This window comes from uncultured Methanobrevibacter sp., from assembly GCF_902769175.1.
Classification (GTDB): Archaea; Methanobacteriota; Methanobacteria; order Methanobacteriales; family Methanobacteriaceae; genus Methanobrevibacter.
In genome coordinates, this window is sequence record NZ_CACXNW010000008.1 from 56,841 (window position 1) to 114,511 (window position 57,671).

Consider the following 57,671-nt stretch of genomic DNA (forward strand, 5'->3'; position numbering starts at 1 on the left):
AAAAAAATGAATTGGGTAAATAAAATTAATAAAATAAAAAAAAGTTGCATGTATAAAAAAATGAATTGGGTAAATAAAATTAATAAAATAAAAAAAAGTTGCATGTATAAAAAAATGAATTGGGTAAATAAAATAAATAAAAAAATAGGCCAAATATTGGAATATTTGGCTTTGTTGAAATTTTATATGTTATCTTTAACTAGAGGGTTTTGGAGTAAGCTGATATCTGATGAATTATTTATCAACTATTCAATAGTTATGCCAAGATTTCATCAGATATGTTTTGATCCTTTTCAAAACTCAAATCTCCAGTTGTGGAATTGGCATAATACCCATCATCCTCATGATAAAAGACGATTTTATATGTTTCAGATGGAATATTTGACATATTATAGATTATTTGATTGTTTTCATTTGTTTTTTCATGGATTGTTTCAATCAGATTATCAAACTCATCATAGATTTCAATTGTGATGTTTTGTCCTGGGTAGGAATTATATCTAGGATGTGTTATATCAGTGTTTGTGATAGTACCATTCCAATAGGTTACATTTTTGAATGTTGGATCAGGGTATGATCTGATTGCATTAATAAAATTATTGTTTCCTGAAAAAGTTATTGTGATCTGTAAATCATCAATTTCTCCATTTAGATCGCTTGATAATGCTTTGTTTTCTAAAAATATGGAGTCTATTAAAACAATATTTTCTCCATCACAGAACATTGCAGCACCAGAATTTGCTGAGTTGTTCATAAACACTGAATTGTTCACGATAAGATTGAGATACTCACCTACAAGTGAAATTGCTCCTCCATGAGTTATCGCTGAATTATTGAAGAAATTACAATCACGCATAGTGGTCTTGTTTAGTTTAAGTCCATTAATTGCTCCTCCAGTCTCAGCACTGTTATTAATGAAATTACAACCTGCAATTAAGGTTTCATTAATTTCATACAGGTATACTGTTCCATAATAAGCATAGCGGTTTGTGAAATCACAATTTTCAATAATTACATATTTTGCATTTTGTATTGCAATTGCTTCATTAATGAGATTTTCTGTACTATAACCTTCAAAATCAAAATTATCAAATGTACAACCAGTTATATTGACGGTATCTGAATTTACACAGTGGAATGCTGTTGTTCCATTTGTAAAAGTACAATTGACTAAAGTGATATTGGCCATATCCAAGAATCTAAAGAACATGTTTCCTGCAAAATTACAGTTGTAGAACTTGAGATTATGCAATTTATATAGATACATTCCTACAGAATTATTTAGGGCATTGATTGTATAGCCGTTATCGTTAATAGTTAAATTGGAATATTCAAACACAAACCCATCAATAGAGTCCAAATCAATAGTTTCTAAATCTATTTTGTCTGGATCATAGTTTAATATGAAATCTTGTGTAAATGTGTAATTTTGTGTAAGGTTAATTATTCCATTGTCATTTGTAAAATGCCATAGGTGTTGTAGCTTACCGAACTCTCCTACTTTTAAAACAGAACTTGTATTAAATGCTGTGTAGTAATCGTCATCGTAATGGAAAATTTTACATATGTATTTTCCAATGTCTAATATGGAATAGTCTATGATAAGTTTTCCTGCACCATTTGTTTGTTGATTGAACTTTTTGACTAAAATGTTATTTGAGTCATATATTTCAATTGTGAAATTTTGTCCAGGACAGCTTCTCCAATTAGAAGTGCTAATGTTTGTGTTTGTAATTGTACCATTCCAATAGGTGACATTGTTGAATTCGATGTTAAACCATGAGTAAATGGCATTTATAAAATTATTGTTTCCGTTTAATGTAAGGTCTAATGTCAAATACTTATTATTGATTACTTCATAATTCGGGTTTGCCTTATTATATAGGAATTCAGAATCCTTTATTGTAACGAAAGGACTGTGATTTATATAAATGGCAGATCCGCTAGGAGCAAAATTCTTGATGAAACTGGAACGATAGAATTTGCTTTCGCTACAGTATACAGCACCTCCAAAGTTTAAAGCATTGTTATTGTTAAACTTTAAATTATAGAAAGTGCAGTAATTATTTGTAAATATAGCACCTGCATCGTATGCAGAGTTCTTGATGAAATTAATGCTATAAAAAGAACAGTTGTTGATACAATATATTGCACCGCCTATTCCTTTTGCAGTATTGTTTATAAAGTCATCAGCAAAGAAAGAACAGTTGTTATTACAGTATACTGCTCCACCATTTCCCATTGCAAGATTGCCTATGAAAATGAAACGAGATAAATCGCAGGAATCTTTACAGTATATTGCACCTCAGTTTTTATTTGATGAATTATTTATGAAGTAAAGGATAGATTCACGTATTATGTAATAGTCATTGTTATATATTGCACCACCGTTTTCTGCATGATTATCTGAGAAATTACAATTTGCGAGCAATTGGTCATTGACCATGGATTTGGATTTGGATATGCTAATATAGATTGCACCTCCATTTTCCTTTGCAAAATTGCGCACAAAGTTATTATTGGTGATATTTCCTGTGCTGAAAATCCATGCAATTGCTCCACCATTATTCAGTGCTATGTTATATTCAAAATAGCAATTATCCAGGAGGTTTAAAGTTGAGAAATCGTAGTATATGGCCCCTCTACTTACTTCGGCATTGTTGTCTGCCAAAGTGGAATTTGAAACAGTCGTGTTTTCAGAGTAAGCCACATTTAAGGCACCTCCATTTTTGGCCTTGTTATTCTTTAAAGTACAGTTTGTTATTGTAGTTTCTGTTGTTGAATCTATGGAAACTGCTCCTCCAAATTCGCTTGCAATATTATTTTCAAAGATACAATTTCTAATAGTGATTTTTTTAGTGTTTATGTAAATTCCAGCTCCTTCCTTTGCAGTGTTGCTTTCAAATCTACAGTTTTCTGCTGATCCTTTATATAGAGCCCCTCCAAAATTAGTTGCAGTGTTATTGATGAATGTACAGTTTATAGCAGTGACTTTACCTGATACTGTTCCTCCATTGTCATTTTTACCATTTTTTAAAATTAGGTTCTTTAGAACAATGTTTAAAGTATTATCTTTAATCAGGAATATTCTTGCAGCATTATTTCCATTTAATGTATGTCCATTACCATTAATGGTTAAATCACGTGAAATTAGTATTCCTTGGCTATAACTTGAATCATCAGTGAAACTAAATGAGTAGTCCTTAGTCAGATTAATTTCCTTTTCCTGATTCTCATTAATGTCCTGATTTAAATTTGTGAATGTATTTTCATTATGCGATACTTCATTATCTTTAATCTGAACATTTGATTCAATATTCATATCTTCAATTGAAACGGAGTCAATATTCCTATTTTCAATTGAAACATTAAATTCTCCATTTATATCATCTGCGAATGCTGAATTAATAGTTAATATAGTCAACATTGCAACGATAATTATTATTCCCCATTTATAATTAAACATTTCTACCTCATTATCCGATAATGTTGTTTTAAAATTAAATAAAATTTGTAAAAAATCCAAAATTCAATGTTTTTAGAAAATGCCCCTTTCAATGCACTTTCTGCTGTGAAATTGTTTTTAAATAAACTTTTAAAATGTTTATGTGTATTTTCACAGATTTTTTTTATCTTGATTTTTATATAAGAACATAAATTGTCTTTTTCATGTTTTATTTTATTTAGGGGTTTATTTAAAGGTTTTCGAGTGCAAGTACTTACTTACAAGAGTTAAAAGAGGGTAAAATTTATTTAAATTTAAAAAAATTATGATGATATATATCAAGTCATTTAATCAAAAAATTTCATTGCAATGATTAAAAATCAAATATTTCTTATTTTAATATGGAAATGTAATTATCCTTTCATAACAATAGGTTTCCAATGATTGAAAATCAAATGTTTTATATCTAATAGTTTTCATATATTAAAATAGTATAAAATTATATAATATTTTATAAATCGTGATTGTTGTAAAATATGACTTTAGTGAAATTATATGATATTTTATAAATCGTGATTGTTGTAAAATATGACTTTAGTGAAATTATGACTTTAGTGAAATTATATGATATTTTATAAATCGTGATTGTTGTAAAATATGACTTTAGTGAAATTTAAAAATCAAATGTTAATATTAATATTATTTAGATTATATGTTTTAATTGGAGGTTTTTCATGTTAAAAACAAAATTATGCGGCGTTAGATTAAAGAATCCATTAATGCTTGCTGCAGGTGTATTGGGAAGTCATGCTTCTTCTCTCAATTGGATTTTAAAATCTGGTGCTGGTGCAGTTGTATCTAAATCATTCTCAAAAGAACCTAATGATGGTTATAAGAATCCCACTACTGTTGCTGTAGAGGGAGGAATAATCAATGCTATTGGGCTTTCAAGTCCTGGTGTTGAAGCATTTATTGAGGAATTAGAGTCAGTAGACCGTATTAAAGGCAAATCAATTGCTTCCATTTATGGTGCAAACCCTGAGGAATTTGCTTATGTTGCAGAAAAAGTTGCGGATTTAGTGGATATGATTGAATTAAACGTTTCATGTCCTCATGCGATGGAAGGCTATGGTACATCAATTGGCCAAAATCCTGAATTGACCCGTAATGTTGTTCAAGCGGTAAAAGATGCTGTAGATGTTCCAATTCTTGCAAAATTAACTCCAAACGTTACAGACATTTCAGAAATTGCAGTTGTTGCTGAAGAAGCTGGTGCTGATGGCTTGACTTTAATCAACTCCTTAGGTCCTGGAATGAAAATTGATATAGTAACTGGAAATCCAATTCTTGCCAATAAATTTGGTGGAATGAGTGGTCCTGCAATCAAGCCAATTGCAGTTCGCTGTGTTTATGATGCTTACGAAGCAACTGACATTCCAATTGTTGGTGTTGGTGGAATACGTAATTATGCTGATGTTATAGAGTTTTTATATGCAGGTGCAAGTGCGGTTCAAATTGGAACTTCCATCATGTATGAAGGTCCTGAAATATTCGGAAGAATTTCAAGTGACTTAGAAGAGTTTATAGAAGAAAGCGAATTTGATTCTATTGAGGATATGGTAGGTTTTGCTCATAAGGAGCCATAGTTTTGTAGAAAGTTTTGTTTAGATGTGGTGATAGAATGAATGTACCTCAAGTTATAGAGATTAAAAAGATTATAGAGGAAACTCCTACAATTAAAACTTTTATTTTTGATTGGACTATGGTTGGTGAAAATATTCCATCTCCAGGACAGTTTGTAATGGTATGGAATTTTAAGGATGAAAAGCCAATGTCCATTTCATATATTGATGTAGCTAAAGGAGAGTTAGGCATAACCGTTAAAAAGGTTGGGGAATTCACTGAAGACCTTCACACCTTAAAGGAAGGTGACAAGTTAGGTTTAAGAGGGCCTTATGGAAATGGCTTTGACACTGACTTAAGGGATATGCGAGTATTAGCTATTGGCGGTGGAGTAGGTATGGCACCTATTGCATCCTTTACTGAAGCTGCTTTAAAGAATAAGGCTAAAGTAGATGTTGTTTGTGCTGCACAGACCAAGGATGAATTATTATTTGACACTCGCTTAAAGGCAAAAGGCGCAAAGGTTTATACTTGTACTAATGATGGATCATGTGGTTTTAAAGGATTTGCAACCCATAGGGTTTTGGAATTAATTGAACATAAAGAGTATGATTGGGCTGTAGTATGTGGTCCTGAAGTAATGATGAGATCTTTATACGGCAGCTTAGAGGCACATATGATTGATGGGGAATACTCTATGGAACGTTATATGAAATGTGCAATAGGGGTTTGCGGTCAATGCTGTGTAGATAATACCGGTTGGAGAATTTGTGCAGAAGGGCCTGTATTCTCATCTGATCAAGTTTCTGAAATTGTAGAGTTCGGTAAGTTCCATAGGACAGCATCTGGATTGAAAGAGTATTTCTAAATTTTTAAAATCGAAGAATGACTTAATTAATGATAACATGTTTAATCTTAGTGAAAGCAAATATGGTCTGCAAATAGTGATTGTAATAATCTTTTTATTATTGTCATTATTTACTGTAATGCCTGTATTGAATATGGTATTGCTTGGTGCAATGATAGCCTATGGTCTTGCACCTCTTGCAAATAGGATTCAATCAAAGGTCCGGTTTAGTTCTATTTCTATTTTCCTGGCAATCCTATTGGTAATCATTCCATTGATACTATTATTCATATATGTATTTTGGGAAATCGCAGTTTTTGCCAATATGTTTTTCAGTTCTCAAAATCTTTCTTTAACTTCTGGGATTGATTTGAATGCAGCCATCGCTACATTGATTCAAGCATTGCCTATAGAACTTCAAGGGCTTGTAAAACCTTATGTTGGTACTTTAACTGAGGGAATACACCAAGCCTTAACTTATGTATTTGGCTATGCTGTGAAGTTCATAAGGAATTTTTCCGATGTATTGGTTCAATTGTTTGTATTGATCTGTTCCATCTATTATTTTACCCGTGATGGAGATAAGGTATTGGAATATGTTTTTGTATTTATTCCAGATGAACATAAGCCTTTCTTTGAAAAGACCTTAGCTGATGTGGCAAATGTTTTAAAATCTATATTTTATGGTCATTTCCTAACAGCAATAATTATAGGTATTATGGGTGGTGTAGGCTATTATCTCTTAGGATATAAGTTTGCATTGTTTTTAGGAATTGTAACAGGTATAGCTCAACTGGTTCCGATTTTCGGTCCTTGGATTGTTTATTGGGTATGGGCTATTTATTCATTTTTCATCCTTGGAGACATTACACAAGGAATCCTGACCATACTATGGGGTTTTGTATTGAGTATGAGTGATATGTACATTCGTCCAATGCTTGCAAGTAATTATGTTGATATGCCTTCTTTAATTCTTTTAGTTGGATTTATGGCAGGGCCATATGTATTTGGAATTGTTGGATTCATATTGGGACCTTTAATTTTAGGAATTGCTTATGCAGTTATCAAGTCTCTTAAGGAAGAGATTGAAGCAGAGAAGTTAGATGAGGAAGAAGAGAAATCCGATGTGGAAGAAGAGAAATCAGATCTGGAAACAGAGAAATTAGAAAATGATGAAGAGAAATCTGATATGGAAAAAGAGAAATTGGAGAATGAAAATTAAAAAAAGGATGGATCTGACGATTATTGGAGAATGAAAATTAAAAAAAGGATGAATCTGACGATTATTAGATTATTATAAATCTTAAGATGCTATTAAAAAGTAGTTCTTTCGGATTTTGTTTGTGTTCTGTTGGTTGTTAAAAGAAATATTGTTCTTTCGGAATTGATTGTAGGTTGATAGGATGGTAAAAAGAAATATTGTTCTTTTGGATATTGATTATATCACTTTTGAAGAAAAGCCAGTAATGCGTTTATTTGGTAAAGTAAAGGAAGATAATTCTAAGGATTTAATCGCTTTAGACGACAGTTTCATTCCTTATTTGTATATTTTGCCAAAAAGCGATATTGAAAAATGTATGGCAGATATAGCTGAACTTAAGGAAGAAGGGGAAATTGAATATACTGAAATCGAAAAGGTTCTCAAAAAGGATTTCCAAGTTCCTACTGAATTTATTAAAATGACTTTCACCCATCCTCAGGATGTTCCTAAATACAGAGATAAGATTTGGGACTTAAATTCTGTAAAACAGCTTAGAGAACATGATATTCCATTTTACAGAAGATATTTGATAGACAATGCTTTAGTTCCTATGGCTGAATTGGAATTGGAAGGGGAATTGATTGATTCCTTTGAAACTATTGATTCTGACAGTGATAATCTAGAAATACTTAAATTAACAGAATCTCCAAAAACAGCAAATACTGATTTTCAGCAATTTAGGATGATGAGCTTTGACTTGGAAGTTCGAAACCCTCACGGAATGCCAAATCCTGATGAGGATGAGATCATCATGATTGGTATTGACAGTAATGTAGGTGTGAGAAAGGTTATCTCTACAAAAGGGGATGAATTTGAGCATGATCCTGAAATGTACTTTATAGAAAAGGTAGATACGGAAAAGGAAATGATAGAATCCTTTGTCAAAACAGTAAAGGAAAACAATATTGATATTATAATTGGCTATAACTCTGATGTATTTGACTTCCCATATCTTAATGATAGGGCTAAATTATGGGGCGTTGACCTTGACTTAGGTGTCGACGGTTCTGGAATTAAATTTATGAGAAGAGGCTACAATAATGCAGCCACTTTTAAAGGTCTTCTTCATGTTGATTTGTATTTGGTTATGCGAAGATACATGTCTCTTGATAGATATACTTTAGAAAGGGTCTATTTTGAGTTCTTTGGAGAAGAAAAGATTGATGTTCCTGGAGAGAGAATCTATGAGTTTTGGGATAATGGAGGCAGGGAGCTTAAAAGCTTATTTAAATATTCATTAGATGATGTAGTATCCACATTAAAGATTGCTCAAGAGACATTGCCTCTCAACTTGGAATTGACTCGTATAGTTTGCCAGCCTTTTGTTGACGTGACTCGTATGACAACTGGAACACAAGCTGAATGGTACTTGGTTAGAAAGGCCTATGAAGCAAATGAAGTAGTTCCTAACAAGCCTAATATGACTATGAAAAACATTGGGGAAAGGGGAAGCAATTCTGGAGGATATGTTAAGGAACCTGAAATTGGATTGCATGAAAATTTAGTTCAATTCGACTTTAAGAGTCTGTATCCTACATTAATTATTTCAAAAAACATTTCTCCTGATGTTTTAGTTAAGGATAATGTATCCTACAATTCTAAATTTGAAGACTTTGAAACTGGCTATGATGATATAGACAATCTTAGAGAAGAGGAATTGTCTCAAGAGATAGATAATGATGATGAGTACTACATTTCACCTGAGCACTTTTTCAAGTTTAAAAAAGAGCCTCAAGGTTTTATTCCTTCAGCATTAGAGGATATTCTAAATGAAAGGTTTGCTGTAAAGAACAGAATGAAGGCAACTGATGATCCAATCTTGAAAAAGAGTTTGGATGTTCAGCAACAGGCTTTAAAGCGTTTGGCTAATACAATGTATGGAGTTTATGGATTCTTGAGATTCCGTTGGTATTCCTTTGAATGTGCTCAAGCAATTACTGCATGGGGACGTCAACATATTAAAAAAGCTATGAAGGAAGCTGAAGATTATGGTTTTAAAGCCATTTATGCAGATACTGATGGTTTCTATGCTAAATATGTACCTGAAATGAAGAAAGAAGAATGAATTTTAGTTATTTTATTAAATTATTATTGGGATTATTATTTTAAATAGTTTTAAATAAATAAGAGCATTGAATTATTGATTATACGGATGTGAGTTTATGGAAGAGAAGATTGCTTTAGCAGCATGTAGTGGAATGAGTCCAAATGGTTTAGTTGCAAGAGTTGCAGTTCATGACTTAACTATTGATGATGTGGAAGTATTGTCCATTTGTATGGGTTCAACTTCTGCAAATGTCACTGGCTTTAAAAGAATGCTTGATAAGTATCCTATTTTAGCAATCAATGGTTGTGAAGGTAATTGTGTTGGTAAAATATTGGAACAAAAGGGAATTCAAGTTATAGATGAACTTAATGTTGGAGATATTTTAGCAGAAACTGAACACAAAGCTAATGATGCTGCAAGATTGGATGATGAAGGAGAAATTTGTGTAAAAATTGTTAAGGATGTTATTGAAAATAAAATCAATGAGCTTGATTTGGAATAATTTCCTTATTGATTTCTGGTGGTGAACTAAATGGTTAAACCAGTTAAAATTCATGATAATAATTTATGGGATAAGTTTGTTAAGGATTCTGAAAATTATTTTGCAGTTTTAAGTCCCGGTACAAAAGTTGCATTCTTTGTTGGAGAAACAGATAAGAATTTCCTGCTTATTGAAAGAAAAGAAGGATCAATTGATTCTAAGTTTAGTGTTAACAGTTCTCTTAATATGATGGATACAGATTTGTTCTTTACAGTTGCTGAAGATGATGCATCTGAATTATTGGATGATGCAAGCAAGTTATCAACTTTCATCAAAGAGGGTAAGCTTGGAATATTCTGTTTGGTTGATGATGTTGTCATGGCAGAGAAAGGTCTTGATACATTATTAAATGATTTAGGATTTGCACCTTCTTGTGCAATTTAATTTTTTTATTATTTTATTTTTCAATTTTTGATTTTTTTTATTTTAATTATTTTCATAATACTTTTTTGTTTCATAATTTTTTTAATTATTTTCATAATATTATTTTTTCATAATTTTTTTGTTTCATTTTTTTTTAATTATGAAAATTTTATTTTTTCTATTTTTTTTAAAAAAAAATAATTTTTTATTTTTTTCATTTTATTCAAATTTTCATTTTTTCATATTTTCATTATTTTGTCATTTTTCAATGAGTGGATGTATAGAGATTTATCAAATTTTATATTATAATTGCTACTTTTACTATTTTGAATATATGGTAAATTATTTTAATAGTTTTTAAGATAAATCCTATTTTAATCAAAGTTTATTATTAGAATTTTGCTAGTTTTAGTATACTTAAAATTTTTCAATTATTTCATAAAAATTTTTAATTATTTTTTTAGAAAAATGTTTGAAATAAAAAAATTTTTTGAATTTTAAAAATATCATTTTTTTTTAAAAATAGTTGAAATTGAAAATTTTTTGAATTTTAAAAATATCATTTTTTTACAAAACTGTTGAAATAAAAAAATTATTAATTTTAAAAAATTTATTTTTTCAAAGTATTAAATTGTGAAAAAGTAACATGTTAAAAAAATTATTAAATTTAGTAGAAAAAATAAAAATTATTAAATTTAGTAGAAAAAATAAAAATTATTAAATTTAGTAGAAAAAATAAAAATTATAAAATATGTAAAAAAGAAATAGTTGATAAAAATAAAATGTAAAAAAGAGAGTTAGAGTAAAAACTCTAAAAATAGTGAAAAGATTTTTGGTCAAGGTTTTTGACCGAAGGTCAAAAAGCTTGCTTATTCAGTTAAGTAACTGTCTAAATCTATGTTTTCTTTATCACAAATGGTTTTTAAGGTTTCATAGAGTTTTTCATCTATTTCTAAACCATTTTTCTCATTTTCAGCAATCCTTTTAACTTCGAGATCTCCTGGGATGAAAGTGTTTCCAGATTCTCTGATTTCCTTTACGAATTCTTCGACTTCTTCTCTGAATTTCTCATAGGAAACGAATTTTTTAAGATTGATTGCTACAAACAAGTCTCCTTTGTTACAGTCTTCCTTATAATCTCCAGCAGTACCGGTTACTTTTGTACCAAATGCAGCGTTTACTAAAGGACCAGTTAGGATTTCAATCATAAAGCTTAAAGCGTATCCTTTAACTCCTCCGAATGGAAGTATGGAACCTTCTAAAGCAGCGTCAGGATCAGTTGTAGGGTTTCCGTCCTTATCGATTGCAGTGTTTGGAGGAACTTCTTCACCTTTCCTTTTAGCTTCTAAGATTTTTCCTCTAGCACTTACGGAAGTTGCCATGTCTACAGCAATATAAGTTTCAGAAGGGATTCCTATAGCTATTGGGTTAGTTCCAAGAATAGGTTTTTTACCACCTAAAGGAGCGACTCCTGGTTCAGTGTTACAAATTACAATACCAATCATGTCATTTCTAATAGCTAAGTCAGAATAATAACCTGTTATACCAAAGTGGTTTGAATTGAAGGTACCTACTGCAGCAATACCATTTTCCTTTGCCTTTTCGATAGCTAACATCATAGCTTCATGTGCAATATATTGTCCAAAGAGACTGTGTCCATTGATTAATGCAACGGAACCTTCGTCCTTAACAATTTCGTACTCTCCATCAGTTTCTATAAATCCATTATTGATTCCTCTAATATATTGTGGGAATCTTCCAAGTCCATGTGATGTGAAACCTTTTAAATCAGAGTCTAATGTTGCTTCAGTAATTACTTTAGCATGTTCTGGCTTGACTCCAATATTTACTAATATTTCATTAACAAGTTTTCTTTCATTCTCAACACTAATCCTCATATTTTCCCTCCTTAATGATTGGTAATTGTTGAAATGTTGTAATATTTATGTTTTTTTAATGCTTTTTTATTTGTTCAAAAATTATTTAATCAAATGATTTTTGACTTTTAAAATTATTATTATTAGAATTTTATGTTTTTTGAATCTAATATTCAATAACAGTTCCTTCAAAAGTTTTAACAGTGATTTTTTCTTCACTGGTAACTGTTCCAACCTTATAGCTTTCAATATTTTCATTTAATGCTTCAAGAACTGCATCTGCTTCTTCTGGGCTTGCAATAACACAGAATCCAATTCCCATATTGAAAACTTTGTACATTTCTTCTATAGGAACTCCTTGTTCGTATATTAATTTGAAAATGTCTTGTGGCTCTGGATAATCAGTAATGTCAAAACCGATTCCTTTTTTAAGTCTTGAAAGGTTGTTGACTCCACCTCCAGTCATATGTGCGAGACCTTTGATGTTGAATTCTTTTTTCAATAATTCAACAATTGCCTTAACATATAATTGGGTTGGTTTCAATAATTCTTCACCAATGGTGATGTCTGAATTAGGCATTTTATCATCTACAGTAAATCCGCCATCTTCAAAGATTGCTTTTCTTGCAAGGCTTAAACCGTTACTGTGAATACCGCTGCTTCTAAGTCCAATAAGAATGTCTCCTTCTTGGATGTCTGCACCAGTGATGATTTTATCTTTGTCTACAAATCCGATTCCAGTTCCTGCTAAGTCAAAGTCTTTTACAATACCTGGTAAGGATGCTGTTTCTCCACCGATAATTGCAATTTGTGATTCTTCAGCTCCTTTAACAAGACCATCTGCAATTTCTTCAGCTACTTTTGGATCTGGCTCTTCAACTGCTAAGTAGTCAACTAATGCAATAGGTTCTGCTCCTACACATAAGATGTCGTTAACTACCATTGCAATCATGTCTATTCCAACTGTATCATATTTTTCCATCATTTTTGCAACTAATATTTTACTTCCTACACCATCAGTACTCATTGCAATAGCCTTATCGCCAAGTTCCACTAATGCTGCAAAATGTCCACTATCAGTTATAATATTTCTGTATTCTAATGTTGGCTGTAATTTGGAAGCTAATTTAGATACAGTTAATGCTTCTAAATCGATATCCACACCAGATTCTGAGTAAGTAACCATAAGATTCACCTAATAATAATTTTTAATAATTTTTATTTCCATAGTTGATTTTTTATTTTTTAATTATTCGCTATTAATTGATTATTGAATAATAGCTAACATTATAATATTTGTTTTAGCTATTATTTATATTATATTAATAATTTTTATAAAAAAATATAAAAGAATTGAGTTAATGCTTATTAAAATAAAAAAATAAATTTAAATTTTAAGTTTTGATTTGGGAATTCTAATTTAAAAAAATATGTTTTAAGTTTAAAATTCTCAAATAAATGGTTGATTTAAGAATTGAAATTTATAAATAATATTCAAATTCTCAAATAAATGGTTGATTTAAGAATCGAAATTAATAAAAAATAATCAAATTCTCAAATCTATTGAAGCCTGGTTGCTTCAAGGATAAGTGGAGTTTTAGTCTCTACCTTATAGCTTCTGTGAATACTTGAAGCGAGGTCTACAGTTTTATATGGGTCTCCGTGACAGGTAATGATCTTAGCTGGTCTTGGATGCAATCTTTTTGCAAATTCCATTAATTGTCTTCTGTTGGAGTGACCACTAAATCCTTCAATGATCTTAACTTCCATTTTTACATTGTAGACTTTGGTTTTACCTGTTTCATCTTCAAATGGCAATTCCTTATGTCCTTTTTGGATTCTTCTACCTAAGGAACCTTCAGATTGGTAACCTACAAAGATAATGGTATTGTTCTTATCTTCACATAGCCATTTGAAGTATTCTACAGAGTTTCCTCCAGTTAACATACCTGAAGTTGAAAGAATGATTGATGGGTCTCCTTCAACGATTTCCTTTCTTTCAACATTGTTTTGAACCTTATTAAAGGAATCTGAAATGAATGGATTTCTTCCCATATGGAAAATTTGATCCCTTAAGTCTTTGCTTAAGTATTCAGGTCTTGCTGTGTGCACTGCAGTTGCTTCCCAAATCATACCGTCTAAGTGAATTGGCACTTCGTCAATCATTCCATGACGCATGTATTCTTCAAGCACAATCATCAATTCTTGTGCTCTTCCTACTGCAAATACAGGAACCAATACTTTTCCACCACGTTTTAATGTTTTGTAAATGGTTTTCATCAATTCTTTTTCTGCATTGTTTCTTGATGGGGTAACATCCTCATGTCCACCATATGTACTTTCCATAATGCAGCTTTCCACTCTTGGGAATCTGGTGGTTGCAGGTTCAAGGAGTCTGCTTCTTTCATATTTGAAGTCTCCAGTGTAAAGCAAGTTGTGTGCTCCATCACCAATGTGGAAGTGGCACATAGCAGAACCTAAAATGTGTCCTGCATTGTGTAATGTAAGTTTAATGTCTGGAGAAATGTCAGTTACCACTCCATAGTCAAGAGTGATTGTGTGCTTGATCATTTTTTGCACATGCTTTACATTGAATGGGAGAGGATTATTCTCTCTGTGTGCAATATCAATATAATCCAATTGCAATAATGTCATTAGGTCTCTTGTTGCACTGGTACAGTAAACAGGTCCTTCATATCCATAATGGTAAAGGTAAGGGATAAATCCACAGTGGTCCAAGTGAGCGTGAGATACTACAACTGCATCTAGGTCTTGGATTGAGAATTCAGGAACTCCAAGCATAGGGAAAGAGGTTTTTTCATCTTGTCCTGCTACATTTACTCCACAATCAAGCAATACTCTACTGTTTGGAGTTTGCAATAGCATGCATGAACGTCCTACTTCTTTGAATCCGCCCATAGCAGTTAATCTGGTCCATTCATTAGGATATTTTCCCCCTTGGTGAATTCTTGCACCTAAAGTCTGTAAGATTTTCTTTCTTTCTTTACTGTTATGCATTAAGGTATTTCTGATTCTGTCAATCATTTCAGACCTTATTGGAGAACTCCTTAAAATCTTTGGGGCCCATCCGGTTTTCCTAACGATTTCTCTAGATGTCACTCCATATTTTCCGATAACAAGTCCTGGTTTGGTTGCTTCAATAACCACTTCATTGGTCACTTCGTCAAAAGTGATGTTTGATATTTCAGCATCTTCAGGAACGATTTCCTCTACTTTTTTAATAGTTTCCTCATAAGGCAATAAAACTGATTTGTCTGATCTGATTATGATTCTCTTTCTAAGTTCCTTAGCCAAGTTTCTTATCAAGTCACCATTGTCTGCTACAATGTCTGGGTTTTTTGTATATATTACAACCTCAGGACCTTCAAATTCGATATCAGCTAATTGAACTTCATCAGGTAGTTTTTTTATGATTTTTTGTTTGATTTCTTCTAAAATGTTTGAAGCCATATTATCACTTCGAAAAATAGACGTATAAAAGTAGTATGTGGTATAAAGTCAATATTTCATTTTTATCTATATCAATGAATATTCGTTAAGTAAATTTTGGTTAATTTTTAAATAAGCTGTAAACAAGTTAAGTTAATTAATAATTTAATGTTTTCAATTTCCAAATCAATGAAAATGATAAATAAAATTAAATGAAGAATATTGGTTAATCTACGAAATTACCAAATATTCTTTTAATTAAATAAACAGCTGTTGTGTCATAAAAAAGATGTTTACTTAATTTTATTGCATATACTATTTATACTGTAATATGTAAAATTAGTTGTAAAATAAAGTTAAAAAATTAATAATAAAATATTTCTTATTAATTTTTATAAAATTATAAATCAATAATGAAAATATTTTTCTTATTAATCTTTATAAACTTATAAAATTAATAATTCGTATATAATTTTAGCTATTAATTTTTTCAATAATAGATTCAACTTCTTCTTTTTCTAACATTTTGTATCCGTCTTTAGTAACTTCTGCTACTAAGAAGCCGTTTCCAGAAAAGGTATCTCTTTCTGTAGCTGCTTTAATTGCTCTGAGAGCTACTTCTTTAGCTTCTTCTACAGTGATGTCTTCGTGGAATCTGTCTTCAAGAACACCGTATGCAAATGTAGATCCGGAACCGGTGGAAATAAAGGTATCCTTAATCATACCACCTGCTGCATCTAAAGAATAGATTGATGCACCAGTGTCGTCTACTCCTCCGATAAGAGTTTGTACATATGCTGGTGAGGAGTGTAATATGTTAGAACTTACAGCTGCAGCTGCTTCAAGACTGATGTCTTTTCCATTTCTTAATCTGTATAATGCAGTTTCAGCACTGATGACTTTCATTAAAGTTTGTGCATCTGCAACAGATCCTGCAATGGTTGCTGCAATATGATTATCAATTTTGAATATTTTTTCAGCTACTTTGTGAGCAACAAGGTTTCCCATACTTGCTCTTCTTTCACTTGCAAATACAACACCATCTTTACAGGTAATTCCCACAGTAGTGGTACCTTCAAAAGTGTTTTTCTCAGCCATATTAATACACCTCGTATAATAATGTAAAATTAAATTTAAAGTATAAAATAATCTTAAATAATAAAATATAATCTAAAAGTATAATTTTTCAATATACTATTAACAATGATTGAAAGTATTATTAATTAAAATTAGAATTGTCAGGGGTTTTCAAGTTATATGAAATTGATAAAATTAATTTAATTTATATAATAATATAACCGCTTCTCCTAACCTATTCTTATTATGTTATACATTATATATAATAGTTTCGTTATTATAAGTGATTTTTAGATAATTTCCCTCATTTGATTTATTTTTTTATAATTTTTTTAATTATTTATAATTGATTATTTTTATATCACAGATTAATTCACTCTTTATTTTTAATTTAACTTAAAATTTTTATATATTAATTCAAACTACCTAATTCTAATCAATATTTTTATATTATAATTGATATTGATTTTAATAACTTTAATTTATTTTAATGTATTTACATTTATTATAAACTTTGTATTATTTAAATCTTTTTAAAAACTTATGGATTTTGTACAAATGATTGATTTCATTATCTTACAAAAATATTTTATTTTATTAAAATAAAGTATTATTATCTAAAATTTAAATTGTTTTTCATTGATTAAGTGTGATTATCTAAATTTGGATTGCTTTTCATTGATTAAGTTATTAAAATAAGGTATTATTGTCTTAAATTTAAATTGTTTTTCATTGACCAAGATTGTCTAAATTTAGATTATATTCCTATTTGATTGTATGCCTGTCTAAATTTTAGATTTCATTTTTATCATTTTTGGTGATTTTATTGAAATGGAAGAAAATCGGAGATATTTTAATAGTTGATAATAAGTTTGACAAGGATTCCATAGATGATTTGGAACAAATAGCAGCAAAGCATAATGTCAAGTCAATTGTAAAAATTGATAGGATTGAAGGCCAAAAAAGGGAACCTTCCATAAGCATTCTTTATGGTAATGAAACTGAAACAATTCACAAGGAAAATGGATGCTTATTTAATTTGGACTTGTCTAAAGTTATGTGGGCAAAAGGAAACAATAATGAGAGACTTAGAATCGCTAAATTAGTCACCAAGAATGAGACTGTAGTTGACATGTTTGCTGGAATCGGCTATTTTTCAATTCCAATTGGAGTTCATAGCCAAGCAAAGCAGATCTATTCAATTGAAATAAATCCAAATTCCTATCATCTCCTAAATAATAACATAAGATTAAATAGGATAAATGAAAAGGCAAATTATGATAGGATGATTCCTATTTTAGGGGATTGTGCTGTTGAGGCACCTAAATATTCTGCAGACAGGGTATTGATGGGATATGTTAAAACAACCCATCATTTTTTAAGGCCTGCAATGGAATGTGTTAAGGATGGTGGAATAATCCATTATCATGAAACCGTTCCAGATAATCTTATAGAAACCCGTCCTTATGAGCGAGTAAAAAGGATAGCTTATGAATGTGGTGAACGTGAAGTGGAGGTCTTGAACATTCAAAAGATCAAGAGATACTCTCCAGGTGTTGAACATATAGTCTTGGATGCAAGGATTTATTAAATTTATTAAAAAATTATATAAATTTGGAAGTCTATAAATTTTTATAGTTATTGAAGTTTTGATTAAAAACGGAAGCATTTGATGTTTTCATAGTTTTAGGAAGAATTTCTTATTAATTGATATTAATAGTTTTTATAGTATAGGAAGAATCATTATGATAAAAACTGATGTGTTGGTAATTGGTGCGGGACCTGCAGGCTCATCTGCTGCAAGATTTGCAGCTAAAGGCGGTGTGGATGTAATTATTTAGATAAAAAATCTGAAATAGGTTTTCCTAAAAGATGTGCTGAAGGTGTTTCAAAGAAGATTTTTGGAAAATTGGACCTTGAGATGAATCCTCGTTGGATTACCAATGAAATTTCAGGTGTAAGATTTGTTGCCCCTGACGGCACTGACCTATGGCTTAGCGAAGACGTTATTGACTTGCCTGATGCAGGCTATGTCTTGGAGCGTAAGGTATTCGATAAGCATATGGCTGCAGAAGCTGCAAGGGAAGGGGCAGAAATCAGAATTAAAACCCAAGCAAAAGGTCTTAAAAGAGAAGAAGATGGCTCTTTTACAGTTACCTGTGAATCTATGGGTGAACTTTATGATATAAATGCCAAAATTATTATAGGTGCAGATGGTCCTGAATCCCATGTAGCCAAATGGGCTGGATTGAATGCATATATTCTTCCTAAGCATATGGTTGCAGCTGTACAGTTTGAAATGTGCAATGCAAAAATGAAAAGAAATGATTATCTTGAGTTCTATTTTGGTAGTGTAGCTCCTGGAGGTTACTTCTGGCTGTTTCCTAAAGGAGGAGATGTTGTAAATGCTGGTCTTGGAATCATTACAGTTAAGGCTGAAAAATCCGCTTATGAATATCTTGTTGATGCTGTAGACGGCTGTTATGCAACCCAAGAGGCTCAAGCTGTTGAATTGAATTCTGGTGGAGATCCTGTAGGTGGGCTTGTCAAGGAAATGTACGGTGACAATATCATGCTCTGTGGAGATGCTGCAAGTCAAGTGAATCCTCTTACCGGTGGAGGAATCACCAATGGTATGTTAGGTGGTAGATTTGCAGGTGAGGTTGCTGTAGAAGCTATAAATGCAGGAGACTGTTCCAGAAATTTCCTTAAAAAGTATGAAAAATTATATATTAGTGAAATGGGCAGTGAAATGCAAAAATATACTAAAGTCACTGAGTATCTATGGACTTTGGATGATGATGACATAAATAAGATTGCTCATAAATTCAAGGAAATGGAATTTGATAAGCTTACTACAACTGATATTGTTAAAGTGGTTATAAAAGCAAATCCAAAATCACTTTTAAAATTAGGTAGGCTCTTTTTATAGATTTAAAAAAAGTTTAAGAGATTGTTTTTTCAGTCTCTTGATTTATTTTTATTCAATTTTTATATTTGAGAGATATTGTTTTTCCTATATCTTGATTTAATTTTTATATTTGGGAGAGATTGTTTTTTAGTCTCTTGATTTAAATATAATTGGAAGAGATTAGTTATTATTAATCTCTTCTTGTGCTTTTTTTGTTTTTTCCAATAATATTGGATTTTCAATGTATTTTTCATTAATGTATCTTTCGTATATTGCCAATCTTTCCTTTAGCTCAAATCCTGCATCTATGGTTAGCTTTTCCAGTCTTTCAAGAGTTGGCCATGGGGATGATGGATTAATATAATCTTCACTAAGTGGAGAAACTCCTCCCCAGTCATCTGTACCACAGAGAAGGAATATTTGGCTGGTTTCATAGTTTAAATTAGGTGGGACCTGAACTGAAACCTCTTCATCGAAAAGCAATTGGGCAGCTGCAACAGTTCTAACCATTTCTAAAAGACTTGGTTCTTCGTAGCTTTCCATTTGTATTCCTGGACTTACTGTGAAGTTTTGAATGATCACTTCTTGAATGTGGCCATACTTATCACAAATCTCTTTTATTTTTAGTAGGGAATCAGCAATTTCCTCTTTTGTTTCACCGATTCCAATCAATATTCCAGTGGTATATGCAATATTAAGCTTTCCAGCATTTTCTATAGTTTCAATACGTAATTTGGGATTTTTTCCAGGACTTTTTTCATGAGCTATTGTGCTCATTAGCCTTTCTGATGAATTTTCAAGCATCATTCCCATAGATACGTTGTATTCCTTTAGCTTTTTCATATCCTCATATGAGAAGTTTCCTGCATTGGTGTGTGGGAATAATGCTGTTTCTTCAACAGTCATTTTGCAGATGTCATAAATGTACTCTACCATGTTTTCATAGCCTAATTTGTCTAACTTTGCCTTGACAGCAGGTTCTGTATCTGCATCCTCACCTATTGTAAACAAGGCTTCCTTACAACCATATTTTTCAGCTTCCTTTAATGTGGACAAGACTTCCTCTTTTTCCATCAATATGATTGCATTAGGATCATCTGGGCTTTGCTTGAATGCACAGTAGCCACAATCATTTCTACATATTTTTGTAAGTGGTATGAACACATTTTTGGAATATGTGACATAATTGCATTCCCTTTTTGAATTAGCCAATTTCATTAGTTCTAGAATATCTTCTTTTTCGCATTCTAAAATGGCTATTAAGTCATCTCGACTAAGGTTTTCAAAATCAATATTAGATAAGTTGGACATTTTACACCTATTTTTAAAAAAAGGTTAATATTTTATTTCATTATTCTTCAATTTCATCTCTTTCAGTTGCAGTCACTTCGACATACATTGGACCAAATCCGGATTTGTCTTTCCAGATTGCAACAAATGTTCCTACATTAGGCATCAAGAATAGCTTGTATTCCACATGCAATCCCATTGCTTCTAATTGCTCTTTCATTTTGAGCAATCCTCCACTGTCTGGTGCTACGCCGCCATCTTCGCCATCCCTGATATAGGAATCTACTTTTTCTACAAACTCCTTGCCTTCATCTGATAAAATATCAACTTCTTTAGCTTTGAGGATATCTTCAAGTTCTCCTAATTTGGATTCCATTTCATCAATTTCTATTGGATCACGGCTGATGCCTCTTACGATTACTACGTGTTCTCCATGAAATGCAGGTCTGGATCCTTTAAATGCATTGAAATGTCCTATAATTTGTCCTGTAGTTTTTAGTAATACATCTGACATAAAATCACTTAAATTATTTTTAAAAAGTCTTTAAATAGTTTTAAAATATTTTTTTAAGATATTTCTTTTAATATTTCTAAAAAATTTATATAGTTATTTTTAATTTAGATAGTATATAAATTTTACAAAAATAAGTTTATTCTAATAATAGATTGGTTTATGAAAATGAGTTGATTTTAAAAATAATTTATAAAAAATAATTAATAAAAACTAAAAAATAAATTTAAAAAATTTTTTAAAATAAAAAAAATATTGTAGATGTAATAAAACATCTACTTTTAAAACGTATTTTTTTCTTTTTTTTTTAGAGTTGTGTGCTCTAAAAATATCTTGATTTTTTATTTTATTGTCAGTTTTGCTGTTTTGTTTACTGCATTGTATGTAGAGTCTCCAGCCCATTTTGCAACAACTGTGTAAGTTCCTTTTTTGTTTAGGCTTACATTAACTCTTGCTACACCTTTGCTATTGGTTTTAGCTTTGTATGTTTTGCCATTTACTGTGAAGCTGATCCACTTGTCTACAATGAGGTTTCCATGTTCATTCTTGAATGTTGCTGTTAAGATTTTTGTTTTAGCACTTGCGGCGTAAGATTTGTTTGGAACTGTAAGTGTTGGAGTTTGACAGCTTACAGAAATCTTAGCAACAACAAAAGATGCATTATAACTTTGGTTTCCTAAGTAACATACTGCAAATGTGTAATCTCCTTTGTATCCAAGGTTGATTTGCAATTTGGCAACACCGTTTTCATCTGTACAGATTCCGTCTTTTTCATAAGTGTATACAACACCATTGAATCCGATTTCCATAGGTGTGTTTGCTATTGGGTTTCCATTTGCATCTTTTAATGTGAAGTAGAACCATTCACCTGTTTTTCCATCGAGTTTTGGATCAACCGCTTTTGTTTGCATGTTTTCAAAGATAATCATGGTTGCATTTTTAGTTATGTTGAAGTATCCAGTTCCAGTGGATTCAGCATGTGTTTTGTTTCCAGCAAAGATTGCTACAACAGGGTAAGTGTCTGCAGGCAAGATATCCGGAATAGTGAGTGTTCCTTTTCCTTCAGCATTTACTGTAACCAGGTATTCCTTATCTGCAACAGTTACATTAAGGGTTCCACTTAATGGGGTTCCGGTTATGTCTTTGAATGTAAATTCAATTGTTGGGTTTTCTCCATAGCTAATGTTTTCAACAGTAACAACAATTTCAGTTGGGGTGATTTCAGTTGGATTTACAACTATTTCTTTTGTAACTGTTTCCTCTTTATGCACTCCATCATTTACACTGATGACAACTGTATGTGGACCTTCTGGCAATTTACCAAGGTTCGCATTTCCATTTTCATCAACATCAACTTCTTGAACTTCTCCGCCATCAATGCTTATGTTGACTTTTGTGATAGGAACTTCTTCACCTCTGCCGTCAGTTGCAGTGACTGTTATTATTAGGTCTTGGCCTTCAACAGGGCTGTTGTCTGTCACTTCTACAATTAAGTCTGTAGATTCTGTAATGGTTAATCTTGCAGTGGCATTTGATCCATAGTAGTTTTCATCACCTAAGTACATTACAGTGATTTTGCATTCTCCAACGGTTTCATCGATTTTGAATGTGACACTTTCCATGCCATCTTCAAGGTAGTATACTTTGCTTATGTTGTCTTCTGCCCAGCCTACAGTTACGATTACCATTCCTGTGGCAGGATATCCTTCTACACCTTCAACAGATACTGGGATGCTTACAGGGACATTCCATTCGGTAGTTGCATCTTTAACATTTACTGTAGAGTTTACTTTGTTTACAGTTAAGGTTGTGCTTGCAGTTTTTGTCTCTGGCTTGAACTTCTCATCCCCAGAGTATGAAACAGTGATTGTGTATTCATCTGCATTAAATCCTGAAATTGGGATGCTTCCTTTTAATTCTTTTTCTGTAATGGTTATTTCTTGTTTTTTACTTTTCAGTGTGATGTTGACTGTTCCTGTTGCTCTTTGATCGAATTCAAGAAGTATAGTTGCATTTTCACCATAATCAATCACAGTGTCTCCTATAGAGACATCTAATTCTGCATCTTCAGGGATGCTTACAATTGTGATTGTTGATTTTGCATTCTCTATGCTTGCAGTTACGCTTCCCAAGCCGTATCTTTCTGGAGAATAGCTTATTGTGTCTTTTAAGCCAACAGTATTGTTGCTGAGGGTTCCGTTGATTGAACTTAAGCTTAGAGTGATTGGATATATTTGATCATCGAATTCAGTTATTTCCCCTGTAGCCTCATCATATGCATATAAATTGAATATTATGTTTGATGTGCTAAAGACAGGAATTTGTTCAGGATCTGCAGTTCCATTTAGGAATAGCCATACTTTAGATTGGTCATATGGTTTTTGATCAAAATCTTGTTCATTGTTTCCAAACCAATTGTAATCTGCATTAGAGCCTTCAAAGACCTCATAAATGATTTCTTTAGGCCCATTATTTAACAGTATGTTATTGGTGAAATTGGAATAACTATTCTCACCATAATCATTATAATATACGCTACCGTTAATTGTAGCAGTGTTGTTTATGAATAAGCAAGTAGAAACTTTACCATATTTTCCATGCCATTTGATGGCTCCACCATTTTCTGCAGTGTTGCTGTTGAATGTGGAATTGATTACAGCACCATTTTCACAGTTTATATATGCTGCACCAGAGTTGTTTACATTGTTGTTTGTGAAGTTAGAATCAACAATGTGTATCTTTCCACCGTCAAAGTCGGGTTGGTTTTTATAATAGATTGCTCCTCCCGCTTCTGCACTGTTACTCTCAAAAGTACACTGGGTTATGTTTGTTAATGAATCCCTATTATACTCTGCATATATGGCTCCTCCACGTTGGGCTTTGTTGTTGGTGAAACTGCAATTGTATATTGTTCCGTTGTTAAAGAAAGTAACGGCTCCACCATGTGGTGCTTGGTTGCTGTCGAAATTAGAGTTTTCAATAGTTGCTATAGATGATGAGAAATGGATTGCTCCTCCTTTCGGATTATTATCGGTTCCAGTTATTTTGTTATTGGTGAAGTTACTGTTGTTTACATGTCCTTCACTATTAAAAAGGATTGCTCCGCCGATTCTAGATGCTGAGTTGTTGATGAAATTGCAGTTATCTACGGTACCTTTTCTATTAATTTGGATTGCACCTCCTTGGGTGGAATATCCTTCAGAAACACTATTGTTAATGAAATTTGAATTATTCACAATTCCCTCGTAACCAATAAAAAGCGCTCCTCCAATGCCTCGAGATGTGTGGTTGATGAAATTGCAGTTGTTCACCATTCCATTTCCATTTATGTAAACTCCTGGAGTATATCTATCATTTTCATTATTTGTGAAGTTAGAGTTTTCTACTATCCCATAATTATCGAATGAATTGATATGAATTGTTCCTCCTTTGTTGTAGTTAAAGTTAGAGTTATTCACTATTCCTGCATTATCGCTGAAGTACAGGGCATTGCCTCCGCTGTTATTTGTAAAATTACAGTTATTGACTTTTCCAAATCCATCATCAAAATAGATTGCTGTACCCGGCAGAATATTTTCCTCCATTTTGTTATTGATGAATGCACAATTTTCAGCAATTCCTTCATAGTAAAAGTATACTCCTACACCATAAGCTCCAGTGTTATTTTTAAAGTATGAATTGTTCACTATTCCATTGTTATAAGCGAAATAAACACATCCGTAACCAGTTGTTGCATTGTTATTGGTAAAGTTACAGAGATTAACTGTACTAAGCTCTCCATATTGTAAGTAGATGATAGCATACATTGCACTATTGCTGTCAATTTTACAATTGCTTAAGTTAATGCTGGCATTTTCGCTGTAGATAGCTCCACCACGTTTTCCATAGTTCTTATTGAATCTACAATTCTCAATCACTGTATTTGTGCTATTTTCTAAGTTGAGAGCTCCGCCATTTTCTCTTGCATTATTATCGTTAAAGATGCAGTTTTCAATATTTCCAGTTCCGTTTAAGTAAATTGCTCCTCCAGAATATGCAGAATTATTTGTAAATATTGTATTTTCAATTTTTCCTCCTTTTGAAGCAATTCCTCCTCCTCTTTCGATTGCTTTGTTTCCGTTAAACTCTCCATTAAAAACAACTTCATCAAAGCTTTCAAAGAAGTTTATTCCTCCTCCGTACTTGGCAGTGTTATTGATGAAATTTGTATTGAATGTAATGTTTTTAGGGCTTTCTCTGTAGTTTACCGCCCCTCCATAATCTCCAGCAGTGTTATTTATGAAATCACATTCGAATAGGGAGTTTTCTGAAACGTCCTTAAAGGTGATTGCTCCTCCGTTTCCTATCAATCCAGTGTTGTTTATATAAGTTCCTTTGAATGAAAATCATGAACAATGAGTTCAAGAAAACATTCACACAGTGTTGTTTATATAAGTTCCTTTGAATGTGTTGTGGTTTGTCCTGTTGCGGAAGAACATTGCTCCTCCACATGATCCTGCCTTGTTGAATCTGAAATCGCTATTGAATATGTTGTTGTTTGCTTCATAGTTGAAAAAGATTCCCGCTCCATACATTGCATTATTGTACATGAAAATGCTTTCAAAATAATCATTTGATGAAGTATTGCGGAAAAATATTCCCCCTCCACTTTTTTCTGCATTTGCTGTATTATTATAGAATTCTGCAATAAACTTATTTCCAGTGGAAGTGTCCTTTAAGTAAATTCCTCCACCACAGTTTGCGGCAGTATTGTCTCTGAATTCTCCACCTATTGTATTGCTTTCACTTGCACCATTAATGTAGATTGCACCTCCATTGTAAGCGCTGTTGTTGATGAATGTGGAATTGATTATGCTGTTTGCAAATGGACCGTTAATGAATATTGCTCCACCATTCGCATCTGTATGGCCGTTTATGAAAATAATGTTTTCTAAAGTCACCTTTTCTGCAGTAATATTGAATATTCTTGCTTGATTATTCCCATTTAGGGTAAATCCATTTCCATGAATGGTTAAATTACGGTTAATGCTAATACCATTTGCAAAATCAGAATCAGAATCTGGATTAAAGGTGTAATTGTTGTTTAGATAAATTTCACCATCTTCATTGCCGTTAATTGTAGTATTCAAGTCAGTAAAGCTTAAATGTTCTTCCCCTTCACTTAAAACAGCTTCATTGCTTTCATCTAAGTTATTTCATCATTGTTGTTGTCTTCTAAAATAAGTTCTTCGTTAATGGTTTCTTCTAAAATTAGTTTATTATTATCATTTATGCTAATGCTGTCATCTGCATCATATTCCGCAGCACTGGCTGCAGATATGCTTAGCAAACTGACAAAGATAATCAGTATAAATAAATGCTTTTTATTTTTCATAAAAGTTTTCCCCTAGAAATTTCTAAAATCAAATTTATTTTTATTGGGTATATTATATATTATTTTTTAAATATTTTTGAATATATTATAAACTTTAATTATTTTTTTTGAAATTCTTCAGTTTTTAATGATAATAATACTTTTTAAATGCTAATCAACATATATATAATATTTTAAACTAAAAATATAATTATAAATATAGGAAAATGATATTATGGAAAATTTTGAAAATCAGAAATTCTGTCAATCATGTGCAATGCCTATGACTGAAGAACTTTATGGAACCACTGCAGATGGATCTAAAAATGAGGATTACTGCATGTGCTGCTTTAAAGATGGTGAATTCACTTCTGATGGAACTATGGAAGAAATGATTGCTTTCTGCAGTGAAAAAATGACTGAAGTTCATCCTGAAATGGATCAGGAAGAAGCTTTACAAATGATGAATGAGATTTTCCCTAAACTTAAAAGATGGGCTAAGGATTAAATTATAATTAATTTGATTCTTTAAAACTTTTACTTTTTTTTAAATTTTTTTTTTAATTCTTTCAAACATTTTTTTCATTGATTTAAATTTATTCAATGTCTTTTCTATTTTTAAATAATGGTTTAAATAATCTATGCACCTATTTTTAAAAGATAATTTAAGATAAAAATAGCTTATTATAGACAAAAATTAGTTTAATAAATTAGTTTAAAAAATTGTTAAGTTATAGAAACAAAAAATAGTTTAATTTTTTGGTTTAGAAAATTGTTAAGTTATTGGATTAATAAAATTAGTTTAATTGTTTAGTTTAAAAAAATTTGTTAAGATATAGAAATAAAAAATAGTTTAAAAATTAGAATAAAAAAATTGTTAATAGATTATAATCAAATAAAATAAATTTTTAAAAAAAGTTACGGTTATTTTTCAAACCAGGATTATCCGTAAAAATTTATTTTATTTGGATATTTAACTTGAATTTCATTAACGATATTAGCTTCGTCAGAATTTGCAAAATTGTAAGAAAGATATGCTAATCCGATTGATATAGAAACCAATATTACGCTTATACCTAAAATAACACTCATATTTTTTCCCTCTTTTTTTGTGTGAATTACACTTAATTGTATATTTATTTAACCCTTTATATAAAGGTTTTCGCATGTAAGTGCTCACTTGCATCTTAAAATTGCTAATTAGGGGTCTAAAATAATTATTTTACTAAAATAAGTTTAATATGTGCTTTATTTTATCATTAAATTGATTAGATTCTTTTTAAAAATAGAAATTTAGATGGGTTTTAATCATTTGTTTGAAATTAATTAAAAAAGTAAAAAAATAGGAAAAAATGAATTTTTCCCAAATAATTGATTTTATACCGCATCTGCAATTGGCTCAATATTATTGTTTGCATTGAATTTCATCAATTCATCATAACATTTTTGCATATCCTCAGCAGTTCCCTTTTCCTTATAAACCATGAAAATGTATTTTTTTCCATCAACTTCTGCTACTTCCAAAACACCATAATCAACTTTGATATTTCCTGAAGTTACATAGGAAATGGCATCACTTACATTGCTGCCGCTATGATATGTGACATTATATGTATTGTTGTCTCCTGATACTATGGTGTAACCGGTATCATTTTCCAAATAGCCAAGCCGAATTAATTCGTCGTCATAATCCCAAGTGTATAACAACATATTCTCTTGTTCATTTATTGCATAATTTTCGTTGACTGGAGTAAAACCATCATTGATTATAAATTCTGCTGCATTAACTGCAGTTATGGCTAAAAAACCTATTATTAATATTACTATTGCTTTTTTAAACATTTTTGCACCTTTAATTTTTTTTATGCAAATCCTATTTTTTCAGTTTCTTCATTTGTTTTCATAGATTTACTTTTCAGTGTGGATGAATTTAATAATGATGTATATTCCAAGAATTGCACTGATTAGGAATCCAAAGAATCCAATAGCTGAAATATCCCAAACTCTTGGTCCTTTGTCTGCTAAAATTGCAATGGATGAACCAATAAGCAATGCAGATACGATTAATGATATGGATAATTGATCTTTTAATTCGTCTAAGCCAGTATGGTTCATATTCAACTCTAATTCTCCTTTTTCGAGTTTATCAAGAGTGCTGTTAAGTCTGTCTGGCAAGTCCTTTAATAAATGTTCAATTTCCACAATATAGTTGAATCCTCCGCTTACAAGGTTTCCAGGTTCAAACTTGGTTTTAATCATCTTTTTAGCGAATGTTTCAAGTTCTGTAGTAAGGTTAAAGTGTGGGTCTAATTTGTCCCCTGCTTCTTCAATGAGGAGCATACCTCTTCCAATCATTACAAATTCTCTTGGAAGAATGATGTTGTGGTTAATCATGACATTCATCAAATCATCAAAAATGCCGTCCATTTGGTCCAGGTCAACACCGATGTATGAGTTCAATAAGTCATCTACATCCTGTTTAAACTCTTCAGTGTTTTGTTCTGGAGTGATGATGTTCATGTAAAGCAATTGATTGATTAAGTGGTGTGAGTTTCCACCTAAGAGAAGCAATATTAATTGTGAGAAGTTTGATCTGAAGGTATCATTAACTACTCCCATCATTCCGAAATCAATGTAGCATAGCCTATTGTCACGAGTTACAAATAGGTTACCTGGGTGTGGGTCTGCATGGAAAAATCCGTCAATCAATACTTGTTTCAAATAGGATTGGCATCCATATTGGGCAATTTCCTTATTGTTAATACCTTCGATTTCATTGTCGTATAAATCAGGCAATTCAATTCCATCAATAAGTTCCATGGTTATGACTTTAGAAGAACAGTAATCCGGATAGACTTCAGGTATTTTAATATATTCCACATCTTTAAAGTTTTTGGTTATTTTACCAATATTCTTAACTTCTTCCATATAGTTTAATTCTTTAAAGATGGATCTTTCAAATTCTTTAGCCATTGCAGGCAAGTTATATGTTCTTGATCCTGAAATATGCTTATCTACAGTTCCAACTAATTTGTTTAATATTTTTACATCAGGTACGATAACATCGTAGATACCTGGCTTTTGAACTTTAACTGCAACTTCCTGATTGCTTTCCTTTAATGTTGCTTTATACACTTGTCCAATTGATGCTGAACCAAGAGGCTCTTCATTAAATTCAGAATACACTTCTTCCAGTGGTTTTCCAAGTTCTTCTTCAATAACTGCTTTCATTTCATCAAAAGGAGTTACTGGTGTGTTGTCCCTAAGAAGCTTCAAGTCATCAGCTATTTCATTACCGACTAAATCTGGCCTTGTAGCGAGCAATTGTCCTAATTTAATAAATGCAGGACCACACTCTTCCATTGCATATCTTAAATCGGAAACTTCAAAGTCGTCGTCATCTTCGTTGTTTTTTAATAATTTTGCTAAATGATGTTTTTTAGCAATGCCCATAATTTCATCAAAACGTTGTCTTGAAACTTTTTTGTCTTCTTTTGCCATTTTATCACTTGATTTAATACATTTGTCTTTGTAAGAAATGATTAGTTAATTTAAATAATAGTTAATTTAATATATTTTTAACTATCTTATTCTAAATTATATTGTGAATATTATATAAGCATTATGAAATCTTATTGTATTATGTCTAAAAATAAATGAAAAAAATTAATTTTTTATATTATTAAATAATGTTAAAAAAGAGATGGAATGACTTTAAAAATATTTTTTTAAACAGTATATTTGTTATGCTTATCAATTTAAGAATTAGTTTTTTCACTTATTATTGGATAAGTTTTCATTTAAAAATTAGTTTTTTTTTTTACCTTGTTTTGGCTAAGGCTATTGTTTTTAAAATTAGTTTTTTTGCCTTGTTTTGGCTAAGGCTATTGTTTTTAAAATTAGTTTTTTGCCTTGTTTTGGCTAAGGCTATTGTTTTTAAAATTAGTTTTTTAAACCTTATGCTAACTAAGATTATCCATTTTAAAAAATAGGTCGTGTTTAATTTAATTAAAAATTACAGCAAATAAGCAATATTTACTTTTAAAAAGAAAAAATATTTAGTTTTAAATTAAATTTAAAAAACCTAACTAAAACTATTTTCTTATAAATTAAGCTCTTCTTTAAGGGAGCCTAAAGTAGAAACTTTTTCTGCATAAGCATTGTGTCTGTGAATACTTTCATGGTTTTCTTGTCTTGTAGTGATTAATGTGTCGTCAGGCAAGTATGAAAATTCTTTAACAATCTTTTCATTCATTGTTCTGACACAGTCTTCTACAAATACAGGATTCTTATGAGCAGTCATAACAACTGCATTTTCATCAGGACGTTTTAAAAGTTCTGAAATAGGTGAACTCATTGAGGATTCAATGATTTCAATCAATTTTTCACCATCGATGTATTCCTTTTCAGGAACTTCTATTAATATGGTTCCCACTCCTCTTTGGTTGTGAGAAGCGAAAGTTACAGTGTCCAATACTTTTTGACAGGTTTCTTCATCTAAGAATTTTAGTAAGTTGCTTTTATCAACTTCCCTTACGGATTCTTGTGCACATGGGCAGACAGTCATTCCGGTAACTTCAGCACCAATAGCCTTTCTAATTGAAACGGATCCGTCATCATTTCTTATACCAACAGCATGAGCGATTAATTTAGCCATTTCTTGAGATTTATTGTCGGTTACTGGAGAGTCTTTCATAAACATGTAGTCACTTACCATGTTCACTTCAACACGTTTAGCGTATTCATGTTTATCAAGCATCTTTGTTACGATATCTGCACAAAGTGATTCAACACCGTCAGAGTCGCCTTTAGCAACTTCATCAACAACTTCACTGATAGCTTCAGGAGTTCTAGACATATGTGTACCTTTTTGAGTGCTTGGCAAATCTACAAAAGCATCAAAAGTAGGTAATAATATGATTGGTCTTTTTTCTTTTCTTTTAAGAGTGACACCTACTCTGCTTAAGTGAATAGGTATATGTGGCTCATCATCTTGTGTGTCTGGGAGACAAACTACCATTTTTGTTTACCTTCTTATAATTTATTAATATAAATATAATTTTTTGCTTTGTTTAATGTTAATATTTATACATTTATATATCTTTTATTATATGTTTTATATAATTTTCTATGAAAAATAGTGATTTTGAGATTTTTTTTAATATTGTTTAGTTAAATTATTGAAATTTTTGAAATTTTTGCTATTGAAAAATTAGTATAATTTTTTTGTTTTAAAAATGATTTCCTGATTTTAAAAAATTTATGAACTTAGAATAGTATAAAAATATGTTTTTTTTTGATGTTATGGAGTTTAATATAAGAAAATAGTTTTTTTAAAATTTGTAAAAAAATAAAAAATAGTAATAAAGAATAATAATTAAATAAAATTTGCAAACAAAAAATAAAAAAATAGTAATAAAAAAATAATAATTAAAATATTTTATAATTAAAAAGAAATAAGGGGGTATTAATTATAAAAACATTTAATTACTATTCTTAAAAAATTTAATTGACTTTAAAGAATTAAAGGATATTTGCAGATCCAATATCTTCTTTAACGATATTAAGTACAGTTTGTGTAATTGTTCTTTCAATACAACCAGATTTGAGTAAATCTTTAAGGAACACGTCTAATTCATCGGTATCTTTAAATTTTGCAATGACAATTGCATCATATTGACCAGTAACATCATAAAGACCTACAACATTTTTGTTGTTGGAGATTTCTTGTTCCCAAGCTTCTAACTCTTGGCCTTTGACATTAATTCCAATAATGCTTGTAAGTGCATAACCTAATTTTTTATGGTTTAGCACTGGTGCAAATTTTTCAATAACACCAGATTTAAGCATTTTGTCAATACGATTGTGTACAGTTCCTACGGAAATTCCTAAATCACGGGATATTTGTCTGTATGAAATTCTAACATCATCATTGATGATCTTTAGAATCTTAATATCAGTTTCGTCTAGTTTAATTATATCTTCGTTCTTTTTTGCACACATAATTTCACTTTTCAATTTTGGTTATTAATTATTGTAGAAAAAATATATAATTTTCAAGAAAATTAAAATATTTTTTATCTAAATAATTATTAACGTGTTTTTTCTTTAACAATGTTAATTTTGTTAATTTTTATATATAAATTTTTAGATTTATTTTGCTTATTATTCCTTATTTTTTTCTATATTTTGATAAATTTTATTGATTTTTAAAAATTTAATTATATAATAAATATTTTTTTATTTAAATTTTATATCATTTTTTTAATTGACAACTAATAATTTTACATAGTTAATTCTTTATTTATACAATTATAATTTGATAAATTCGATTATATATGATTAGATTTGATTTTACTCGCATATTTTTATTTAATTTGTCTAAATTTCGATGCATATTCTTTTATTTCTTTATTGAGTTAAGTATAATCCATTTTAATTTTATTTTTATCTAAAATTTTTCATACTTATTGTTAAGTTTCGTATTTAATTTAAATTTTTTTGGAAATTTTTCAAAAAAATGTCGATTGTATGCACTTATAGAAACTATTTTTTGGATTTTTTCAGGGGTGGGGGTGATGTTTGCTTATGTGTACTGTTTTTTTGGTTTTTTTTTAGTGGTGTGTGATGTTTAATGGTTTTTTTATAAATGAACTTGCTGATTTACTCATCAACAAGCTCTTTTAAAATTTCCATCAATTCCTTATTTGTTGCATCGGTTTTGATTCCAAGTGGGCTGTAATGTGTTTTGACAGCAACAAATCCCTTTTCTTCAAGCTTGTCAAATACCTTATCAAACTTAGGTGCGCTAATTTTCAACACTCTGCATACCTTATGGATATCATAAAATGTGCTTGGTGTATTGGCTTCTATTTTACATGCATTCAATAATTTCAAAACCTTATCCTTTTGATTAAGCTCCTTTTCTTCAGCTATTTCTATCATTGAATCGATGAATTCCTCGTTTTGCACAGGTCCAAGCCACATTGGCCCTACAACTATCAATTTTTCACCACATTCTGGACATATGTCTGGCACACTTGTTGCAAGCCCCTTACGCTCCTCTCTGTGAAGGCAATGTTTGCAATGTGCAATGTATCCAATATTCTTCAATGACTTGTCTGTAGCTTTAGATCCTTTTCTTACCTTAAGATAGGTTCTCATATAATGTTCACTGCTATGGGACATTTTCACTTCAATATACTTTTGATACTTTGCAAGGGTCAATGCTGCAAAGCCTATGAGAATTCTAACACCATTTTCATGGCAGTATTCGCTTTTGTATGATTTTGAATTATATTTTCTAATGCAAGGCTCTACATATGTTCCACAAAGGCAGGATGTGTCTGTTGCAGTTAAGCAAAGCAATGAATCCCTTTTTAAATTGTATCCTGCTGAGTCTACAAATGGGGATGGAGTTCCAAATGGATCAATGTCAATAACATCAAATCTTCCCATATTTGTTCTTAATTCATTGTTTGCCTCTTTTTGGTCTATTTCAACTTCAACTTCATTCAATTCAGCATTGATTCTTGTAAACTCATTGGCAAGAGGGCTGATGTCATTTACGGCAACATCTGCCACACCATCAATTTCCTTTTTATATCGTATCCCTCTTATTCCGCTTCCTCCAAAGAGGTCACATATATTGATTTGTCTATCAACTTCCTTTTGATATGCTTGCAGGGCTAAAATTGAGGTGTCTCTATTGAATTCCATTCTTGGATTGTAAAAAACAGGAGCATCAGATGAAACCTTTTCAAAGTCTGGGAACTTTATTTTTACTTTTCCTTCTTCAATGATTGTCAATTCATCTTCACTATACTCTTTAATTTCAGTATCGTAATTATTTTGATAATTGTGATTGGTTTCCATGTTTTTCCCTTTAATGTTTTATGATAATGGATTTATGATTTTTTTCTATTTTTAATGTTCTTATTGAATATTTATTTTTCATTTTATTTAAATAAATTAATGAATTTTAGATATTTTTAGTTTATTTTTTGTTTTTTATAGGTATTTCCTATTATTTTTCAAGAATATAAAGTAAAACTAATATAATATTAAAAATAAATAATCATTATAAACTATTTAACTACAAAAAAATTTTTAAATTAAATTATTTGAATTTTAATAAATCCCATGATTTTAATTGATTATTTTATTCATTATAGGTGAAAAGTATGGCAGACATTAAAGTTTCAATAGCTAGCCCTGTTATTGAAGAGGAAGAAATAAATGCAGTCATTGATGTAATGAAATCTGGTATGATTGCACAAGGACCAAAAGTAATTGAATTTGAAGAAGAATTTGCAAAATATGTTGGAGCAAAATATGGTATTGCCACCAATTCCGGAACTTCTGCATTGCATGTAGCTCTTTTAGCAGCTGGAATTGGCTTAGGTGATGAAGTGATAACCACTCCATTCACATTTGCAGCTACTGGAAATTCCATTTTATACCCCGGTGCAAAGCCAGTATTTGTAGACATAGACCCTGAAACCTTTACCATTGATCCATCTCAAATTGAAGATGCAATTATTGAAAAGACCAAAGCAATTATGCCTGTTCAATTATACGGTCAATCTGCAGATATGGATGCTATAATGAAAATCGCTAAAGACCATGATTTGATTGTTATAGAAGATGCTGCACAGGCACATGGTGCTGAATACAATGGTGCAAAGGTTGGTCAACTTGGGGATATGGCTTGCTTCAGCTTTTATCCTACAAAAAACATGACCACAAGCGAAGGCGGTATGATTACCACCAATAATGAAAAATTTGCAGAAAATGCAAAAATCTATAGGGCTCATGGGTCTGCAACTAAATATCATCATGATGTATTGGGATACAACTTCAGAATGACTGATATTGCAGCAGCTATCGGTTTGGAACAGCTTAAGAAAATAGATGGCTTTAATGACAAAAGAATAGCAAATGCCAAATGCCTTGATGAAGGATTGAAGGATATCGATGCAATTGAAACTCCAATTGTAAAGGATGGCTGCAAGCATGTATACCACCAATACACAATTAAGATTAAGGATGGAAAAAGAGATGAATTCTCTGATTATCTAATTGAAAATGGCATTGGAAATGGTATTTATTATCCGATTCCACTTTACAATCAAGTCCTTTATAAGGAAATGGGCTATGACCAAGCTCTTCCTGTAACTGATGAAATTGTTGAAGAGGTATTGTCCCTTCCAATTCATGCAAAGCTTAGTCAAGAAGACTTGGATTATATGATTAAAGTAATTAAAGAATTTTTTTAATTAAATTTCTTTAATTAATATTATTTTTTTTTAAGATTATTGTTTTTTTTTTTAAGAAATATCATTTTTTATAGGTTTGCTAACCTAATTTTTTTAACTTTTCTGAGGCATATTATGTTAAAAGAATTCTTTAAACTGGAAGAAAATAACACTACCATTAGTAGGGAATTTATTGCTGGGGTCATGTCTTTCCTTTCTGCAGCATATATTTTAGGTGTTAATGGTTCTATGTTTTCTAAAGGGGGAATGGACCCTTCAGCGGTTATTTTTGCTACAGCTATTGCCTCATGTATTGCATGTATTCTTATTGGTCTTATTTCCAATTTCCCAGCTGTTTTAATTCCAGGTATGGGATTAAATGCAATGTTTAATTATACGATTATTTTATCAATGGGCAATAGTTGGGAAACTGCAGTTGCAGCAGTATTCGTTTCTAGTGCACTGTTTTTGCTAATCACTGTTTCCGGTTTAACAGATACTATAATAAACATCATTCCTCCAGACTTAAAGATAGGGATTGGCTCGGGTATTGGGCTGTTTTTAATATTCGTAGGGCTTCAGAGTTCAAGATTGATTGTTTCTGACCCATTCACATTGGTTTCAATAGGCAATTTACTTACTGTTCCATCATTGGTGGTTTTACTGGGAATTGTAATTAATATGATTTTCTATTTGCAAAAGGTCCCTAGCTCTATATTCCTAGGTTTGATGATTACATTGGCTTTTGGTCTATTATGCACATTTTTAGGTTTAGGAGACGGCCATTATTTTATGCCTTCTATCCCTTCTCAAGTAATCTCTGCCAATTTGGATTGGTCCATTTTTGGAGGACTCTTACGTGGATTCGGTCAGCTGTTTTCAAATATTCCAAATTTGATAGTGATGCTATTTTCTCTTTTGTTTGTCACATTATTTGACACCATTGGGGCTGTATTTTCCTTATCACGAGAAGCAGATTTTGATTGATGAGGAAGGAAAACCTAACAATGCTAAAAGAATATTTGCAGGTGAAGCATTAGGAGGAATTATAGGATCCATTTTTGGAACAAGCACTATGGTTGTAAGTGTGGAAAGTGCTGCAGGAATTGGAATAGGTGGCAGAACTGGCTTAACTTCCCTCTTTGCAGGAATATTCTTCCTTATTTCCATATTCTTCACTCCATTGATTTTAAGTTTATTCACTCAAGTAATCACTTCTCCTATACTTATTGTAGTAGGATTTATGATACTGTCACAACTAAAGGATATAGACTGGCATGATAACGTAACAATCATATCCGCATTGACAACAATTTTCATGATGAGCTTTACTTCTTCCATTGCTTTAGGAATTGCTTTAGGATTTGTAACTTATTCTGCAGCAACAATAGCTATGGGAAGGTATGGGGAATTGAACTTAGGTATGAAATTGCTTTCCATATTGTTCCTAATCTTCCTGTTCTTTGGATTATGATTGAAAATCAAGAGTATAATATGAATTCATAGTTTCTACTCTTCCTGTTCTTTGGATTATGATTTAAAATCAAGAATATAATATGAATTCATAGTTATTGTTTTATACTTGTTGGAATATAATATGAATTCATAGTTATTGTTTTATACTTGTTGGAATATAAGAAGTATTAATGACTTTTATTTTTTATTTAGTTTAAAAAACTATTTTTTTTTAATTTTCAAGTGATAATATGAGTGTAAATAAAGAGGAATTTAATCATAGGATATTCTCAAGGATTGATGATTTGATAAATGATTATCAATTGATTAAGAAGAATGAAAAGATAGCTATTACATTATCTGGAGGTAAGGATAGTGTATTGACTCTTCATGCACTTAAAAATTATCAGCTTAATTGTAGCTTTGATTTTGAACTGCTTGCAATCTCTGTTGATGAGGGAATTGAAGGATATCGTCAACATGGAATTGATGCAGCAGTAAATAATGCAAAGCTTTTAGACATTCCCCTTATCCAAAAGTCCTTTAAGGAAGAGGAAGGGTTTGCATTGGATGATATTTATTCTTATTTTAAAAGCGCTTGCATTCCTTGTGGTGTATTCAGGCGTAATATTTTAAATAAGACCGCTTATGAAATCGGTGCAGATAAGATTGCAACTGGACATAATCTTGATGATGAGATCCAATCATTTTTGATGAGCTTTTCAAGAGGAGATACTGTAAAATTCTCTAAGTTTGGACCAGAGTTGGATCAGATTCATGAAAAGCTGGTTCCAAGAATCAAGCCTTTATGGAACACACCTGAAAAAGAGGTGGGAATGTGGGCAATCTTAAATGGAATTGAGATTCATTTGGATGAGTGTCCTTATTCCAATCTATCATTAAGGGCAAAGATAAAAGAGTTTTTAAACAATACTGAATCAAAGCATCCTGGAACTAAAGAGAATGTATTGAATTCTTTCATTAAGACACTTGATGTTGAAAATGTGAGAACCGTGTTGAATGAATGTGAAAGATGTGGTGAGCCAACATCAGGTAAGATATGTAAAGCTTGTGAGATTAAGGATATTGTTGAAGAAAATATTAGTAAATAAAAATAGGCATATTGATGTTTTTTAATGTGCTAAAAAATATAATATAAGCTTGTTTTGTCTGTTTTTTCATAAAAAAATAGATTTTTAACTATTTTTTAATAAAAAAGAAAAAAGATATTTTAAAATTGATTCTATTTTTATTATAAACTAACAAATAAAATTTGGAATTTATTAAGTTAATTTCTAATTTTCATTATAAACTAACAAATAAAATTTAGAATTTATTTGGTTAATTTCTAATGTTTCATTATAAACGAACAAAGTAAATTTTGTCAAAAAAAAGAAAATTAAATATTAATTTCTTAAAATGACAAATGTCATATAAAGTACAAATAATGCAACCAATACTGCTCCTTCTTTTTTATCAACTTCATTTTGACTGTAAGCAAATGCTGCACCTATAATTGTAATGATTGTCATTATAAATATGTCTGTTACCATTCTAGGAGCGATTGGCAAAGGCATGATTGCACTGCTTATACCTAAAATGAATAGGATATTGAATATGTTTGATCCAAGTACATTACCAATTACAATTCCATTATCTCCTTTTTTAAGGGCAGTGATTGAGGTAACAAGTTCAGGTAAGGATGTTCCTATAGCAACAATGGTAAGACCGATAAGGACATCACTTAATCCAAATGCACTTGCAATAAAACTTGCACCATCTACAACCAAATCAGAACCGATTATGATTCCAACAATACCGATTATTATGTAGACAATTGCTTTAGGTATTGAAAGCTTAACTTCAATCTCTTCAGACATAGCTTCCTTGTCCTTTTTTGCTTCTTGAACAAGACGATAAACATAAGCAATAATGACTATTAAAAAGATTATTCCGCAGAGTCTGCTTATTTCTCCAAACATTACAGCTATTATAAGCAAACCTATTGTTGAAATGACTAAAAATGGAAAATCCCTTTTAATTAAAACCTTGTCTACAGTTAAGGTCCCTATCAATGCAGAAATACCAATAACAGCTAATATATTGAATATGTTACTTCCTACTACGTTTCCTAAAGAAATTGCATTGGTTCCAGCAAATGCTGAAGTAATTGACACTGCAGCTTCAGGTGCACTTGTACCAAATGCCACAATTGTCAACCCTACAATAATTGTAGGTATTTTTAAGTTATATGCAACATTACTTGCACCATCTACAAATATATCTGCACCTTTGATTAAAAGCGCAAATCCTACAATAAGTAAAACTATTTGTATTAATAATTCCATTCTTCTTTCTCCGTGTCAGATAATTCTAATAATTCTTATTCCTCTTGGCCTTCAAGGTCTAATTTGTTTGCATCCTCTTCGTTGACTGTTACCAAGATCTTATCAATATGGTTTCCATCCATATCTACAATTTCAAAGGTGAATTTCCCTTCATGGAATATATCTCCTGCTTCAGGTATTTTTCCTGCATGTGAAAGGATGAATCCTGCAATTGTAGTATATCCATCTTCCACTTCGTTAGGCATTTCCTTTTCAATTTCAAATAAGTCTTTAAAGTCTTCTATAGAGAATCTGCCATCTATTAACCAAGAGTGGTCTTTTCTTTCAATTGCTTTAGGATCATCTTCCTCATCGATACCTGGAATGTCTCCTACGATTCCTTCAAGAAGGTCGTTTAGTGTAATCAATCCTACAACACTTCCGAATTCATCTACAACAAGCACCATGTGAACATATTCCCTGTTTTCCTTAAACTCTTGAAGCAAGTCCATTGAAAGCATATTTTCAGGAACGACCAATGGGGATTTAACAGTTGCCTTAATATCCACATCTTTACCTAAGAACATTTCACTTAAAAGGTCTTTTGCTTGAACAACACCAATGAAATCATCTAATTCTCCTTCAGCAACAGGGAAAATGGATCTTTTACTGTTTATGATTCTTTCCTTGTTTTCTTCCAAGTCATCTTCCAAATCAATCCAGATGATTTCACTTCTTGGGGTCATTATCATATCCACTTTTTGGTCATCTAGACGGAACACTCTTTTAATGATGTCTTCTTCCTCTTCAGCAATAGTTCCATCTTCAATACCTTCTTCAATGAGCAGCTTGACTTCTTCTTCTGTTACAACATCTTCTTTTGGCTTGGAGCCAACGATTCTAAGAGCAAGATTTGTTGAACCATCAAGCAATCTGACAATAGGTTTGCAGATCCATGAGCTTATTTGCATGAATTTAGCAGTTTTCAAGGAATATCCTTCAGGGTCATTCAATGCCATTCTTTTAGGCACAATCTCACCAATAAGAATTGTGAAGTATGTAGTTACAAGAATAATAAATATGAAGCTTAATTGGTAACTGTAAGGTATGTACGGGCTTAAAAAATTACCCATAGGTTCAGAAAAAGTAGTTCCACCAATTGCCCCTGTGATAATTGCAGTGAATGTTATACCAATTTGTACAGTGGATAAAAAGTCACTGACATTATCCATAAAGTTTAAAACAGCATTAGCTCTTCCATCCCCTTCATCTGCGATTTTTTGCATTCTAATTCTTCTACTTGATACAACCGCAATTTCTGCAAGGGAGAAAAGTCCGTTTAACACGATTAAAATTATTATTATTAAAATTTCAACCGCTATGATTATCGAGTCCATTTCCATTAAGTCCTTAAACAATTTTTATTTTAAAATTTTTTAAAAATTAATAGTTTTTTAAATAATATTTAATATTAAAAAAGTGAATTTTTTTAATAACATATAATTATTTATTAATTATATTTATAAATTTAATGTTTTTATTCTAATTGATTTATATTATTTTTATAATATTGTAATAATTTTGATATATTTTTCATGAATTTGATAATATTCTATTTGATTAATATAAATCAATTTTTTGATTTATTTGCAGATTTTTTTTATTGGTTTAATTAAAGTCAATATTTTGTTTAATCTGCAGATTTATTTTTAGCTATTTTTCAGTTCAAATTATTTGTGCAATTAAAGCTCTTTCATTTTCTTATCTAATCTATTTAGGAACTTATCTTCCTTAAACTGTTCTGCAGTTTTAAACATGGTTCCTCCGTAGATTTCCTCTTGCATCTTTTGAACAGCATATGAAGCATCCTGTGCAGTTTCTGCTTTTGCAAGGATTCTGCGACTTTTAACCTTAATTGTTTTTCCACAAGTGCATTTTCTTGTAGCTACTCCTTTTTTAGCATAAAGGACTCTTCCACAGTCGCATCTAAATATTAAATACATCTTAAATTAACCTCATTTATCAGTTTTTTATTTCTTTTTTAATTATTTTAGTTTATTTAATTTATTGGAGAATTTTTATCCTCCAAATATTTTCATTTAGTTTGTTTAATTTTTTGGAGTATTTTTATCCTCCAAATATTTTCATGAATAATGGGATAAATACCTTTGAAGGCAATATGATAAGTGTTGCTATACTAACACCTATGTTAGTTCCAACCACTACAAGCAAAATTCTTATAATATTATTGTTCCATAAGTCTCTAAAGCTTTCGATTTTGCCTAAGTTGTTAATGTCTTGTTTTCTAACTTTTCTATATTTGGCTTCTGCAAGTCCTGAGAACCATCCTGCAGCAAGCAATGGGTGAATGATTGTTAGTGGAGCAACTAATCCTCCAATAATTGCAGATTGGAGTTTTGAACCGGATACTATAGACCCAACAAAACCCATTATCATACTGATTACTATGAATTGTTCAATATCTCCTTCTATGTTGATTCCATTCATCCATGCAAGAAAAAATATTACTATGAAAGTAATTGGAATCAATGCCAAAATGATTTTAAGCCAAGGGATTCCACCTTTTTTTTCAGTGCCATTTAATTCAGCATAAGACGGCAAGGTTTCAGGATTATCCAAGTAATTTATTATTCCTTCCTTATGTCCTGCACCTACAACAGCTATTACCCTATCTTCCGGAATGCCTAATATTCCTTTTGCAAGATATGCGTCTCTTTCTTTAACAAGTGCGTTATATGCTCCAGGTGAGACTTCCTTAAAGTATTCCATAGCCTGTTCTATATTGGATTGCTCCTTTAATTCTTCAATGTCTATCTCTTCTTCCTCTGAAGAGAATACGGATCCAAGCAATCCATAGATGAATTTCATCTTTTCCCAAGTTGTCATGCTGTTCAATACTCTTTGCAAGGTGATATTGATGTCTCTGTCAATCAAAGCAATTTTACAGCCTACTTCTTCTGCCGCTTCAATTGCACCAACCATTTCAGCACCAGGCTTAATGTCCCCATCCTCTCCAATCTTATTTTGCATATAGGAAAGGATTGTTGTAACCAAGAAAACACCTACTTTGTTTTCTTTAATGATTTTAGTAATATGAATCTGATCATCTTCAACGACACCGTTTTTCTCATTCATCAATTTTTGGTATCGTCCCCTATCCAATTCAATAGCAACTACATCAGGTTGGTCTTCAAAAATAGCGGCTCTTACTTCATCTACACTATTTTGTGACACGTGTGCAGTTCCTATAATTTTTAAACATTCTCTAATCATTAGAATCCTTCTTTTAAATTTATTATGTTTTAGTTTTTTATCTTAATCAGTTTTTATAGATTTGTGTTTATAGTATTTCACTATTTGTCCCTTTATAAATTATTTCTGTTTAAGTTATTTTTATTATATTATTATATTAACTAATCTTATTTATATTTTTGAGATTTATTCACTTTTGATTGGTATAATGTGATTTTTCCATTTTGATAAATTCCAACATTATCAGTAATGTTCTTATTTATACATAATTGGACATCCTCTTCATAGCCTAAGGAAGCAAGACGACGTCCTGATTTGGATTTAATGCAAGCTTTTTCCACCAATTTTTGGTCTCTGCTTGCTAAAATGGCTGAAAGAGCATATTCTGTTATTCCTCTTTCTTCCTTAAAGTAGTTTGAATCATTGATTTCCTTGTCATTAAAATTAACATCAATGCTTTCATTTCTATTTTTCAATTCCTCTTGAATCCAGTATAATATTTCACCTGAAGCCAAATAGTCTTCTATTGCAAAAGTTCTAATGATTCCTCCCATAACAAGTTCGATATGGTCTGTTGCAAGTTCACATGCTGCCTTTGCACATGCTTTTGCATTGATAAAGCTTCCAACCAATACGATGTCTGATTCCATTCCTTCGAGAATTCTCACTCCATTGCCTGTTGTAAGAACTAAGGAATCCTTGTCTGTTTCGTATTTTTTAATTTCATTTGGAGAGTTGCCTAATTGAAATCCTTCAATCTTTCTACCTTTCTGTTCACCTGCTAAGATTGAATCAGTTTCTTTAGCTATTTCAATTGCCTGTTCAGCTGAAAATGCAGGGTATATCTCTTTAAATTTATCTAAAGCATTTGTTATAGTGGTGCTTGCTCTTAAGGCATCAACCATGATTGAAATGTCTTTTGATGTGCCTTTTTCAAAACTTAAACTTACTTTCACTTTTTAGCCTCATTAGTTTTTAATATAACATTTATATTTGTTAATATATAATATTTAATAGGCATTAAGCATAATTATGAAATTAATTAAAATATTTAATTAGCATTAAGCGTAATTATAAATTTTATTAAAATATTTAATTAGCATTAAGCGTAATTATAAATTTTATTAAAATATTTAATTAGCATTAGCATAATCATAAATTTAATAAAAAATATTTATAATCATTAAGCGATTATAAAATTAATTAAAGTATAAACTCTTAAAAAAATAAGCAGATAAATTATTTTTCATATATCATTATATTTTAATTTATAATTTTTATCAAATTTTGAGGAATTTTATGATAGTTGTTACAACTCCAATGTGTAGGCAAATTGTTGAATGGGCTGGTTTAAAAGAGTTTAAAGTAAATAAGTTTCCAGATGAAGAGGAAGGGGATTTAGCTATTTTGCTCTCTGAAAGCAAAGTGAAAATGAATTCATTAGCCATTAAAATAAATACATTTGACCAAATCAAGGATAGCATAAAATTGGTTTCAGATTGCTTTTTTGAAAATGGATTGATTGATAAAGCTATTGAAATTGATGAGATAGATTCCATTTTTAAACATTATCAAGATAATCTTAAGTTTGCTGTTTTGGAGGAGGATGAATTCAATAAAATCAGATCAAGCAATAATGATAAAAATGTTAAAGTCTATTCAGAATTCCTAAAGGATATAGTTAGGGATATTGGAGCAAATGTCATTGATTTCAGATATGATAAGAGTCTTGAAGATGATTGCCATGATTCCAACTTGGATTTTGATTATCTTGTCTATCCAGATTATCTTGAGAGTGAAGTTTTAAAAAGAGAGAATTTAGGCTCTGGAGACTTTAAGCCAATAAAGATATTAAGCCATAACAATATTTCAAAGGATCCAATATTAAAGGCAGAATCAAGATATGAAACCTTAATCAATGGTTTTTAATTTGAAATGCTATTTGATAATATTTATTTGAAATGCTATTTGACAATATTAATTTGAAATGCTATTTGACACTATTGTTTTTTTTTTAAAATTTTTTTAAAAAATAAGTCTTTTTAATCAAAATAATTATTAAATAAGAAAAATATATTATTTATTAATGGAAATTTTAATTATTGATTATTCCACTTATTTCAATTTTTAATTATTAATTTTAATTATAATCCTAATTATTATTTTTAACATTAATTTTAATTATCAATTGATTTCAATTAATTTAAAATTATCAATTTTATATTACTTATTATTCATTTAGAAGGAGAATAAACATTGTTAGATATTAAATTATTCAGAGAAAATCCGGAAATGATATTTGACTCTGAGAAGAAAAGATTCAGAAGCACTGAAAATGCAGAGAAAGTTATTGAATATGATACCTTATGGAGAGAAGGTGAAAGAAGATTAAACTCCTTAAGGGCAGAAAAAAACAAATTATCAAAATCATTCAAAAAAGCTAAGCAGGAAGGCAATATTGAAGAAGTCATAGCCAAAAGTAAGGAAGTGGCAAATGAAATCAAGGAATTAAGCGCTAAAAATGCTGAATACCTCCAGCTTAGAGATGACTACAGATACAAGGTAGGAAATATCATTGATGAAGATGTTCCTGTTTCCGATACTGAAGACGATAATGTGGTTGTCAGAACCTATGGTGAAATTCCAGAGCATGACTTTGAGCTATTGAATCATGTTGATTTAATCAATAAGATTGATGGCGCTGACCTTGAAACTGCAGCAAGCGTTTCAGGTGCAAGATTCTATTACTTGAAAAGGGATATCCTCCATTTGAATTTGGCTTTGATCCAATTTGCACTTTCAGAACTTGAGGCTGAAGGATACATTCCTATGCAAACTCCATTCTTTGTAAAAGGGGAAGTGGCTGCTGAAACTTCAGAGCTTGTTGAGTTTGAGGAAACCTTATACAAGGTTGAAAATGAAGATATGTACCTTATTGCAACTGCTGAACAGACATTGGCAGCACTTCACAGAAATGAAATCATCAATCCTGAAGACTTGCCTTTAAGATACTGTGCTCTTTCAACTTGCTTTAGAAAAGAAGCTGGTTCTCATGGAAAGGACACTTTAGGAATCTTTAGAGTTCATCAATTTGAAAAGATTGAACAGTTCATTTACTCTGCTCCTGAAGATTCAAGAAATCAGCATGATCATTTAATGGAAGTCACTGAAAGGATTTATCAAAAATTAGGTCTTCCATATCAAATCATAGCTATTGTATCATCTGCTTTAAACGATAATGCAGCTATCAAATACGACCTTGAAGCATGGTTCCCAGGTTCTGGTGCATTTAGGGAATTGGTTTCCTGTACCAACTGTAAGGATTATCAAGCAAGAAAAACCAAAACCAGATATGGTAGAGCTGGTTCTGGAGATGCTCAAACTTTACACACTTTAAACAGTACTGCTATTGCTACTGAAAGAACCATTTGCTGTATTTTAGAAAACTATCAACAAGCGGATGGTAGTATAAAAGTCCCAGAGGTCTTAGTGCCTTATATGGGTGGAAAAACAGTTATTGAAGCAAAAGAATAATTTTTATTCTTTTTCTTTTATTTATTTTTCTTTTAATATTTTCTTATTTTTATCTTATTTTTTTAAAACTTTTTTTAAAAACAATCATTGCTCTTTTTTTAAATTATTCTAAACTCTATTAAGAATTTTTGAAATTATTTCACAAATATTTATTAATAAAGGATAATAAACAATTAAAATAGGTAAAAAAATAATAAGTCTTACTTAATCTATTTAATTTTTAATGAAATGTTTAGATTGTAAGAAAATAACGCATACTTATTAATTGAGGGTGAGTTATGAAAAAATCAATCATATTAATATCAATTATATTATCAATATTCTTAATAATAGGTTGTGCTAGTGCAGGATTTTTTGATTTCTTAGGTGATTTTGAAAGCTTGAATGACAATCCTGATGATACTTTTATCATTGGTTTCAATAGTCAATTCCCGCCATTTGGTTATGTGGATGACAATGGCAGTTATACCGGTTTTGATCTTGAACTAGCTCAAGAGGTTGCTAAAAGAAATAATTGGACATTCAAAGCACAGCCAATTATAGATTGGAATACTAAAAAATTTGAGTTGGATAGTAAGGAAATTGACTGTATTTGGAGTGAATTTACTATCAATGGAAGAGAAAACGATTACTCTTGGACCAAGCCTTACTTTAACAATACCAAGCTTGTTGTTGTTAGAGGAGATTCAAATATAACAACTTTGGATGATTTGAATGGAACAGTTTTAGAAGTTCAACAAGGAAGTTCAATATTAAATACAATTGCAAAAAATGAAACTCTAAACAAGACATTCAAGATAATTAATCAAGTGGATGGATACAACACTGCATTCTTAGATTTGGAATCTGGAGTTTGTGATGTTATTATTATAGATAGTTGTTTAGGAAAGTATATGGTTAAAGAAAGATTCCAGGATGCTAGAATCTTATGAAACACTTTCCAATGAACAATATGGAGTAGCATTTTCAAAAGAGGATCAAGGATTAAAATATCAAGTTCAAGAAACTTTAGATGAAATGTATAAAGATGGAACTGTTGATAAAATTGCTCAAAAATACAAGGATTATGGTGTTCCTGAAGGTTTAATTTATCCTGAATAGAGAAATTGATTTTTCTCTATCTTTTTTTTATTCTTTTAGTTTTTATCTTCTTATTTAATTCTTTTTTTAGGTTATTTTTTAGTTTTTATCTTTTTATTTGAGCATTTTTTTAGTTTATTTTTTACTTAAAAATTTATAACTTTTAATTTATTCTTTAGTTCTCTTTTAGTTTAAAAATCTATAACTTTTTTAGTTTTTTATTTAGTTTAGTTATTCTTAATTTTTTTTGAAATATAAAAAAAAATAAAAATGGTAAAATAAGATTAAATAAATGAAATTTTAGAAAAAAATCAGAATAAGGAAATAAAAATAATATTAGAATTATTGTAAAAAGTTAAAAAATAGTAAAATGAAGAATAATTATTCTTCATTAATATTTGTCTGCATATATGTATCTGGAAATTCCATGTGCTATTAATGCAATACCTATAATTATTGTAATTAATATTGGATTATTTGCAGCGAATATTGCAATGAATATAACAACTATACCTAAAATCAAAGTGATTAAAGCACTGAATTTGCTGACTTCAGGACCTGCAAGTAATGCAAGGATAGCTCCTACAATCATCATAAATCCTACTATGTAGAATTGTAATCCAATTAAGAATGAAATTGCATTGGTTCCAAAGATGAATGCTAATCCAAAGATAATCATTACAACACCAAAAATTGCTGCAACAGTGGAGAAAGCACCATCAATCTCTTTAGAAATAATTCCAGCATATGCTAATCCTATACTGAATATTAATACAGCAGCTCCGATAAGGATGGAAATTAAATTAGCACTAAACATTGGGAATATGATAAATATTAAACCAATAAGTATTGAGATAAGGGCTAACATTTTGTTGGATTCCATTTTTTCACCTCAATTTAATTAATTGTTTATATTTTATATAATATTCACTTAGTTAAATTTGTTTAATTTATAATTTTTTCACTATTTTTCAATTAATTATTTAAATCATAAATTATTTAATCTTTAATTGAGAAATTAAAACAATATAAAAATATTAAGTGATAAAATGACTGATTTTGAAGAAATTATCAATACAAGACGTAGCATAAGGGAATATGATTCCAAAGATGTTGAAGATGAAAAAATAGAAAAGATTTTAAGGGCAGGAATGCAAGCACCTGGAAGCAGATTAGGTGCAGAACCTTGGGAATTTCTCATTATAAAAAATAAGGATACATTAGCTAAAATTGGAGAGATAAAGCCTCGGGTAACAAATGCTCTTGTAGCTATTCTTTTAATTGCAAACATTGAACGGTCATTTTATAAATTGGTTTGGCAACAGGATATGAGTGCAGCAGCTGAAAACATGCTTCTTGAAGCTGTCAATCTTGGATTAGGCGGGCTTTGGAATGGGGTTGCACCAGAAGAGGAAAGAATGAATGCCATTGCAGAGATTGTTGGATTGCCAAAGGACGATAACCTAAAACCATTTTGCATAATTACTTTAGGATACCCTGCTGAAGGTTGGGAAAATAAGTTTATGGACAAGTTTGATGAGTCAAGAATTCATTATGAAACTTATTAGTTATTTTAGATTCTATTAATCTTTTAGTTTCTATTAATTGTTCTAAATTCTATGAACCTAGTTTCTATTAATCTTTTAGTTTCTATTATTTGTTCTAAATTCTATGAACCTAGTTTCTATTAATCTTTTAGTTTCTATTAATAATTCTCGATTTCTTGATTTTTAGCTATTGATTTAATGTCATATTGTTGGAGATGAAAATATGAAATACAATTTTGATACAGTCATTGACAGGAAAAACACCAATTCACTAAAATGGGATTTATTTGACGATGAATATCCAATGTGGGTTGCAGATATGGATTTTTATGCAGCTCCTGCCATTTATGAATCTGTCAATAGAAAGGCTAAACATGGGGTTTACGCTTATTCTTTTGTAAATGATGAGGTTTTCGATTCATATATCAGTTGGTGGAAAAAATATGGTCTTGAAATGAAAAAAGAGCAATTGCTATTTGCAACAGGAGTCATGCCTTCAATTACAAGTATTATCCGTGCTTTTAGTGATGAGGGAGATAATGTGCTTATCCAAACTCCAGTTTATCATGTTTTCTTTTATGTAATCTTAGACAATAATAGGAATGTGGTAGAGAATCAATTGATTTACAATCCAGATTCAAATGATGTGGAAACTGCCTACGAAATCGATTTTGAGGATTTGGAGGAAAAACTAAAAGATCCTAAAACAAAGCTAATGATTCTATGCAATCCTCATAATCCAATCGGAAGGATATGGGATAAGGAAATCCTTGAAAAAATTGCTGCCTTGTGAAAAAGCATGATCTGATTATTGTATCTGATGAAATTCATTGTGACTTAACAGATCCTGATTTAAAATATGTTCCTTTTGCTTCATTAGATGATGATTTGTCTCAAAATAGCATTACCTGCATTTCTCCAAGCAAAACATTTAACATTGCAGGACTTCAAAGTTCCGCGGTTTTCACTGAAAACAAGGAGTTTTATGAAATCTTAGAAAGGCAATTGTCAATTGATTGCTTCAATCATGCCAATATCTTTTCAATAGATGCCACTATTCAGCATATAAGAGTGAAGATTGGCTGAATGAATTAAGGGAAGTATTATTCAGTAATAAGATGATTGTAAATGACTTTTTAAAGGCTGAAATTCCTGAAATCAAATTGGTTCCTGCTAATGCAACATATCTCTTGTGGTTGGATATAAGTAGGATTAACAATGATTTCAACACTGATTCCAATGCAATATCTGAGTTTTTAAGAGAAGAAGTAGGATTATTCCTATCTCCAGGAGTTCAATTTGGGCAAAATGGAGATAATTTCTTGAGAATGAATATTGCATGTCCTGAAGATTTATTGATTGATGGATTGAATGCTTTAAAAGAAGGAATAATCAAGTTTAAAAACAGTAATGAAAAATAAAATTTATTTCTTCTAATCTTTTTTTTTAAAAATAGTAAATCTGTGATATTAGTTTTTAGTAAAATAGTTAAAATTAGTGAATTTAATCAATTTAAAAAATAGAAAAAATAGAGAAATTTTCTCTATTTCAATTTTTCTTCCCACTCTTTTTCTCTAAATCCAGTAAGACATACATTCAGTTTCAATTATTGGACGTTTTACAAGCATACCTTCAGTAGATAAAATCTTCAATTGTTCTTCTTCACTCATTTCAGGTAACTTGTCTTTTAATTGCATCTCTCTGTAAATTTTACCACTAGTGTTGAAGAACCTTTTGAGAGGTAGTCCACTTTTCTCATATAATGCCTTCAATTGGTCATAATCTGGATTGTCTTCAACAATATGCTGTTCATCATATTCGAATCCGTTTTCATCCAACCATTTTTTGCCTTTTGACATGTACTGCATCTTGGGTAGTAAATAAATAACATTTTTTAACCTCTTGAATGATTTAATTAATAATATCTTTTATCAGTTATCATATTAATTATTTTATTTTTATTTTGTTATTTTCATTTTTTTATTTTCATTTTTTTATTTTCATTTTTTTATTTTCATTTTTTTATTTTCATTTTTTTATTTTCATTTTTTCAATTGGCTTTCAGTTATTTTTCATATTTCTATTTTCTAACCCAAACCTTTTCGCTGTCGTTGGCTTTTGCCTTGTTGTCTGCCATCACACCAACAAGATCATGAGCTTTGTATGGTTCCTCAAGGTATTTGAGGTCATCTTCACTTAGCTTAAGCTCTACAGAATTCACTCCAGTTTCAATATGCTTTAGCTTTGTAGCGCCCATAATCGGAGAGTCAACTTTTGTCTCAAGCCATGCAAGTGAGATTTCACTCATTGAAACATCATATTCCTTTGCTAAATCAATCACTCTTTTTATGATAACTGAATCTTGCTCTTCAGTTGATTCGTACTTCTTATTAGCGTAATAATCTTCCTTTAATCTTTTGGAACTTTCATCAGGCATTTTTGAAAGCCTTCCAGAAGCAAGGGAACTATATGGTGTAAGTCCAATGTTTTCACTTCTGCAGTATGGAATCATCTCCCTTTCCTCTTCACGGAATATTAGATTGTAATGTCCTTGTACTGAAACGAACTTTTCAAATCCCTCTTTTTCAGCAAGTGCATTTGCCTTTGCAAGTTGCCATGCGAAACAGTTGGAAATGCCTATGTATCTGGCCTTTCCCTCTTCAACTATGCTGTTTAATCCATCGAGAATGTCATATAATGGAGTGTTATAGTCCCACATGTGGTAAATGTATAAGTCGATGTAGTCTAAATTGTGATTATTTAAGCTGGTATCCACCATTTTATTGATATGTTCCTGTCCTGAAACATTGTTTTTGATTTCCTCTTCAGTTCTTGGCAGGAACTTGGTAGCTATTACCATATCTTCCCTATCAGCAAAATCCTTTATGGCTTTACCTACATATTGTTCGCTTGTTCCATTTTGATAGCCGATTGCAGTGTCAAAGAAGTTTATTCCATTGTCTATTCCTGCCTTTATGATTTTTCTTGATTCCTCTTCATTCAATGTCCATGTGTGCATTCCATTATTTGGGTCTCCGAATCCCATACATCCCATGTATATTCGGCTAACATTTAAATCTGAATTGCCTAACTTTGTGTATTTCATTAAAACACCTTTTATAATTATTTAAAAATTTTTTGATTAGTTGATATAATTATCTATTAAAACTGTTAAGTATTTTTTATGGTTTTTCTTCTCTTAATGAAATAATGTATTATTAATTAGGTAAAGAAAAATTTTATTAATTAAATAAAGTTAATAATTTATATGATGAAGATTTAAAATTATTCAATAACAGAAAGTATATTATATATCTCTTTCAAAATTTTAAAAAATATTTATCGAGTTTTGGTGATATCATGAGTATTTTAGTTGCTTATTTTTCAAGAACAGAAGTTACAAAAAAATTAGCCGAAGCTATTGCAAGCGAGACAGGTGCAGATATTGAGGAAATTGTATCAAAAGTAAATTACAGTGGTAAAATTGGTTTTGCTCGTGGTGGAAAGGATGCTATTTCTGAAAAAATCATTGATTTGGAACCATTAAAATTTGATGTATCAGATTATGATTTGGTATACTTAGGTGTTCCTGTTTGGGCTGGAAAAGCTGCAAATCCTATGATTTCATATATTAAACAAAATGAAGGAAAATTCAATGATGTAAAATTCTTTGTAACTGCTGGCGGCACAGGTTTTGAAGGTGCATTGGAGCAAATGGAAAAGTATGTTGGCAAAGCTCCTTTAAAAACATTAGGTCTCACTACAAAAGAAGTTAAGCATGATGAATTCGGTGATAGATTATCTTCATTTATTGAATAATCCGGATATATTAAGTTTATTGGAATTTAATTGATTTATTAAATATTTTATTATTTATTTATTGATTTATTTGGATTTAATTAAGTTTAATTAGTTTAATCAGTAAATTTGTTGCTTAATTAGTTCTTATAACTCTTTCATGTTTATTAAGATTTTTATTCAAAATATTTAAGGTGAAAAACATGTCAATTTATGATTTTGAAGTAAAAGACACTGCTGGAAATATGGTATCTTTAAAAGATTACGAAGGTCAAGTATTATTGATTGTTAATTCAGCTACAAAATGTGGTTTCACTCCACAATACAATGAGTTAACTGAAATTTACAATGAATTTAAGGATGAAGGATTCACTATTTTAGATTTCCCATGCAATCAATTCGGTAAGCAAGCTCCAAGTACTGGAGAAGAAATTGCAGAAGCATGTCGTGTTGATTTCTTGGTTCAATACCCAATATTTGAAAAGATTGAAGTTAATGGTGAAAATGAAGATCCTTTATACACTTATCTCAAAAGCGAACAGCCATTTAAAGACATTACTGGTGATGGTGCTAGAAAATAAAGATGGTTGTTAAATTGATGGATAGGCATTATAAGGACAACAATGACATCAAATGGAATTTCACTAAATTTTTAGTTGACCGTGAAGGAAATGTAGTTCAAAGATTTGAACCAACTGAAAGTTTAGATGATATTAAGGCAAAAGTTAAAGAATTATTATAGTTTAAGCATATAAAGCTCATAGAATTAGTTGTCTTACAATTAAAGTTATGAGCTTTCTTTTATATATATTTTGCTACTTTTTTTGATAACTTTTTTCATTAAATATTTAAAAATCAGATAATGTTAACTGATTTTTTGGAATAAATGGTTTATTAAAGAACAATTCATACCACATTTCTTCATGACTTTTAGGTACATAGATTACTAATATTTTTCGAGGACGTGTAATTGCAACATAAATATTTCTTAATTCTTCAGTTAAGATTCCATTTTTTTTGAATTTTTTAACTATTTTTTTGTATCCACTTTCATTATTAGGTCTAGTTCTGAGTATTAATAATATTGCATCAAAAGATTCGCCTTTTACCTTATGAATTGTGCTTAAAGAATATTTTTGATTTGTTTCTGCATTTTCAAATAGATCTGAGATAAGTATGTATTTATTTATTGGTTTAATTTTTCTTAACAATATTTGTTTTATAATTAAATCTGATTTTTTTAATTTTGTTTTGAATTTAATAACCCATTCATTTAAAGTAATATTCTTTATAGGGGGCATAATGTCTATTAGATTAAAGCATAACTGTCTCATTTCAAAAAAGCCAAATTCATCAATGTATTCTTTTTTCTGGGAATAAGTAATCCGTTTTTCCTTTAAAATTAAAGATATAATTAAATTTTCAACTTTTTTATAAGATTCATGTAATCTATTAGAATCAAATAACCATTTTGAATAAATTAAGTCATATAATGTATCATGTTCATGAAAAAAATCTTCTTCTAATTCTGATTTTCCTTGAATTGTTTTTATTAAAGCATTCCCTTTACAAAGTACTGCAACATTTTGTTTATTCATAATTATGTCATTTTTTTCACATAACTCTAAAAATTCATTTATAATATTATTAAAAAATTCATGTTCATTTCTTGGTTTAGCATATCCGTTTACTTCTGGTGTAAATGTATATGATTTAATATTTGGATTCACAGCTTTATATTTTTGCGTAACTAATCTGGAAGTAAATTCACATATTTTCTTAGAACTTCTCCAATTTTCATCTAAATTAATAGTTTTATACTTTTTGGTTAATTCTTTGAAAGATTTTGGGTCAGCACCATTCCATTCATAAATTGCTTGATTAAAATCGCCTATAAAAATGGATTCTTGAACATTTGGATTAGTAATAATTTTATCAATTATATCCATTTTAATTTTATTTGTATCTTGGGCTTCATCAATTAAAAAAATAGGGAATCTATTTGCAATGATTTCCGAAATAAAATCAAATTGATTAATTAATTTATATGAAAAAAAATTAATATCATCTTGAGTCACAAAACCTTCTTTGAAATATTGACATTTCATTTTTTTAATGTTATCATGATGTTTATCCGGTTTTTTTTCATCAAACTTAAAATATGTTCTTTTTTGTGTTGTTTTAATTATATTTCCTTTGGAATTTAGTGAAAATATGTCAAAATATTGACCATATCCCATATTTGGTTTTAGTTTGTTCCATGATGTCCCTACATCACCAACTAATATGGGCCTTTTTTTGAAGATAGGTAATAAATAATAATATTTATAAAATATAAATTTATTTATAAATTTATCAAATGTTCCAATAAAATGAGGAAACCTAATTTCAACATTCATTTCATCTAAATTTTGTTTTATTTCTTTCCAGGCAGTATTAGTAAATGATAATGTTGCAATCCCCATATGTGGATCATTATTAGTTTTAATTAATTTAGCTAATTTTTTAGAAAGGGTAAAAGTTTTTCCACTGCCTGCACAAGCATTTACTACAAATTTTCCAGTTGTATTAAGTATTTCTTTTTGTTTAGGAGACAGTTCTTTATTCATCATGATTATCAACAACAAAAATAATAGCTTCTTTTATATATTCGGGGATAATAAAATCTGTTGTTTTATAATTTTTTTCTAAGAATTCTGAAAGTTCATATGCAAACTCTGATTTAGTTTTTTTTAGTTTTTTTACTAATATTTCAGGTGTAAATTTAGTACCGTTACTTTTAAGATTATTTCTAATACGTGGATGTACTTTATCAAATATCTTTGGAATAATATCAGAATTTAAATTATTTTTAAATAGCTCCCATTCAAATGTATTTCTACCAATAAATGCTTTAAAATTATTCTTTGATAATTTATTTAAATTATTTAATCTACTATCGCTTAATCCTTTTTTATCTCCATCATCATCAGTTAATACTGCACATTTAAAATTTAAACGTTTATTTGGATCATCTGAATTAAATAAACCACTATATCTTTGGAAAGATATTCCAGTAACAATCACTTCTATTCCATTTTTTTCCAGATCATATTCTTCACCAAGCATTTTAGCAAAAATAGGTAATAATAATGCTTCAGTTATTCCTTCAACTAATATTACTCCATTTGAGAAAAATAGTTGTGATTTAGTTACGTCTAAAAATTTTTTAAGAAAAATTTTATCTTCATTTTTTAAGCAAGTATCTTTTATAGAAGTGGCATAAATAGTGTTATTAATATTTTTCATAACAATTACATTGTCTAATTTTGTTTTTGCTGTAATTGTAGGTGAATGAGAGGATACAATAATTTGAAATTCATTATTCATATCTAACTTTTGTAAATATCTAAAAAAAGTACTCTCTAATTGGGGATGTAAATGTGCTTCAGGTTCTTCAATTAGAAGAAGATTATAATCTTGTTTTAATATTTCTTTTCGTTGTATTATATCTCCAAAAATGGTTGATGCATAAATAAGGTTATTATATCCTAATCCATTTTGATAAAGATTAAAATAGTTTATTTTATTTGTTTCATCATCTAAATTTATTGGTAATTGTAGGATTAGTTTTTTAACAATATCTCCATATTCAAATGTTGAAAAATTTATATCGATATCTTGAAAATCATCTATAAAATTCATTTCTTTAAGATGAGTTATAATTTTATCTTTTCCTTCATTAAGAAGTTCTATCCATTCGTCATTATCAAAATTTTCCTTAATTATTGAAGCCATTTTTTCTTTATAATCATCATCTTTCAAATCAGCTATATTTAAAAAAAGTTTACTTAGTAAATTATTATCTGTTGGTCTTAAATCACGATTCACGTCCCTTAATGGGCTAAGATAAGTAAAGTTTAATGAATTCCACACTTCCCATGGAATTTTATTTTCAAAATCTTTTCCACCCCAAAATTCACGTTTTATTTTTTTAGAATTATTGGAGTTAATTAACGTAATTTTCCCTTGTATTTCTAGGAAATCTTGCATATTATTATTTTCATCTATTTCAACAATATGCAAATCATTGAACCAATATTTTTCATTTTTATTATTAATTTTAAATTTAATTTCAAATTCAATTGGTTTAATTTCATCAGTTGAACCAACTCTAAAATCAGATTCTTTCCAGTATATTTCATGAGGATAATTAACTTTATCGAAAATTAATCTTAATAAATCAATAATTGCTGTTTTTCCGGAGTTGTTTTCTCCAATTAAAACATTTAGTCCTTTATTAAAAGATAATTCTAAATTTTCAATAGCTCTAAAGTTTCTTACCTTTAAATTAGAAATATGCATTCATATGTCTCCCATTATTTTTTTCATTGGTTTTCAGTTTAATTCTGTTATTCCAATGCTTTTTAAATATTCATATGTTCCATCATAGTATTCACTTGGTCGAGTTGCATCTTCATCATCACCTTCGGGAACAAAAATTACCATTCCTCTACGTGCTCGAGTTAACAGAACTCTATAAGAATTTATTAGGTAATTTCTTTCTATTTCGTTTGTATCTTTAATATGGTTCCATTTTGTTCCTTTGAATTTGTAATATTCAAATTTTCCATTTATATATCTAAGATTTGCATCCCATGCCATAATTGCATAGTCGATTTCTAATCCTTGAATATCAAATTCAGTAGCAGGGATTTCTAAATGATTGGAACTTCTTACATCTTCAGTTTCATTTAAAAACCATGCTTCTTGATTAATATTATTTTTAACAAATATTCCTTCAGGTATTAATCGAAGTCCATTT

Annotated in this window: 49 protein-coding genes and 2 pseudogenes (1 of these 51 only partly in view); 24 read left to right on the forward strand and 27 right to left on the reverse strand. The window is 30.2% G+C overall.

Features of this window, described 5'->3' with window-relative positions; translation table 11 throughout:
• Nucleotides 1-256: 256 nt before the first annotated feature.
• Together QZV12_RS03785 and QZV12_RS03790 are read right to left on the reverse strand one after the other, a co-directional pair.
• Nucleotides 257-2,242 carry a hypothetical protein gene (locus QZV12_RS03785; RefSeq protein ID WP_295617440.1) on the reverse strand — a complete coding sequence of 662 codons (1,986 nt, stop codon included), beginning with the start codon at nucleotides 2,240-2,242 and terminating at the stop codon, nucleotides 257-259.
• A 63-nt stretch (nucleotides 2,243-2,305) separates the two neighbouring features.
• Complete coding sequence (locus QZV12_RS03790) at nucleotides 2,306-3,466, reverse strand: right-handed parallel beta-helix repeat-containing protein (RefSeq protein ID WP_295617443.1); 1,161 nt, start codon at nucleotides 3,464-3,466, stop codon at nucleotides 2,306-2,308.
• 713 nt (nucleotides 3,467-4,179) lie between these two features.
• On the opposite strand from QZV12_RS03790, the gene QZV12_RS03795 reads away from it, so the two are divergent.
• From QZV12_RS03795 to QZV12_RS03820, 6 genes are all read left to right on the forward strand, one after another.
• Complete coding sequence (locus QZV12_RS03795) at nucleotides 4,180-5,091, forward strand: dihydroorotate dehydrogenase (RefSeq protein WP_295617447.1); 912 nt, start codon at nucleotides 4,180-4,182, stop codon at nucleotides 5,089-5,091.
• A gap of 35 nt (nucleotides 5,092-5,126) precedes the next feature.
• Entirely contained in the window at nucleotides 5,127-5,936 is an 810-nt protein-coding gene (locus QZV12_RS03800) for a dihydroorotate dehydrogenase electron transfer subunit (protein ID WP_295617450.1), read from the forward strand.
• 37 nt (nucleotides 5,937-5,973) lie between these two features.
• Nucleotides 5,974-7,137 carry an AI-2E family transporter gene (locus QZV12_RS03805; RefSeq protein ID WP_295617453.1) on the forward strand — a complete coding sequence of 388 codons (1,164 nt, stop codon included), beginning with the start codon at nucleotides 5,974-5,976 and terminating at the stop codon, nucleotides 7,135-7,137.
• A gap of 181 nt (nucleotides 7,138-7,318) precedes the next feature.
• The gene (locus QZV12_RS03810) at nucleotides 7,319-9,241 is read left to right on the forward strand and encodes a DNA-directed DNA polymerase (RefSeq protein ID WP_295617456.1); all 1,923 of its coding nucleotides are present in this window, start codon (nucleotides 7,319-7,321) and stop codon (nucleotides 9,239-9,241) included.
• A gap of 97 nt (nucleotides 9,242-9,338) precedes the next feature.
• Nucleotides 9,339-9,725 carry a putative zinc-binding protein gene (locus QZV12_RS03815; RefSeq protein ID WP_295617460.1) on the forward strand — a complete coding sequence of 129 codons (387 nt, stop codon included), beginning with the start codon at nucleotides 9,339-9,341 and terminating at the stop codon, nucleotides 9,723-9,725.
• 30 nt (nucleotides 9,726-9,755) lie between these two features.
• Nucleotides 9,756-10,148 (forward strand): hypothetical protein, encoded by a 393-nt coding sequence (locus QZV12_RS03820; RefSeq protein ID WP_295617463.1) that lies wholly within the window; start codon nucleotides 9,756-9,758, stop codon nucleotides 10,146-10,148.
• 848 nt (nucleotides 10,149-10,996) lie between these two features.
• On the opposite strand, the gene comC is transcribed toward QZV12_RS03820, so the two are convergent.
• From comC to psmB, 4 genes are all read right to left on the reverse strand, one after another.
• Complete coding sequence (comC, locus tag QZV12_RS03825; RefSeq protein WP_295617466.1) at nucleotides 10,997-12,025, reverse strand: L-sulfolactate dehydrogenase; 1,029 nt, start codon at nucleotides 12,023-12,025, stop codon at nucleotides 10,997-10,999.
• A gap of 145 nt (nucleotides 12,026-12,170) precedes the next feature.
• Entirely contained in the window at nucleotides 12,171-13,190 is a 1,020-nt protein-coding gene (gene purM, locus QZV12_RS03830; RefSeq protein WP_295617469.1) for a phosphoribosylformylglycinamidine cyclo-ligase, read from the reverse strand.
• A gap of 374 nt (nucleotides 13,191-13,564) precedes the next feature.
• Nucleotides 13,565-15,475: a beta-CASP ribonuclease aCPSF1 gene (locus QZV12_RS03835; RefSeq protein WP_295617472.1), complete on the reverse strand. Its 1,911-nt coding sequence runs from the start codon at nucleotides 15,473-15,475 to the stop codon at nucleotides 13,565-13,567.
• 453 nt (nucleotides 15,476-15,928) lie between these two features.
• Entirely contained in the window at nucleotides 15,929-16,552 is a 624-nt protein-coding gene (psmB, locus tag QZV12_RS03840; protein ID WP_295617475.1) for an archaeal proteasome endopeptidase complex subunit beta, read from the reverse strand.
• 805 nt (nucleotides 16,553-17,357) lie between these two features.
• On the opposite strand from psmB, the gene QZV12_RS03845 reads away from it, so the two are divergent.
• Nucleotides 17,358-18,122, forward strand: coding sequence for a class I SAM-dependent methyltransferase family protein (locus QZV12_RS03845; protein ID WP_295617478.1), 765 nt, complete (start codon nucleotides 17,358-17,360; stop codon nucleotides 18,120-18,122).
• A 154-nt stretch (nucleotides 18,123-18,276) separates the two neighbouring features.
• A pseudogene (locus QZV12_RS03850) lies at nucleotides 18,277-19,463 on the forward strand (NAD(P)/FAD-dependent oxidoreductase).
• A 159-nt stretch (nucleotides 19,464-19,622) separates the two neighbouring features.
• Here QZV12_RS03850 and cofG read toward each other — a convergent pair.
• From cofG to QZV12_RS03875, 5 genes are all read right to left on the reverse strand, one after another.
• Complete coding sequence (gene cofG, locus QZV12_RS03855; RefSeq protein WP_295617481.1) at nucleotides 19,623-20,753, reverse strand: 7,8-didemethyl-8-hydroxy-5-deazariboflavin synthase subunit CofG; 1,131 nt, start codon at nucleotides 20,751-20,753, stop codon at nucleotides 19,623-19,625.
• A gap of 40 nt (nucleotides 20,754-20,793) precedes the next feature.
• On the reverse strand, nucleotides 20,794-21,246 hold the full coding sequence (locus QZV12_RS03860; RefSeq protein WP_295617484.1) for a DUF2120 domain-containing protein: 453 nt from the start codon (nucleotides 21,244-21,246) through the stop codon (nucleotides 20,794-20,796).
• Between the two features lie 338 nt (nucleotides 21,247-21,584).
• Complete coding sequence (locus QZV12_RS03865; protein ID WP_295617487.1) at nucleotides 21,585-25,592, reverse strand: right-handed parallel beta-helix repeat-containing protein; 4,008 nt, start codon at nucleotides 25,590-25,592, stop codon at nucleotides 21,585-21,587.
• A gap of 63 nt (nucleotides 25,593-25,655) precedes the next feature.
• On the reverse strand, nucleotides 25,656-26,372 hold the full coding sequence (locus tag QZV12_RS03870) for a hypothetical protein (RefSeq protein ID WP_295617490.1): 717 nt from the start codon (nucleotides 26,370-26,372) through the stop codon (nucleotides 25,656-25,658).
• Between the two features lie 56 nt (nucleotides 26,373-26,428).
• Nucleotides 26,429-26,617, reverse strand: a complete 189-nt coding sequence (locus tag QZV12_RS03875; RefSeq protein ID WP_295617493.1) for a hypothetical protein — start codon at nucleotides 26,615-26,617, stop codon at nucleotides 26,429-26,431.
• Between the two features lie 214 nt (nucleotides 26,618-26,831).
• On the opposite strand from QZV12_RS03875, the gene QZV12_RS03880 reads away from it, so the two are divergent.
• Complete coding sequence (locus tag QZV12_RS03880) at nucleotides 26,832-27,104, forward strand: zinc ribbon domain-containing protein (protein ID WP_295617496.1); 273 nt, start codon at nucleotides 26,832-26,834, stop codon at nucleotides 27,102-27,104.
• Nucleotides 27,105-27,973: 869 nt separating this feature from the next.
• Here QZV12_RS03880 and QZV12_RS03885 read toward each other — a convergent pair.
• The 5 genes from QZV12_RS03885 to QZV12_RS03905 all read right to left on the reverse strand — a co-directional run bounded on the left by QZV12_RS03885 (nucleotide 27,974) and on the right by QZV12_RS03905 (nucleotide 34,471).
• Nucleotides 27,974-28,438 carry a hypothetical protein gene (locus QZV12_RS03885; RefSeq protein ID WP_295617499.1) on the reverse strand — a complete coding sequence of 155 codons (465 nt, stop codon included), beginning with the start codon at nucleotides 28,436-28,438 and terminating at the stop codon, nucleotides 27,974-27,976.
• 66 nt (nucleotides 28,439-28,504) lie between these two features.
• Nucleotides 28,505-30,097 carry an AarF/ABC1/UbiB kinase family protein gene (locus QZV12_RS03890; protein WP_295617503.1) on the reverse strand — a complete coding sequence of 531 codons (1,593 nt, stop codon included), beginning with the start codon at nucleotides 30,095-30,097 and terminating at the stop codon, nucleotides 28,505-28,507.
• A gap of 601 nt (nucleotides 30,098-30,698) precedes the next feature.
• A complete protein-coding gene (mptA, locus tag QZV12_RS03895) occupies nucleotides 30,699-31,616 on the reverse strand; it encodes a GTP cyclohydrolase MptA (RefSeq protein ID WP_295617506.1) in 918 nt (305 codons plus the stop codon).
• A 503-nt stretch (nucleotides 31,617-32,119) separates the two neighbouring features.
• Nucleotides 32,120-32,599, reverse strand: a complete 480-nt coding sequence (locus tag QZV12_RS03900) for an Lrp/AsnC family transcriptional regulator (protein ID WP_295617511.1) — start codon at nucleotides 32,597-32,599, stop codon at nucleotides 32,120-32,122.
• Between the two features lie 660 nt (nucleotides 32,600-33,259).
• Complete coding sequence (locus QZV12_RS03905) at nucleotides 33,260-34,471, reverse strand: tRNA (guanine(10)-N(2))-dimethyltransferase (protein WP_295617514.1); 1,212 nt, start codon at nucleotides 34,469-34,471, stop codon at nucleotides 33,260-33,262.
• Nucleotides 34,472-34,779: 308 nt separating this feature from the next.
• Between QZV12_RS03905 and QZV12_RS03910 the strand changes: the two genes are divergently transcribed.
• The 4 genes from QZV12_RS03910 (at nucleotide 34,780) to QZV12_RS03925 (ending at nucleotide 38,420) form a co-directional block, all read left to right on the forward strand.
• Nucleotides 34,780-35,874, forward strand: coding sequence for a DegT/DnrJ/EryC1/StrS aminotransferase family protein (locus tag QZV12_RS03910; RefSeq protein WP_295617517.1), 1,095 nt, complete (start codon nucleotides 34,780-34,782; stop codon nucleotides 35,872-35,874).
• Nucleotides 35,875-35,988: 114 nt separating this feature from the next.
• Complete coding sequence (locus QZV12_RS03915) at nucleotides 35,989-36,840, forward strand: NCS2 family permease (RefSeq protein ID WP_295617519.1); 852 nt, start codon at nucleotides 35,989-35,991, stop codon at nucleotides 36,838-36,840.
• The gene (locus QZV12_RS03920; RefSeq protein WP_295617522.1) at nucleotides 36,833-37,327 is read left to right on the forward strand and encodes a solute carrier family 23 protein; all 495 of its coding nucleotides are present in this window, start codon (nucleotides 36,833-36,835) and stop codon (nucleotides 37,325-37,327) included. The genes QZV12_RS03915 and QZV12_RS03920 overlap by 8 nt, the downstream gene beginning before the upstream one ends.
• 232 nt (nucleotides 37,328-37,559) lie before the next feature.
• Entirely contained in the window at nucleotides 37,560-38,420 is an 861-nt protein-coding gene (locus QZV12_RS03925; RefSeq protein ID WP_295617524.1) for a TIGR00269 family protein, read from the forward strand.
• 294 nt (nucleotides 38,421-38,714) lie between these two features.
• On the opposite strand, the gene QZV12_RS03930 is transcribed toward QZV12_RS03925, so the two are convergent.
• From QZV12_RS03930 to comB, 5 genes are all read right to left on the reverse strand, one after another.
• Complete coding sequence (locus QZV12_RS03930) at nucleotides 38,715-39,656, reverse strand: calcium/sodium antiporter (RefSeq protein WP_295617527.1); 942 nt, start codon at nucleotides 39,654-39,656, stop codon at nucleotides 38,715-38,717.
• A gap of 35 nt (nucleotides 39,657-39,691) precedes the next feature.
• Nucleotides 39,692-41,038: a hemolysin family protein gene (locus tag QZV12_RS03935; RefSeq protein WP_295617530.1), complete on the reverse strand. Its 1,347-nt coding sequence runs from the start codon at nucleotides 41,036-41,038 to the stop codon at nucleotides 39,692-39,694.
• A gap of 339 nt (nucleotides 41,039-41,377) precedes the next feature.
• Nucleotides 41,378-41,638, reverse strand: coding sequence for a DUF1922 domain-containing protein (locus QZV12_RS03940; protein WP_295617533.1), 261 nt, complete (start codon nucleotides 41,636-41,638; stop codon nucleotides 41,378-41,380).
• Between the two features lie 124 nt (nucleotides 41,639-41,762).
• The gene (locus tag QZV12_RS03945) at nucleotides 41,763-42,929 is read right to left on the reverse strand and encodes a TraB/GumN family protein (RefSeq protein WP_295617536.1); all 1,167 of its coding nucleotides are present in this window, start codon (nucleotides 42,927-42,929) and stop codon (nucleotides 41,763-41,765) included.
• A gap of 146 nt (nucleotides 42,930-43,075) precedes the next feature.
• Entirely contained in the window at nucleotides 43,076-43,864 is a 789-nt protein-coding gene (gene comB / locus QZV12_RS03950) for a 2-phosphosulfolactate phosphatase (RefSeq protein WP_295617539.1), read from the reverse strand.
• Nucleotides 43,865-44,207: 343 nt separating this feature from the next.
• Here comB and QZV12_RS03955 point away from each other — a divergent pair, with 343 nt between their 5' ends.
• The 4 genes from QZV12_RS03955 (at nucleotide 44,208) to QZV12_RS03970 (ending at nucleotide 47,543) form a co-directional block, all read left to right on the forward strand.
• Nucleotides 44,208-44,837: a hypothetical protein gene (locus QZV12_RS03955; RefSeq protein ID WP_295617542.1), complete on the forward strand. Its 630-nt coding sequence runs from the start codon at nucleotides 44,208-44,210 to the stop codon at nucleotides 44,835-44,837.
• Between the two features lie 327 nt (nucleotides 44,838-45,164).
• Nucleotides 45,165-46,442, forward strand: coding sequence for a serine--tRNA ligase (serS, locus tag QZV12_RS03960; protein WP_295617545.1), 1,278 nt, complete (start codon nucleotides 45,165-45,167; stop codon nucleotides 46,440-46,442).
• A 278-nt stretch (nucleotides 46,443-46,720) separates the two neighbouring features.
• Complete coding sequence (locus tag QZV12_RS03965) at nucleotides 46,721-47,374, forward strand: transporter substrate-binding domain-containing protein (RefSeq protein WP_295617548.1); 654 nt, start codon at nucleotides 46,721-46,723, stop codon at nucleotides 47,372-47,374.
• Nucleotides 47,358-47,543 (forward strand): transporter substrate-binding domain-containing protein, encoded by a 186-nt coding sequence (locus QZV12_RS03970; RefSeq protein ID WP_295617551.1) that lies wholly within the window; start codon nucleotides 47,358-47,360, stop codon nucleotides 47,541-47,543. The genes QZV12_RS03965 and QZV12_RS03970 overlap by 17 nt, the downstream gene beginning before the upstream one ends.
• Before the next feature lie 370 nt (nucleotides 47,544-47,913).
• Here the strand turns inward: QZV12_RS03970 and QZV12_RS03975 are convergent, their stop codons facing one another.
• A complete protein-coding gene (locus QZV12_RS03975) occupies nucleotides 47,914-48,405 on the reverse strand; it encodes a DUF308 domain-containing protein (protein ID WP_295617554.1) in 492 nt (163 codons plus the stop codon).
• Nucleotides 48,406-48,571: 166 nt separating this feature from the next.
• Here QZV12_RS03975 and QZV12_RS03980 point away from each other — a divergent pair, with 166 nt between their 5' ends.
• The 4 genes from QZV12_RS03980 to QZV12_RS03995 all read left to right on the forward strand — a co-directional run bounded on the left by QZV12_RS03980 (nucleotide 48,572) and on the right by QZV12_RS03995 (nucleotide 50,490).
• Nucleotides 48,572-49,090, forward strand: coding sequence for a nitroreductase family protein (locus tag QZV12_RS03980; RefSeq protein WP_295617556.1), 519 nt, complete (start codon nucleotides 48,572-48,574; stop codon nucleotides 49,088-49,090).
• Nucleotides 49,091-49,292: 202 nt separating this feature from the next.
• The gene (locus tag QZV12_RS03985; protein WP_295617559.1) at nucleotides 49,293-49,862 is read left to right on the forward strand and encodes an aminotransferase class I/II-fold pyridoxal phosphate-dependent enzyme; all 570 of its coding nucleotides are present in this window, start codon (nucleotides 49,293-49,295) and stop codon (nucleotides 49,860-49,862) included.
• A complete protein-coding gene (locus QZV12_RS03990) occupies nucleotides 49,859-50,155 on the forward strand; it encodes an aminotransferase class I/II-fold pyridoxal phosphate-dependent enzyme (protein WP_295617561.1) in 297 nt (98 codons plus the stop codon). Before QZV12_RS03985 ends, QZV12_RS03990 begins: the two co-directional genes overlap by 4 nt.
• A complete protein-coding gene (locus QZV12_RS03995; protein ID WP_295617564.1) occupies nucleotides 50,086-50,490 on the forward strand; it encodes a hypothetical protein in 405 nt (134 codons plus the stop codon). Before QZV12_RS03990 ends, QZV12_RS03995 begins: the two co-directional genes overlap by 70 nt.
• A gap of 122 nt (nucleotides 50,491-50,612) precedes the next feature.
• On the opposite strand, the pseudogene QZV12_RS04000 reads toward QZV12_RS03995, so the two are convergent.
• Nucleotides 50,613-50,960, reverse strand: a pseudogene (locus tag QZV12_RS04000) (arsenate reductase family protein).
• 189 nt (nucleotides 50,961-51,149) lie between these two features.
• Nucleotides 51,150-52,175 (reverse strand): aldo/keto reductase, encoded by a 1,026-nt coding sequence (locus QZV12_RS04005; protein WP_295617570.1) that lies wholly within the window; start codon nucleotides 52,173-52,175, stop codon nucleotides 51,150-51,152.
• A 254-nt stretch (nucleotides 52,176-52,429) separates the two neighbouring features.
• Between QZV12_RS04005 and QZV12_RS04010 the strand changes: the two genes are divergently transcribed.
• The 3 genes from QZV12_RS04010 to QZV12_RS04020 all read left to right on the forward strand — a co-directional run bounded on the left by QZV12_RS04010 (nucleotide 52,430) and on the right by QZV12_RS04020 (nucleotide 53,609).
• Nucleotides 52,430-52,888 (forward strand): flavodoxin, encoded by a 459-nt coding sequence (locus QZV12_RS04010; RefSeq protein WP_295617573.1) that lies wholly within the window; start codon nucleotides 52,430-52,432, stop codon nucleotides 52,886-52,888.
• Between the two features lie 182 nt (nucleotides 52,889-53,070).
• Nucleotides 53,071-53,448 (forward strand): glutathione peroxidase, encoded by a 378-nt coding sequence (locus tag QZV12_RS04015; protein WP_295617576.1) that lies wholly within the window; start codon nucleotides 53,071-53,073, stop codon nucleotides 53,446-53,448.
• A 2-nt stretch (nucleotides 53,449-53,450) separates the two neighbouring features.
• Entirely contained in the window at nucleotides 53,451-53,609 is a 159-nt protein-coding gene (locus tag QZV12_RS04020) for a hypothetical protein (protein ID WP_295617579.1), read from the forward strand.
• Nucleotides 53,610-53,715: 106 nt separating this feature from the next.
• Here the strand turns inward: QZV12_RS04020 and QZV12_RS04025 are convergent, their stop codons facing one another.
• The 3 genes in view from QZV12_RS04025 to QZV12_RS04035 are tightly spaced (at most 33 nt apart) and all read right to left on the reverse strand, a layout consistent with a single transcriptional unit that may run on beyond the window.
• Nucleotides 53,716-55,479, reverse strand: coding sequence for a UvrD-helicase domain-containing protein (locus QZV12_RS04025; protein WP_295617582.1), 1,764 nt, complete (start codon nucleotides 55,477-55,479; stop codon nucleotides 53,716-53,718).
• Nucleotides 55,469-57,211 carry an ATP-dependent endonuclease gene (locus QZV12_RS04030; RefSeq protein WP_295617585.1) on the reverse strand — a complete coding sequence of 581 codons (1,743 nt, stop codon included), beginning with the start codon at nucleotides 57,209-57,211 and terminating at the stop codon, nucleotides 55,469-55,471. The genes QZV12_RS04025 and QZV12_RS04030 overlap by 11 nt, the downstream gene beginning before the upstream one ends.
• A gap of 33 nt (nucleotides 57,212-57,244) precedes the next feature.
• Nucleotides 57,245-57,671: the 3' portion of a DNA/RNA helicase domain-containing protein gene (locus QZV12_RS04035; protein ID WP_366925536.1), read on the reverse strand. 437 nt of this gene lie beyond the right edge of the window; 427 of the gene's 864 nt are visible here — the last part of the coding sequence; the start codon falls outside the window, past its right edge — the gene reads right to left on this strand; its stop codon occupies nucleotides 57,245-57,247.

Bases quoted from the DNA above. Each gene is read 5' to 3' on its own strand.
- mptA (WP_295617506.1), bottom strand. From the start codon at position 31,616: ATGGTAGTTTGTCTCCCAGACACACAAGATGATGAGCCACATATACCT.
- cofG (WP_295617481.1), bottom strand. From the start codon at position 20,753: ATGTCCAACTTATCTAATATTGATTTTGAAAACCTTAGTCGAGATGAC.
- QZV12_RS03965 (WP_295617548.1), top strand. From the start codon at position 46,721: ATGAAAAAATCAATCATATTAATATCAATTATATTATCAATATTCTTA.
- QZV12_RS03945 (WP_295617536.1), bottom strand. From the start codon at position 42,929: ATGATTAGAGAATGTTTAAAAATTATAGGAACTGCACACGTGTCACAA.
- QZV12_RS03785 (WP_295617440.1), bottom strand. From the start codon at position 2,242: ATGGGAAATGGTGGAGCAGTATACTGTAATAACAACTGTTCTTTCTTT.
- QZV12_RS03820 (WP_295617463.1), top strand. From the start codon at position 9,756: ATGGTTAAACCAGTTAAAATTCATGATAATAATTTATGGGATAAGTTT.
- QZV12_RS03810 (WP_295617456.1), top strand. From the start codon at position 7,319: ATGGTAAAAAGAAATATTGTTCTTTTGGATATTGATTATATCACTTTT.
- QZV12_RS03970 (WP_295617551.1), top strand. From the start codon at position 47,358: ATGCTAGAATCTTATGAAACACTTTCCAATGAACAATATGGAGTAGCA.
- QZV12_RS04010 (WP_295617573.1), top strand. From the start codon at position 52,430: ATGAGTATTTTAGTTGCTTATTTTTCAAGAACAGAAGTTACAAAAAAA.
- QZV12_RS03800 (WP_295617450.1), top strand. From the start codon at position 5,127: ATGAATGTACCTCAAGTTATAGAGATTAAAAAGATTATAGAGGAAACT.
- QZV12_RS03815 (WP_295617460.1), top strand. From the start codon at position 9,339: ATGGAAGAGAAGATTGCTTTAGCAGCATGTAGTGGAATGAGTCCAAAT.
- QZV12_RS03805 (WP_295617453.1), top strand. From the start codon at position 5,974: ATGTTTAATCTTAGTGAAAGCAAATATGGTCTGCAAATAGTGATTGTA.
- QZV12_RS03985 (WP_295617559.1), top strand. From the start codon at position 49,293: ATGAAATACAATTTTGATACAGTCATTGACAGGAAAAACACCAATTCA.
- QZV12_RS03790 (WP_295617443.1), bottom strand. From the start codon at position 3,466: ATGTTTAATTATAAATGGGGAATAATAATTATCGTTGCAATGTTGACT.
- QZV12_RS04015 (WP_295617576.1), top strand. From the start codon at position 53,071: ATGTCAATTTATGATTTTGAAGTAAAAGACACTGCTGGAAATATGGTA.
- QZV12_RS04030 (WP_295617585.1), bottom strand. From the start codon at position 57,211: ATGCATATTTCTAATTTAAAGGTAAGAAACTTTAGAGCTATTGAAAAT.
- QZV12_RS03890 (WP_295617503.1), bottom strand. From the start codon at position 30,097: ATGGCAAAAGAAGACAAAAAAGTTTCAAGACAACGTTTTGATGAAATT.
- QZV12_RS03795 (WP_295617447.1), top strand. From the start codon at position 4,180: ATGTTAAAAACAAAATTATGCGGCGTTAGATTAAAGAATCCATTAATG.
- QZV12_RS03930 (WP_295617527.1), bottom strand. From the start codon at position 39,656: ATGGAATTATTAATACAAATAGTTTTACTTATTGTAGGATTTGCGCTT.
- QZV12_RS03885 (WP_295617499.1), bottom strand. From the start codon at position 28,438: ATGTTTAAAAAAGCAATAGTAATATTAATAATAGGTTTTTTAGCCATA.
- QZV12_RS03900 (WP_295617511.1), bottom strand. From the start codon at position 32,599: ATGTGTGCAAAAAAGAACGAAGATATAATTAAACTAGACGAAACTGAT.
- QZV12_RS04025 (WP_295617582.1), bottom strand. From the start codon at position 55,479: ATGATGAATAAAGAACTGTCTCCTAAACAAAAAGAAATACTTAATACA.
- QZV12_RS03875 (WP_295617493.1), bottom strand. From the start codon at position 26,617: ATGAAAAATAAAAAGCATTTATTTATACTGATTATCTTTGTCAGTTTG.
- QZV12_RS03975 (WP_295617554.1), bottom strand. From the start codon at position 48,405: ATGGAATCCAACAAAATGTTAGCCCTTATCTCAATACTTATTGGTTTA.
- QZV12_RS03880 (WP_295617496.1), top strand. From the start codon at position 26,832: ATGGAAAATTTTGAAAATCAGAAATTCTGTCAATCATGTGCAATGCCT.
- psmB (WP_295617475.1), bottom strand. From the start codon at position 16,552: ATGGCTGAGAAAAACACTTTTGAAGGTACCACTACTGTGGGAATTACC.
- QZV12_RS03935 (WP_295617530.1), bottom strand. From the start codon at position 41,038: ATGGAAATGGACTCGATAATCATAGCGGTTGAAATTTTAATAATAATA.
- QZV12_RS03915 (WP_295617519.1), top strand. From the start codon at position 35,989: ATGTTAAAAGAATTCTTTAAACTGGAAGAAAATAACACTACCATTAGT.
- QZV12_RS03910 (WP_295617517.1), top strand. From the start codon at position 34,780: ATGGCAGACATTAAAGTTTCAATAGCTAGCCCTGTTATTGAAGAGGAA.
- QZV12_RS03860 (WP_295617484.1), bottom strand. From the start codon at position 21,246: ATGTCAGATGTATTACTAAAAACTACAGGACAAATTATAGGACATTTC.
- QZV12_RS03940 (WP_295617533.1), bottom strand. From the start codon at position 41,638: ATGTATTTAATATTTAGATGCGACTGTGGAAGAGTCCTTTATGCTAAA.
- QZV12_RS04005 (WP_295617570.1), bottom strand. From the start codon at position 52,175: ATGAAATACACAAAGTTAGGCAATTCAGATTTAAATGTTAGCCGAATA.
- QZV12_RS03980 (WP_295617556.1), top strand. From the start codon at position 48,572: ATGACTGATTTTGAAGAAATTATCAATACAAGACGTAGCATAAGGGAA.
- purM (WP_295617469.1), bottom strand. From the start codon at position 13,190: ATGGTTACTTACTCAGAATCTGGTGTGGATATCGATTTAGAAGCATTA.
- comC (WP_295617466.1), bottom strand. From the start codon at position 12,025: ATGAGGATTAGTGTTGAGAATGAAAGAAAACTTGTTAATGAAATATTA.
- QZV12_RS03905 (WP_295617514.1), bottom strand. From the start codon at position 34,471: ATGGAAACCAATCACAATTATCAAAATAATTACGATACTGAAATTAAA.
- QZV12_RS03835 (WP_295617472.1), bottom strand. From the start codon at position 15,475: ATGGCTTCAAACATTTTAGAAGAAATCAAACAAAAAATCATAAAAAAA.
- QZV12_RS03925 (WP_295617524.1), top strand. From the start codon at position 37,560: ATGAGTGTAAATAAAGAGGAATTTAATCATAGGATATTCTCAAGGATT.
- QZV12_RS03955 (WP_295617542.1), top strand. From the start codon at position 44,208: ATGATAGTTGTTACAACTCCAATGTGTAGGCAAATTGTTGAATGGGCT.
- QZV12_RS04020 (WP_295617579.1), top strand. From the start codon at position 53,451: ATGGTTGTTAAATTGATGGATAGGCATTATAAGGACAACAATGACATC.